Source organism: Salipiger pentaromativorans, assembly GCF_024721115.1.
GTDB classification, from domain to species: Bacteria; Pseudomonadota; Alphaproteobacteria; order Rhodobacterales; family Rhodobacteraceae; genus Salipiger; species Salipiger pentaromativorans.
The window spans coordinates 1-54490 of record NZ_JAMDHK010000023.1 but is presented as its reverse complement, the minus strand read 5'-3'; the positions used below and the strand labels follow the sequence as shown (position 1 = coordinate 54490).

Below are 54490 nucleotides of genomic sequence, written 5' to 3'. Positions count from 1 at the left end.
TGCCGTGCCGCAGGCGCATCGCGACTGGCTGGCAGGACTGCCCCGTTACCTTGCAACCGAAGACCAGATCTTTGTGCATGCGGGCATCCGCCCCGGCATCCCGCTCGACCAGCAGGTCGAGGACGATCTGATCTGGATCCGCCGCGTCTTTCTCGACGATCCCCGCGACCACGGCAGGCTGGTGGTGCATGGGCACACAGCCATCGACCTGCCGCAGCTTTACCCCAACAGGCTCAATATGGATGGCGGAGCGGGCTACGGGCGCCCGCTCTATCCGGCGCTGTTACTGGGCGGCGAGGTCTTTCTGCTCGGTCCCTACGGGCGCGCCCGCCTTTAGCGCGCACCAGGCGTCGTATTGCGACAGGAAGACCTCGCCCGAGAGATCGTGCAGGAAATGCGACCGTTTCAGACGGTCCATCACCGGGCCCTTGATCTCGGTCAGGTGCATCTTGATGTTCTGCTCGGACAGGCGGCGGTTCAGCTCTTCCAGCGTTTCCAGCGCGCTCATGTCCACCTCGTTCACGGCGGGGAACATCAGCACCACATGTTCGAGGTTCTCGCATTCGGCGACGCGTTCCAGCACGTAATCCTCAAGAAAGCGCGCATTGACGAAATAGAGGCTCTCGTCCACCCGCAGCGTCAGCACGCCGGGCAGGGTTTCCACCTCGTGCCGCTTCACATTGCGGAAGTGATGGGTGCCCGGCACCAGCCCGACCTCGGCCACATGCGGTTTCGAGGTCTTGTAAAGATGCAGGAAGATCGACAGCAGCACCCCCGCAGAGACGCCCACCTCGACACCCACCAGCAGGGTCAGCACGATGGTGGCGGTGACGGCGGTGAAGTCCACCTTGGAATAGCGCCAGGTCTTGCCGAGGATCGAGAAGTCCACGAGGCTGAGCACCGCCACGATGATCGTGGCCGCGAGCGTCGCTTTGGGCAGGAAGAACAGCAGCGGCGTGAGGACCAGCGTGGCAAGGCCGATGCCCACGGCGGTATAGGCGCCCGCAGCGGGGGTCTCGGCGCCCGCGTCGAAGTTCACCACCGAGCGCGAGAAGCCGCCGGTGACCGGGAAGCCACCGGTGACCGCCGAGGCGATGTTCGAAGTGCCCAGGCCGATCAGTTCCTGATCCGGGTCGATGCGCTGGCGGCGCTTGGCGGCGAGCGTCTGCGCCACCGAGACCGATTCCACGAAGCCGATGATCGAGATCAGCACGGCGGGCAGGAGCAGGGTCGACCACATCGACATGTCGAAGGACGGTGCCGAGAGCGGCGGCAGGCCCATGGGCACGTCGCCGACGATCTTCACGCCCTTGTCGGCCAGGCCGAAGATCCAGGTGAGCAGCGTGGTCACGACCACGGCCGCCACCGGCCCGGCCTTGGCGAAGATGTCGGCAAGGCGCGGCTTCAGGCCCGCGCCGATGAGCATCGGTTTCAGCCCCTTGCGGACCCAGAACAGGAAGGCGGTGGCGGAAAGGCCGATGGCGAGCGTGATGACATTGGTGTCGCCCTGATGCTCGAAGAGCGAGATCACCAGATCGACCAGCGTGTGGCCCTCGGCGCTGATGCCGAAGATATGCTTGAGCTGCGAGGCGGCGATCAGCACGCCCGAGGCGGTGATGAAGCCCGCGATCACCGGGTGGCTCAGGAAATTCGCCAGAAAGCCCAGTTTCAGCACCCCCAGCAGCGTCAGGAACACGCCCGAGATAAAGGCCAGCGTGATGGCAGCCAGCGCGATCTCGGCGGGCGTCGTGAGCCCGAGCTGCCCGATGGCGGCGGCGGTCATCAGAGAGACCACCGCAACCGGCCCGACCGCCAGCGCGCGGCTGGTGCCAAAGATCGCATAGGCCACCAGCGGCAGGATCGAGGCGTAAAGCCCCATCTCGGCGGGCAGGCCCGCAAGCAGCGCATAGGCCAGCGATTGCGGGATCAGCATGATCGTCACGATCACCGCCGCGACAAGGTCCGAGGTGGCGGTGTCGCGGTCGTAGGTTCGGGCCCAGGTCAGGATCGGCAGGTAGCGGGTCAGCAGATCGCGGGAGGGGCGGGGCACATTCATGAGGGCTGTCCTGCAATTCGGTCAGAAAGGGGCGACAGGGAGAGTCGCCGTTTTGGGCGGTACATACATTCAAAACATAGAATTTGTGAAGGGGGCAAAAAGGGGGATGTTCCGAAATGTCGCGGAAATATGCGCAAAGGCCCCGGCACGGGACCGGGGCGGGCGGGTCTGAAACCCCCGCCCCGGACGCGATCCGGGGCCTCTTGGCCTGGAAACCGGAGGCCGGTCACCTCAGCTTGCCGAGACCTTCTCGGGTTTGGCGAGCCATTCCTTGCCACGCAGCATGGCCTTCCAGTAGACCGGCGGCAGGATCTGCTCTTTCAGCAGCCAGGCGGCGCGGGTCGGCTTGGTGCCGTCGATGACCCATTTCGGGAAGCTGGGCAGCAGCGCGCCGCCATAGCCGAACTCCGCCAGCACGATCTTGCCGCGCTCCACGGTCAGCGGGCAGGAGCCATAGCCGTTGTACATCGCACGCGGGCTGGCGCCCTCGATGTCGGCGGCCACGTTTTCGGCCACGATGGGCGCCTGCATCCGCGCGGCGGCGGCGGTCTTGGCATTCGGCGCGTTCATCACGTCGCCAAGGCTCCAGATATTGTCATAGCTCTTGTGGCGCAGGGTGTTCTGATCGACATCGACCCAGCCTGCGGCATCGGCCAGCGGCGACACGCGGATGAAATCCGGCGCGATCTGCGGCGGGCAGACATGCATCATGTCGAACTCGACCTCGACCGTCGTCGGTTCCGTGTCGGGCTTGTTCACCGCAAAGGTCGCCTTCTTCGCCGCACCGTCCACCGCGATCAGGTTATGGAAGAAGTTCAGCGTCGCGTCGTATTTCTTGACGTATTGTTCCAGCGCCGGGACGTAATCCTTCACCCCGAACAGCACGCCGCCCGCATTCATGAACTGGATGTCGATATTGGGCAGCACGCCCTGGCGGAACCAGTGATCGCCCGAGAGATACATCGCCTTCTGCGGCGCGCCCGCGCATTTGATCGGCATCGGCGGCTGGGTGAAAAGCGCGCGGCCCTTCTTGAGCCCCTTCACCAGCTCCCAGGTATAGGGGGCGAGGTCGTAGCGGTAGTTCGAGGTCACGCCGTTCTTGCCGAGCGTCTCCACCAGCCCATCGACCTTGCCCCAGTCCAGTTTCAGCCCCGGACAGACGATGAGCCGGTCGTATTTCACCACCCGGCAACCATCGAGGATGACGGCGTTGTTGGCGGGCTCAAAGGCCGCGACGGCGGATTTGATCCAGTGCACCCCTTTGGGGATCAGGCTGCCCATGGTCTTGGCGGTGGTTTCCGGCTCGAAAATGCCGCCGCCGACCATGGTCCAGCCGGGCTGGTAGTAATGCACATCCGCCGGGTCCAGCAGCGCGATCTCGAGGCTGGGCTTGCGTGCCTTGAGGCTGGCCGCGACGGCGATCCCCGCCGCGCCGCCGCCCACCACGACCACGTCGAAGCTGGCGTCGCCCGTGTCGGTCGGGGTCTTGCCGCCGTTCACGATACGGCGCACCACGCCCGCCATGTCATAGCCCGCGTTTTTCGCGGCCATCAGGATCTCGGCCGGGGCCATGACCTTGGCCTGCGCCAGCGACCAGAGCGTGGTCGAGCGCGTGCCGGTGCGGCAATAGGCAAAGACCGGGCCGGGCAGCTCGCGCAGGGCGCGGTCGAAATCCTCGGCATCGCTGTCCTGCACCTTGCCCGAGATCACCGGCAGATAGCGGGCTTCAAGGCCCGCCTGACGGGCCGCGGCCTCGATCTCTTCAAAGGTCTGCTGGTCCGAGCCCTCGCCATCGGGACGGTTGCAGATGATCGAGCGGTAGCCGGCGGCGGCGATCTCGGCCATGTCACCGGTGGTGATCTGTGGTGAAACCGTGATGTCGTCGTTGATCTTTCTGAATTCCACGGCGCGTCTCCTCCTGGCGGGAATCGGGGATGGGGTTTTATACATGCGCGATGTCGAATTTGTCACGCGCCAGAGGGTCACAGCTTGAGGAGGGGGTGCGGTTGTTCCTTATCCTTGCGGGTAGGGGCCGCTCCGAGCCCGAAGTTGAGGTTGCCGAGCCAGAATTCGAATGTCTGCTCTATCGTGGCAGCTACTCACCATAACTGTTCATCGGGCGGTTTCCAAAGGTCGATCGGGCGAAGTCGAGAAACGACGCCAGCCTTTGCGGCCTGTATCGGTCGCGATGATAGATGAGCGCCATGGGCTGCTCCGGCAGTTTCCAGTCAGCCAAAACCCGAACAAGCTCACCAGCCGCGACATCCTGGGCGACGAGACATTCAGGGAGCATGGCAATGCCCATGCCCGCTTTGGCCGCGATACGCACGGCCTGGCTGGAGTTCACCGTGATCGTCGCCTTCGGAGTCCAGTTTTGCGTCTCGGCATTCCTGACGAAGCGCCAGGCTCTGCGTCCGGTCCTTGAAAACAGAACAGCCCGAAATCGCTCCAGATCCAATGGCGCCTCGGGCGCACCGTGTTTCTTCAGCAAGTCGGCCGATGCGCAGACCATCATTCTATAGGGGGCGAGCCGGGTTTGCAGGAGCGTGCTGTCTTCCAGTTTCCCGATGCGAAAAGCCGCGTCGAATCCGCCTGCGATCAAATCCTCATTGGTGTCAGAGAGCACCAGGTCAATCTCGACGCCCGGGGTCATATCGGTGAAGCGTTTGAGCGCGGGCATCAGGGCTTCGCTCCCGAAACTGAGCGGCGCAGCGATGCGAAGGCGTCCTTGCGGCTGGGCTTGCTGATCGCTGGCCTTGCCCTCGGACTGTGCAACCAGCTCCAGAATGTCCCGGCATTGTTCGAGATAACTTTCGCCAAAGTCCGTAAGACGATGCCGGCGCGTTGTCCGGTTGAGCAGGCGAACCTGAAGATGGTTCTCCAGCGCCGCGATCCGTTGCCCGACCAAAGCGCTGGTGACGTTGAGCTTCTGTGCCGCGGCATTCATCGACCCCGCCTGAACGACTTCGACGAAGGTGCGCATGGCGATGAAGAGATCCATTGCAAAGGAATCCTTTCGGAAGCGACAAATTATCTCGTGATTATCATAAATTCTTTTCCATCTACATCTTGTTCCATCAATCCATGACGAGGAAGCATGATGGAAAACCGATTTGAAAACCGCGCGGTGCTGGTGACCGGCGCCGGGACCGGGATGGGGCGCGCCGTTGCCCTTCGACTGGCAAGTGAAGGCGCGGCCGTTGTGCTTTGGGGACGGCGGGAAGCGCCGCTTGAGGTCGTGGCGCAAGACATCCGTGCCGCCGGTGGCAGGGCATTTGTTCACACCTGCGACATCTCCGATCCCAACGAGATCGCGGCCGGTATCGAGGTCATCCTGTCGCAATTCGGCAAGCTCGATGCGGTCTTTGCGAATGCCGGGCATCTGGGCGCGTTCAAACCCCTGCGTGATACGCAGACCGCCGATTTCGGCGACCTCCTCCAGACCAACCTCATCGGGACCCAGCAAACGGTCGCGCAATGCCTGCCCCATATGGACCACGGCGCGGTGTTGATAAACGCCTCCTGGACAGCCGGAGCGGTCATGCCGGGAACGGGCGCCTACGCAGCGACGAAAGCCGGATTGCTTGCGATGATGCGGGTCTGGGCCGTGGAAGAGGGGCCGCGCGGCAATCGCGTCAATGCGATCAGCCCCGGAATCATCCTGACCCCGATGGCGGATGAGGTTCTGGACCCGGACATTTCCAGCCGGCTCTCCGGCCATACACCGCTTCGGCGAAACGGCCGCCCAGAGGATGTGGCCGGCACGGCGGCGTGGCTCTTGTCAGACGACGCCGCATTCGTGACGGGACAGGAGGTTGTCGTGGACGGCGGATTCACCTTGGGCGGAGTGCTGCGATGACAGAGGCGAAGGGGGCACGACTGGCCGACAGCCTCAACCCGGGCGTCCGGGACGTTTTGGAGGAGCGATATGGGCATCTCTTGCCGGGCATGGCGGATACGGTCATCGACATGGCCTATGACCGTTTTTACGCCCGTCCCGGACTTGATCTCAAAAGCCGTTATATCGCGACGATTGCAGCCCTGACGGCATTGGGCGGCCAAACCGCGCCGCAGCTTCGGATCAATATCCAGGCGGGGCTAAAGGTCGGGCTGACAGAAACGGAGATCGCCGAGACGATCTGGCAAATGGCGCTTTATGGTGGCCTGCCTGCCGCAATCAATGCGCTCAACACACTCAGGGCGATCTGTGGCGACAAATGACACATGTTCGGACAGTCGCGTGACGAACAGCGAAAGGTCACGCCGTCCGCAAATCCGCCCTTCCCACTCAAACGAAAAACGCCGCCCCTTTGGGGGCGGCGTCGATCTGCGGAACACAGCGTGGGATCAGAAGCCCAGGCCTTCGTATTTCTTCTTGAACTTCGACACGCGGCCGCCGGCGTCCATCAGGCGGGTGCCGCCACCGGTCCAGGCGGGGTGCACGGTCGGGTCGATGTCAAGCTGCATCGAGTCGCCTTCCTTGCCCCAGGTGGTGCGGGTCTGGAAGACGGTGCCGTCGGTCATCTTGACGTCGATGATGTGATAGTCGGGGTGGATGCCCTTTTTCATGACGTCTCTCCTTATGCGTCGGCGCCGGCGAGCGGCTTGTAGTTGGTGACTTCCGCGATCCGGGCCGATTTGCCGCGGCGCGAACGCAGGTAGTAGAGCTTGGCGCGGCGGACACGGCCACGGCGCACCACTTCGATGGACTCGATGTTGGTCGAGTAGAGGGGGAACACACGTTCCACGCCTTCACCGAAGGAAATCTTGCGGACGGTGAACGAACCGGCGATGCCCTTGCCGTTCTTGCGGCTGATGCAGACGCCTTCGTAGTTCTGCACACGGGTCCGCGTGCCTTCGGTCACCTTGTAGCCGACGCGAATGGTGTCGCCGGGCTTGAAGTCGGGGATGGTTTTCCCCAGGGCGGCAATCTGTTCCGCCTCGAGCTGTGCGATCAGATCCATCTGATCTTCTCCTTGGCTGCTCACGGTTGATCCGTGAATGTGTCTCGCGCCCCAGAGCTCCGCGTCTTCGGTCGGGTCCGCGCCGGGTCAGGGACCAGGGCGCCCGCGGGAGGCTATCGACGGCTTTTCCGTATCTTTCGTCCGGCCCGTCTGTGCCCCGTCGAAGATTCGGGTCAGGCAATACCGAACGGGCCCGCGCGACTCATGGAGCCTGCGAACGGGCTGCGTATAGGCGCAGGCGCTCCGCCGATCAAGGGAAATCTGGGTGGTTCGCAGCGCTTACAGCGCCTGCTTGAACCCCACATGGCTGGCTGTGAAGCCCAGCCGTTCGTAGAATCGGTGCGCATCCTTGCGGGTGGCGTCCGAGGTGAGCTGTACCATGATGCAACCGCGCTTGCAGCAGGTCTCGACCGCCCAGTCGATCATCGTGCCGCCCAGCCCGACGCCGCGGGCGGAGGCGCTGACGCGCACCGCCTCGATCTGGCCGCGCAGCGCGCCCTTGTGCGAGAGGCCCGGCACGAAGGTCAGTTGCAGGGTGCCGACCACGACTCCGTCGCGCTCGGCCACCGCCAGAAACTGGTTCGGGTCGGCGTCGATGGCGCGGAAGGCGGCGAAATAGCTCTCGGCGAGCGGCGCGCGTAGATCTTCGCGCTTGGCACCCAGTGGGTCGTCGGCCAGCATGGCAACGATGGCGGCCACGTCGGCCTCTGTGGCGCGGCGCATGGCGATCTCGGTCATGTCTTGATCCCCTTCGCCGCCTCATAGGCCTCCCAGAGATCCGGGCGGCGGGTCCGCGTGATCTCTTCCGCCTGGGCGCGGCGCCATTTGGCGATTTCGCCGTGATGACCGGACATCAGAACGGGCGGGATCTCCAGCCCCTGCCACTCGGCGGGGCGAGTGTATTGCGGATGCTCCAGAAGCCCTTGGGAAAAGCTCTCTTCCTCGATGGATTCGGCATTGCCCAGCACGCCGGGCAGCAGCCGCACGGTGGCATCCAGCATCGCTTGCGCGGCGATCTCGCCGCCGGTCAGCACGAAATCTCCGAGCGAGATCTCGGCGATGCCGTAGTGATCCAGCACCCGCTGGTCGAGCCCCTCGAACCGGCCGCAGATCAGCGTGACGCCGGGCGCACGCGCCAGACTGCGCGCGACGGACTGGTCGAAGCGCCGCCCGCGCGGCGACAGGTAGAGGATCGGCGCCGCGGCAGGGATGCGGCGGCGGGCGGCGTCCAGCGCCCGGCCCACCACGTCGGGGCGCAGCACCATGCCGGCGCCGCCACCGGCGGGGGTGTCATCGACATTGCGGTGCTTGCCCTCGCCGAAATCGCGCAGCGGCACGGTGTCGAGCTGCCAGATCCCCTCCTGCAGCGCCTTGCCGGTAAGCGACAGGCCCAGCACGCCGGGAAAGGCCTCGGGAAAGAGGGTGACGACCTGCGCCGTCCAGGCGCGGGCCAGCTCCGGCTGCTCGGTCATCAGCTCGCGGGGCTTGAGGCTGGGCCGGATGGTCTTGCGGCCATGGGATTTGGGTGCGTCGCTCATGGCCCTCCTCTAGCGGCAAGGGCCGGAGGGCTCAAGCGGCGTGGATGTCGGCGGGTTCGACGTAATCGGCGATCTGCGGCGGCGCCTGCAACCGGCCGGTGGCCAGGCACCAGTGGTCGCGGGGCCGGGCCGCGCGGCCCCGGTACTCGGCGAAGATCCCGCGCGGATCGGCCAGACGCGGCGTGCAGGTGATCTCGGCCAGCCGGTCGAGCGCCGCCGTCAGGGCGGGGGCCGAGGTTGCCACCGCATCGGGCGGCGTCAGCCCCAGCGAGCGGCCGGCATAGCGCCGGGCGTTCCAGCCCTCGATCACATCTTGCAGACCCTGAAGCCAGAGGCAGTCGCCGCGCCGCGCCGCCGCCTCGATGCGCCCGTCGGCGGCGGCATAGGCCAGGAAATGCGCGACGCTGGCGCGTTCGCAGCTGGGCTGGCGCGCGCACCACAGCGCGGCGTCGGCCTGTGCCGGATCGGCGGGATCGTGTTCGACGATCACCTTGTGCCAGAGATCGGGGTCGGGCCGGTCCAGCGCCTGGAGCGCGGTCAGCAACAGCCGGTCGGGCGGGCCGCCGGCGGCATCGCTCCAGGCACGGCGGGTGGCTTCGAAGGCACCGATCTGCGCCTCATAGGCGTGACGATGCTGGCCGATGGCGGCGATGCGGTCGCGGATCTCGAGCACCACATCGGGATTCACAAAGCTCTGCGCCAGCGCGCCGGCGCGGTCTGGCGTGGCGCGGACGAGCTGTTCGAGCATCCACAATTCTTGAAGCTCCTCGCGGGTAAGCTCTGCCAGCTTGCGTTTGCCCCAGGATCCCAGGATCCGCTCCACGGCCCGGCTCAGGGCGTAGTCCAGTGTCTCCGGTTCGGCAGCGCCATAGGGAGAGGTGACCGGCGGCGGGCTTTGCAGAATATGGCGCAGGGATTGCCGGATGTCCTGCGGGTCCGGCATCTCTGCCGGGGGATGGCGCAGGGCCGAGAGGCTCAGAAGCGGCGCCGCCCGTTCGGCCCTCGAGTCGATGGCATGGCGCGAGAAATGCGCGGCTCCGAAGGCCACCACCCAGGCAAGCGCCAGAATCACCGACGGCCCGAATTGCTTCAAGGCCACGTTCACCACTTGATCCGGCAGCAGCAGCAGGGTCAGCGCTGGGCTCAGCGCAAATCCCGACCAGATTACTCTTTGATAAGACGCGAACACAGCTCGCCTCCTTTCCGACACTATGTCGGCCAAAATTCTTCCGAATTGTGGCAATTTCTGGGAGAGCGATGGGCCTTTTAACGAAGGATTTCCCTAGCGGAAACAGTCACTCGTTTCCGATCTGTCTGTTCGCCAGACGGCGCAGATTTTTCTTCGCTTCACGCAAATATTGGTCCTTCAGAGCGCTTCGATTGAGCGCCAGGAAGACGTCGCCGAGCCCGATGTCGGGTTGGACGTTCTCGGGCGGGAGAATCTCGAGTGAGTCGCGGGGCTCCGGCGGCAGGTCGACAAGATCGAGCAGCGGCGCCAGCGGACCTTCGCGGCGCTCGCGGCTGTCTTCCAGCCGTTCAGAGACGACGCGGGCGGGGGCCACAGCTTTGGCCACCGTTGCCACGATCTGCGGCAGATCGGTGGCTTTGCCGATCTTCTCCGCGTAGAGATCGAGGTCTTCGGTCAGACGGGTGCTGCGCAGGTTCTGCCACCAGGTCGAGCGCACCCAGCTATCGCGGTCGCGCGTCGAAAAGAAGAACGTCAGATCCAGCGCCTCGCCGAACCTCTGCCGGGCCGCTTCGGCAAGCACCGCCATATTGCGCGGCGCGGCGTCGTAGCACGTGAGCCCGCGCCGGCCGGGCAGGTGGCCGGACAGACCTTCGGACGAGATCAGCACCGGGCGGGGGTCTGCCGCGTCGATGCGGCGAAAAAGCCGGTCGGCCTGGCGGCGCAGCTCGGTCAGACCGTCTTCTTTGCAGGTGATAGAATAGGCGCGCGCGGCGTGGATCAGCGGCGTGAAATCATCGCGCAGGAACACCCTCAAATGCGGTTCGAGCAGCGCGGTATTGGCGCGCAAGATGGCCTGGACGCTGCTGGTTCCGGTTTTGTGAAAGCCCGCGTGGATGACGACTCGCGTCATTCAAACAGCCCGTCGGGTGGATCGGCGACGATGCGCCCCGCCGCCAGATCGACCGTCGGCACCGCCGCGCGGGTGAAGGGCAGCAGCACGGTTTTCGACTGCCCGGGCAGATGCAGCTCGAGCAGATCCGAGGCGCCGTGGTTCAGCACGGTCTTGACCCGCCCAAGCTCGGCCCCGCCGGTGTCGTAGACCGGCAGGCCGATCAGGTCGGTGTGATAGAATTCGTCGTCGGGCAGCGCGGGCAGGCGGTCTCTCGGAGCATAAAGCCGGACGCCGCGCAGCGCATCCGCATCTTCCTTGCTGCGCACATCGGACAGCCGCGCGGCAAAGCCGCCCTTGACCGCGCGGGTGATCTGGACCTCGAAGCTGCGGCTGCCGTCCTCGGTGGTGAGCGGGGCGTAATCGGCGATGGCCTCGGGATCGGAGGTAAAGCTCTTCAGCCGCACCTCGCCATGCACCCCGAAGGCCCCAGAAATCGCCCCGACGCAGATCGTCTCGCTCACACCGGCCTCGCTTTCGCCCTGTATATCAGAGGACTGGATAGACCAGAGCCCCGGGCCTTGGCAATCGGTGCGGATCAGAAGCGCAGCCGCACCACCCGCGTGACCCCGAAGCGGATCGTCCACTGGTCCTCGCTGCCGCTGTCCACGATGGGGCTGTCGGCGGCATCGTTCTGGTAGGTTTCCCAGGTGAGCGCGCCTTCCAGCCCCCAGTCGTTGTTGATCTGGTAGCGTGCGCCCATCTCGAGACCGGTCGACAGCAGCCCGCCGCCGGCATCGAAGGCGGGACGCGTGGCCGTTGCCTCGGAAGCATCGACCCCGAAATAGGTGTCGGCATAGCCGTCGCTGCCCCAGAAGAGCCGTGGCCCAAGGGTCAGCTTCCAGCGGTCGTTGGGGCGGGCGATCAGATCCAGCCCGGCCTCGCCGACCCAGGACTCATGTCCGCCAAAGCCGCGGCGGAGATCGGTGAAGGCGCTGAAATGTTCGGCGGTGTAGCCAAAGCCCAGGCCCAGCTCGAGCGCGGCGTCCACATCCTCCATGCCCCGAAGGTCGTCATGGTCGGACGCGTCGCGCTCGCCGATATAGCGGAACGAGCCGTGCAGGTCCCAGCCGTATGCATCGGCCCAGGGATCGCCGTCGCCAAGCTGCTTGCCACTGCGCAGGGTCAGCCCGTGGAACTTGAACCCGAGGTCCGGCCCGGCGCTGTAATCGTCGCTGCCGAAATATTCCGGCGTGACGGCAACCCCGCCGCGCAGCGAAAAGACCAGCTCGGGCTGGGACGGCGCGTAGGACGTTTGCGCGGTTTGCGCAATCCCGGCGGCCGGAGCGGCGACGGTCAGCGTCAAAGCCAGTGCGGGGCGGAGAGAGCGCATCGGGGCCTCCTGAAACAACGGTTGATTCGTACCTTAGCAGCTTTGCCACGGTTTCCCACGGAGCCGCCACGAGAAAGGCGCGCAGGGTTTCCCCCGCGCGCCTTTCCGCCAGCCGATTGGGCTGATCTTATTCTGAGGTCTCTTCCTCGGCCGGAGCGGCAGCGGCCTCTGCGGCTTCCGCAGCCTTGGCGGCCTTGGCTTCGGCGCGCTCGGTGGCGGCTTTGCCCGGGACGGCTTTCTTGGGGTTGCTGCGCTCTTTCTTCTCGACGATGCCGGCGGCTTCGAGGAAGCGCGACACGCGGTCGGTGGTCTGCGCGCCTTCACCCAGCCAGTACTGGATGCGCTCGAGGTTCATCACCACGCGGCGTTCGTCGTCTTTCGGCAGCAGCGGGTTGTAGGTGCCCAGCTTCTCGATGAAGCGGCCGTCGCGGGGCATCCGCGAGTCGGCGGCCACGATGGCGTAGTGGGGGCGCTTTTTGGAGCCGCCGCGGGCGAGTCGGATCTTGATGGCCATTGGTTTTCTCCTTTTCGAATGGCTTTGGCGGGTCCCCCCGCCGGATGTTCACGATTGGTGTCGTTCGTGGTGCTTGATGACTTCCTGAATGATGAAATTCAGGAATTTCTTGGCGAATTCCGGATCGAGATCCGCTTTCTCCGCCAGATCCTGGAGCCGCGCGATCTGGTTCTCCTCGCGCGCGGGGTCGGAAGGGGGCAGGTCGTGGGCGGCCTTGAGCACGCCCACCGCCTGGGTGTGCTTGAAGCGTTCGGCCAGCGTGAAGACGAGGATCGCGTCCAGCCGGTCGATGCTTTCGCGGTGTTCCTTGAGCAGCGCCGCAGCGCGCGCTACCGGGTCGTGCGTCTCAGTCAATGGCCCAGCCTTTCGGTTTGAACAGGGGATCCTGGAAGTTGGCGATTTCCATGTCGATGCCATGGGCAAGCTGCGTGCCCTGCAGCTCGGCGGGGGCGGGATGGCGATAGACCGCGTCATTGCCGTCGATCGAGGGCGCGGCGGCATCCTTGCGGGCGCCGAGTCGCTCGGCCAGGCGGATCGAATCGAGATTCTTGGGGTCGATATAGGACACCGCCCCGTCCCAGCCCTGCCGTTCGTAGAAATGGCGCCGCACCCGGTGCGTGGCTTCCAGCGCATAGCCCTTGCCGGCCTTGTCGGGCCAGATGATCCAGGCGATCTCGCGCTCGGGCCATTTCGCGGGAAACCAGCCGCCCGCCATGCCGACGGTTTCGTCGCTGTCGCGCAGATGCACCATCCACATGCCGAAGCCGCGGATCTCCCAATGGCCGATCTCGGCGGCATAGAGCATCCAGGTCTCGTAGGCGTTCAGCGGCCCGCCCATGAAGCGTGAGCGGTAGGAGGCGAAGGTGGCCTTGAAATCGGGGTAATCCTGCGGCTCGGGGCCGCGCAGCACCAGACGCCGGGTTTCGAGGACGGGAATATCGGTCATGACAGACGCGCCTCCCGCCGATGGCGCCAGACCTGGGTACCGTCGCCGAGATCGTCTTCGGCCTGCGTGTCGCGCGCCGCGCCCAGCCGCTCCATCAGGTGGCGGGCGCGGGTATTCTCGGCGTCCACGTAGGAGACGACGCTGTCCCAGTTCAGCGTGTCGAAGGCATAATCCCGCGCCGCCTCACAGGCTTCCTGCGCATAGCCGTGGCCCTCGGCTTCCGCGGTCATGAGAATGCCCAGCTCGGCTTCGGGATCGTCGTATTCGTAGCCGAGAATCACGAAGCCGGCAGAGGGGGTGGTCTGCGCGTCGATGGTCCAGAGCCCGTGGCCGTGCAGCAGCCAGAGCGCGGTATATTGGGTGAAGTCGCTCCAGGCTTCGGTGCGTGAGAGCGGGCCGCCCATATATTCCGCGCGATCCGAGCAGAGGATCGCGGCATAGGCGCCGAAATCGTAGATGCGGGGGCCGCGCAACTGCAGCCGCCGCGTGTCGAGCGCGGGAATCCGGCCACCCAGCCGCGCGGCCTGACGGGCGCCGGGGCCCGGGCGGTGCTGTTCGACGGCGGCGCTCATGCGTCCCCCCGCTGTTCGGGGTGGCGGTAGACATGCACCGTCTGGCCAAGCAGCGTGTCTTCGCGCTCGAAATGCGCGCCGAGCCGCAGGAGCAATGCCCTGGACCGGTCGTTGGCCGGGTCGATCGGGCTGATCAGCCGGGTGAGTCCGAAATGTCCGGCGGCGGCGACGCGCGCCGCCTCGGCGGCCTCATGGGCAAAGCCCTTGCCCTCGAAACCGGCGAAGATGCCATAGCAGAGCTCGGGCTCGGGCCACTCGATATGGTGCAGCACGCCGGTGTGGCCGATCATATCGCCGGTGTCTCGCAGAGTGATGTGCCAGATGCCATAGCCGCGAATCTGCCAGTGTCCCGCCGTGCGCAGAAGCAGGCGCCAGACCTCGCCCCGGTCGAGCGGGCCGCCGATGAAATGCGCGCGCGGATCGGCGTAGAAACCGCAGAGCGCGTCGAGATCCTCGAAGCGCGGGGCGCGCAGGATCAGGCGGTCGGTCTCGACAACGGGGATGGTCACGCTCATGCCGACACCTCGTCGGGGCCGGGGTGGCGATAGAGCAGGTCTTCGCCCATGTGGTAATTGTGATAGCGCCGCTCAAAGGTGGCGCCCAGCCGCTCGGCCAGGGCGATCGACCGGGTGTTGCCCGGCACGATGTTCGAGGTGAGCGTGGGCAGACGCAGGTCCTCGTAGGCATAGCGGCGCACGCGCAGGGCCGCCTCGTGGGCGATGCCCCGGCCCTCGTAGCCGGCAAAGACCACCCAGCCCAGTTCGGGCTCGGGCCAGCCCTCGGGGTTCCAGATACCGCTGATGCCGGCGGGGCGGCCGCTGTCCTTCATCTCGATGGTGAAATAGCCGTAGCCGCGCAGATGCCAGTGACCCACGTTCAGCGCGAACCAGCGCCAGGCGTCGCCGCGATGGTCGTAGCCGCCGAACCCGTCCGAACGGGCGCGGTCGAGCAGGAAGGCGATCATCGGTTCGGCATCCTGCGGTTCGGGGCCGCGCAGGATCAGACGGTCGGTCTCCAGATAGGGGGCCTGGGTCAGCGTCATGCCCGGCCTCCCGCCCGGCGGAGCCGGGGCTGTGCGTATTTGGAGAAAGATGAAAGGCAGAGGCTCATGCATAGGCCTCCGGGCTGCCGTCGCTGTCCGGGCTGTGGCGGTAGACGATGGTTTCTTCCGGTGTTTCATCCGGCGGCAGGGCGGCGGCGGGGTCGCGCACCGCGCCGAGCCGCTCGGCAAGCGCGATGGAGCGGTCGTTGCCGGGGGTGATATAGGAGACCAGCGTCTCGATGCCCTGGTCCCAGGCCCAGAGCAGCACGGCGCGGGCGGCCTCGGTGGCGTAGCCCTTGCCTTCGGCCTCCTCGAGCAGCGTCCAGCCGATCTCGGTTTCGGGATAATGCGGTGGGTGCAGCAGGCCGATCTGGCCAAGGAACCTGCCGTCCTTGTCCTCGATCCCCCAAGAGCCGAGCCCGATGAGATCCCACATGCCCACCTCGGAGGCGAGCCAGCGCCAGGCCTCCTTGCGCGGCAGCGGGCCGCCCATAAAGCGCGCGCGATCGCTCTCGAACAGATCGCAGAGCTGTTCGAAATCGGCCATGACATGGCCGCGAAGCGTCAGGCGCGGGGTATGCAGGACGGGGGCGGGCAAGGGGTTACTTCTTCTTGCCGAACCCGCTGAGACCCGGCGGCAGACCGCCGCCGCCGCCAAGCCCCGGCAGCCCGCCGGGCAGCTTGCCGCCCATCGCCTTGGCCGCGGCCTCGATGGCCTTGGGGTCCATCTGGCTCGGGTCCATGCCCTCGGGCATGCCGCCCTTGCCGAACATGCCCTTCATGGCCTGTTTCAGCATGCCGCCTTTGCCCATCTTGCCCATCTTCTTCATCATGTCGGACATCTGGCGCTGCATCTTGAGCAGCTTGTTGAGATCCGACACCTCCATGCCCGCGCCCGCCGCGATGCGCTTCTTGCGGCTGGCCTGAAGAAGCTGCGGGTTGGCGCGTTCCTTCTTGGTCATGGAGTTGATGAGGGCGATCTGCTGCTTGAGGATCTTGTCGTCGATCCCCGCGCCGTCCATCTGCTTGGCCATCTTGGCGGCGCCGGGCAGCATCGACATCATGCCCTCCATGCCGCCCATCTTGATCATCTGTTCGAGCTGCATCTTGAGGTCGTTCATATTGAACTGCCCCTTGGAGAAGCGCTTCATCATGCGCTCGGCCTGCTCGGCCTCGAGCGTCTGCTGCGCCTTTTCCACCAGCGCGACAATGTCGCCCATGCCGAGGATGCGGCCGGCGACTCGGTCGGGCTCGAAGGTTTCGAGCGCCTCCATCTTTTCGCCCAGACCCACGAACTTGATGGGCTTGCCGGTGACTGCGCGCATCGACAGCGCCGCGCCGCCGCGCCCGTCGCCATCCATCCGGGTCAGCACGACGCCGGTGATGCCGATGCGGCTGTCGAAGTTTTCCGCCGTATGCACCGCGTCCTGACCGGTGAGCCCGTCGACCACCAGCAGCGTCTCGCGCGGATTGGCAACGTCGCGCACCGCCTCGACCTGGGCCATCAGCTCTTCGTCGATGGAGAGGCGCCCTGCCGTGTCGAGCATATAGACATCGTAGCCGCCGAGGCTGGCCTGGGTCTTGGCGCGTTTGGCGATGGCCACCGGATCCTCGCCCTTGACGATGGGCAGGGTGTCGACGCCGATCTGCTTGCCGAGGATTTCGAGCTGTTCCATGGCCGCCGGACGGTTCACGTCGAGCGAGGCCATCAGCACCTTTTTATTGTCGCGCTCCTTGAGGCGCTTGGCAAGTTTGGCGGTGGTGGTGGTCTTGCCGCCGCCCTGAAGGCCGACCATCAGGATCGGCGCGGGCGGGCTGTCGATGCGCAGCGCGCCGGGTTCGCCTTCGCCTGCCAGCACCGCGATCAGCTCGTCATGCACGATCTTGACCACCTGCTGGCCCGGCGTCACCGATTTGGTGACCGCCGCGCCGGTGGCCTTTTTCTCCACCGCCTTGATGAACTGCCGCGCCACCGGCAGCGACACGTCCGCCTCGAGCAGCGCCACGCGCACCTCGCGCAGGGCGGTGCGCACATCGTCCTCGGAGAGCGCGCCCTGTTTCGTCAGCCGGTCGAAAACGCCGCCGAGGCGCTCGGAAAGATTTTCGAACATGGGCCGTCTGGCCTCCTGTCTTTGGTCCTTGTGCCACCCGAGATAGGGGCGGCGGCGTCGTGAAACCATCGGGGCAATGCAGAAAGGCCTCCGTGGGCGCAACGCGCTGACGGAGGGCGATCCCGGGCAGACCCCAAGGGACCGGAAGCTCTGAACGGACTCCCGGAATGGGTTGCGCCATACGGCCCGCGCCCGCGCGAGTCAAGGGGCGCGGCAAGGGCGGCCGCGCCGCGCGCCGTTGTTTTGCTGGCGTTTCCGGCGGTTTCGGGATAGGAACGGCAGCGTCCGGCTCGTCATTCCCGGGACGGTTCAGGCTGCGGTGCCCGCTGAGCGGGCAGGCTTTCGGCGCGATACTGCGCAAAAAAGGCACAGCACGTCAGTTTTCGTGCGAAAAACCGCTGCCTCCGGGATTCGGGCTGGCAGATTCGGCAATCTGCCGTTAAGAAAGCATCTGAAACGCTCATTTTATAGGTGACGCATGAAACTGAAAAATCTTATGACTTCGGCCGCCATCGTCAGCATGCTGGCCACCTCCGCAGCTTACGCTTCCGACCCGAGCGGCGCGACCGATGACGACGATCCCTATGCGCTGGCCGCAGAATCGTCGATGTCCGAAGGCGTGGCCGCCGGCATCGGTGCCGTGGCCCTGCTGGCCATCCTGGCATCCTCGGGCGGTTCGTCGAGCTCCTCCAGCTCGTCGGTCGAGACCCCGATCGTTTCGCTGCCGCACTGATCGCGCGATCCTGCGGGCGCGCACCGGTTTGCCGGTGCCGCAGCTATCGAATTCAGAATGCGTCCGGGTCTTCCGGGCGCATTTCTTTTTGGCAAGAGCGATTTTCCGCTGTGGCACCGGCGACGGGTGCAACGGAACCGTGCCGGCCCCATTGCACTTCTGAACGCGGAGGCGTCATATCGGGGCGGATTGTGATTTTCCGCACAGGTGAGCCTTATGACCAATTGGGACGAGATCCGCACCGCCTTTCAGGTGGCGCGTCTGGGGACGGTGAGCGGCGCGGCCGAGGTGCTGGGTGTGCATCATGCCACGGTGATCCGTCATATTGATGCGCTGGAGGCCCGGCTGGGCGTCAAGCTGTTCCAGCGGCACGCGCGCGGCTACACGCCCACCGAGGCGGGGCAGGATCTGGCGCGGGTCGCGCAGACAACGGACGACCAGTTCCAGCAGCTCGCCGGTCGCATCAAGGGCCGGGGCGAAGGGGTGTCCGGGGAATTGCTGGTCACCTCGCTGATCAACTTCTCGCCGTTGATGGTGGGGGCGCTGGCCTCGTTCCGTGCGACCTATCCCGAGGTGATCGTGCGCTATCTCACCGGGGCGCGGCTGTTCCGTCTGGAATATGGCGAGGCGCATGTGGCGCTGCGCGCCGGGGCGGCGCCGCAGGAGCCCGACAATGTGGTGCAACCCTTCGAGCAGCAGGCCGTCGCGCTTTATGCGGCGAAAAGCTACGTGGCGGTGCACGGCACGCCGGCGGATGAGGGCGCGCTCGCCGGGCATGTCTTTGTCGGTTACGACGATCCGGAATCGCGGGCGCCCTATAATGTCTGGATGAAGCAGCACGTCTCGTTCGACCATGTGGTCTTTCGCGCCGAGGACGGGCGGGTTCAGCAGGAGGCGGTGCGCGCGGGCGTGGGGCTCGGGTTCATCCCGGTGCATGAGGCCGCCGCGGATCCGGGGCTGGTGCAGATCCTGCCGCCGCGCGACGAATGGTCGTCGCCGCTCTGGCTGGTGACCCATGTGGATCTGCACCGCACGCCCAAGGTTCAGGCCTTTCTGCGCCATCTCAAAACCTATGCCGCGGAGCGCGACGCCCGGTGACTCCCGCTGCACAGGGCCATCTGGCCATGCTGAGCTTCTCGGCGCTCGTCGCGGGCTCTTTCGCGTTGGGGTCCATGGCCGCGCCGCATATTGCGCCGACCGCGCTGAACGCGGTGCGTTTCGTACTGGCGGTGGCGCTGCTGGCGGCGGTGGCGCTGGCGCAGCGCAAGGTCACGCGGGTCTCGCTGGCCGCGCCGTGGCGCTATGCGGTGCTGGGCGGCATGATGATCGCCTATTTCGTGCTGATGTTCGAGGGGCTCAAGACCGCCGCGCCGGTGAGCATGTCGGCGGTGTTCACGCTGACGCCGCTGATGGCGGCGGGGTTCGGCTGGCTCCTGGTGCGCCAGCGCATGACGCGGCGCATGGCGCTGGCGCTCACGGTGGGGGCGGTCGGAGCGCTCTGGGTGATCTTTCGCGGCGATCCGCGTGCCTTGCTGGCCTTCGAGATCGGCCGGGGCGAGGCGGTGTATTTCCTGGGCTGCGTGTCGCATGCGATCTATGCGCCCATGGTGCGCAAGCTGAACCGGGGCGAGTCGGCGCTGATCTTCACGCTTTGGACCAACACGGCGGGGATGGTGCTGCTTCTGCTCTGGGGCTGGCGCGATCTGATGGCGGTGGACTGGGCGGCGCTGCCGGGAATCGTCTGGCTGACCATCGTCTATACGGCGGTGGCGGCGACGGCGGCCACGGCGGTGCTGCTGCAATTCGCGGCGCTGCGGCTGCCTTCGGCCAAGGTCATGGCCTATACCTATCTGACCCCTTCCTGGGTGATCCTGTGGCAGATCGCGCTGGGCAAGGGCGTGCCGCCGGCGCTGTTGCTGGTGGGGGTGGCGATGACGGTGCTGGCTCTGGTGCTGCTTTTGAAGGAGGAGTGACGGGCAAATTCCTTCGAAGGAATTTGCAAAAGTCTTGGAAGACTTTTGTCGCTCACCCCTCCGGCGGCAGATCCAGTTCCTGCGTCAGGAAGCGTTCGAACGCATCGAGATTGACCGGCTCGACCAGACCGAAACTTGTCATCCAGACCGATGCGTCGCGCAACGCGTCAGGCTCGAGCTTGCACCATTTCAGCCGGCCGCGCTTTTCCTGGCTGATGAGCCCCGCCGCGGCGAGGATCGCCAGATGTTTCGAGATCGCCGCCAGCGACATCTCGAAGGGTTCCGCCACATCGGTCACTGCCATGTCGTCCTCGAGCAGCATCGCAAGGATGCGGCGGCGCGTCGGGTCGGCCAGCGCGGCGAAGACGGTGGAAAGCGGGTCGGTCATGCCGTCATAAGCCGCGCTGCGGACGGGTGCGTCAAGCGCCCTGCCGGATAAACTCAACCGCCGGGTTGAATATGGGAAAAGCGTGGCGTTGGCGCTAACTGCTGTTGGCAGGGCGCCCGGGCAAATGGGGAAATGTGAGAAATGCATTGATTTCAGTGGGGTAAGGCGCCTGAATATGGTGCTCACCGCTTCTTGACTCAGAGCTCCCCGCCGCATAGCAACATCGCGAAACTCCTGATGGGGCAGAATGGTGGGCGATCCCGATCCAAAGCGGCAACTCGACGCGCTGGAGGCGAAGATCGCGGCGGTGAAAGCCGCTCGGGACAGCGACCGGACGCATCAGGAGGAGCACTATTCCCAGGCGCAGCTCGCCTGGCGCATGGTGACGGAAATGGTGGCCGGTCTCGGGATTGGCTTCGGCATCGGATACGGGCTGGATGTGCTCATTGGCACGACCCCGTTTCTTATGGTGCTGTTCACAGTGCTGGGTCTTGTGGCGGGCGTCCGGGTGATGATGCGGAGCGCTGCCGAGATCCAGAAGGCGCAAACGGCCGACGCGGCCGGAGAAGACGAGAAGAGGGATCGCGATGGCGACTGAAGCGACGCACGGTGCAGAGATGGCGGAACACGGCACGGATGCCGGCGGCCTGGTCTTCCACCCGATGGATCAGTTCATCGTCAAGCCGCTTTTCGGCGACGGCGCGGTGGGCATGTTCACCATCACCAACGTGACGCTGTGGATGCTGATCGCCATTCTGGTCATCACCGGCCTGATGGTGCTGGGCACCTCGCGCCGCGCGGTCATCCCCTCGCGCAGCCAGTCGGTGGCCGAGATGGCCTATGGCTTCATCTACAAGATGGTCGAGGACGTGACCGGCAAGGACGGGCTCGTCTACTTCCCCTACATCATGACGCTGTTCATGTTCATCGTGATCTCCAACTTCCTCGGCCTGATCCCGATGAGCTTCACCACCACCTCGCATTTCGCGGTCACCGTGGTGCTGGCGCTCTGCGTGTTCCTCACCGTGACGATCATCGGCTTCGTCAAGAACGGCGCGTCGTTCCTGAGCCTCTTCTGGGTGTCGAGCGCGCCGCTGGCGCTGCGCCCGGTGCTCGCGATCATCGAGATCATTTCCTACTTCGTGCGCCCGGTCAGCCACTCCATCCGTCTTGCCGGCAACGTCATGGCCGGCCACGCGGTGATCAAGGTCTTCGCGGGTTTCGCCGGCCTCGCTCTCATCTCGCCGCTGTCGATCGTCGCGATCACCGCGATCTACGGGCTTGAGGTGATGGTGGCCTTCGTTCAGGCCTACGTGTTCACGATCCTCACCTGCGTCTATCTGAAAGACGCACTGCATCCGCATCACTGAATGATCGGCGGGCAAGCCGCCCGCCGGACAACCGCACACCCCTATCGACCAACTTCCAGACGTAAGGAGATTTCACCATGGAAGGTCAACTCGCACATATCGGCGCAGGTCTCGCAGGTCTCGGCACGGGTCTCGCCGCTCTCGGTGTGGGCAACGTCGCCGCCAACTTCCTGTCGGGCGCTCTGCGCAACCCGTCGGCTGCTGCGTCGCAAACCGCGACCCTCTTCATCGGCATCGCATTCGCCGAAGCTCTGGGCATCTTCTCCTTCCTCGTTGCTCTGCTGCTGATGTTCGCCGTCTAATCGACGGAACGACTATCCTTACGCCCGGGCGGCGCCGTCTTTGACGGGCCGCCCGATGTAGAGACAACGTTCCGACGGAGGACGACATGGCGACAGAACCTATCGCCGAGGATCTTGCCGGTATCTGCGTCGATTCCCACGGCTCTGCCATCGGGATGCCGCAGCTTTGCGCCGACTGGATCCCGAACCAGGTCTTTTGGCTGGTCATCGCGCTGGTGGTTACTTTCTTCGTGCTGTCGCGCATCGCTCTGCCGCGGATCGCATCGGTCCTGGCCGAGCGCCATGGCACGATCACCAACGACATCGCTGCCGCCGAAGAGCTGAAGCGTCAGGCGGCCGATGCCGAGAAGGCCTATGAAAAAGCGCTGGCCGATGCCCGCGCCGAAGCGCAGGCCATCAGCCAGAAAACCCGCGACGAGATCAAGGCGCAGTTGGACGAGGCGGTCGAGGCCGCCGACGCTCAGATTGCTGCCAAGACCGCGGAATCCGAAAAGGCGATCGCCGACATCCGGGCTTCGGCCCTGGAGAATGTCGAGCTTGTCGCCAAGGACACCGCCGGGGCCATCGTGGCCGCGCTGGGCGGGTCGGCGGATGCCGCGACCATCTCGGCAGCCGTTGGCAACCGGATGAAAGGGTGAGCCCATGCGCAAGCTGATCATCACCAGCACCATCGGCGCCTTCCTGGCCAGCCCCGCGCTGGCCGCATCGGGCCCGTTCTTCTCGCTGCGCAACACCGACTTCGTCGTGCTGCTGGGCTTCCTGCTGTTCCTTGCGGTCCTCATCTACTTCAAGGTGCCGGGACTGCTGGGCAAGCAGCTCGACAAGCGCGCCACGGACATCCGCAACGAGCTGGACGAAGCCCGCGCGCTGCGCGAAGAGGCCCAGACCCTGCTTGCCTCTTACGAGCGCAAGCAGCAGGAAGTATCGGAGCAGGCCGCGCAGATCGTGGCCAATGCCAAGCACGAGGCCGAGAACGCTGCCGCTCAGGCCCGCGAGGATCTGAAAGCGTCGATCGCCCGCCGCCTTGCCACGGCTGAAGACCAGATCGCCGCGGCGCAGGCTTCGGCCGTGAAGGAAGTGCGCGACCAGGCCGCCGTGGTGGCCGTGGCCGCTGCGCGCGACGTGATCGTGCAGCAGACCAGCGCCGCCGACAAGGACCGGCTGATCGACGAGTCGATCGCGGAAGTGGGCGCCAAGCTGCACTGATTTCGGGCCCGGACCCGTTTGCGAAAAGCCCGGCCGCACTGGCCGGGCTTTTTGGTTGCCGCCAAGGGGGGCTGCGGCGCGGGGAACACGTTTTGCCCCGCGTGTCTCTGTGTTGGGGGAGCGAGACTTTTCTTGTCGCCTTCCCCCAGATACGGTAGCCGCAGCGCCACCACAGCGGAACATGTGGACATCAGGACAAGAGGGCAGCGTGGCACATATCATCGTCGTCGGGAACGAGAAGGGCGGGGCGGGAAAATCCACCGTCTCGATGCATGTGGCAACCGCGCTGGCGCGGATGGGACACCGTGTCGGCGCGCTGGATCTCGACCTGCGGCAGCGCACCATGGGGCGCTATTGCGACAACCGCCGCCGCTATCTGGAGAGCGAGGGCGTCAGCCTGCCCGGCCCCAGCTATATGGAGCTGCCGGAGATCGAGCAGGGTGCGCTGGCGCCGGGCGAGAACGCCTATGATCACCGGCTGAGCAAGGCGGTTTCGGCGCTTGAGGCCGAGTCGGATTTCATCCTGATCGACTGCCCCGGCTCGCACACGCGGCTGAGCCAGGTCGCGCATTCGCTTGCGGATACGCTGATCACCCCGCTCAACGACAGCTTCGTGGATTTCGATTTGCTGGCGCGGATCGACAACGATGGTGAAAAGATCCTTGGGCCGTCGGTCTATTCCGAGATGGTCTGGAACGCGCGGCAGTTGCGCGCGCAGGCGGGGCTGAAACCCATCGACTGGATCGTTCTGCGCAACCGTCTGGGCGCGCAGCAGATGATCAACAAGATGAAGATGGAAAAGGCGCTCGAACGGCTGTCCAAGCGGATCGGGTTCCGTATCGCGCCGGGCTTTTCCGAGCGGGTGATCTTCCGCGAACTCTTTCCGCGCGGGCTGACGCTGCTCGATCTCAAGGATGTCGGGGTCAAGCAGCTCAATATCTCGAACGTGGCGGCGCGGCAGGAACTGCGCGATCTGATGAGCGCACTGCACCTGCCGGAGGTCGATGTGCGGTTCTGAGGCGTCTTCCGGGCCGGCTCAGCGCATCCGCAGGGCAAGGGCGGCAACGCCCACGCCCGAGCTGAGCAGGTCTACCCCAAGGAAGAGGCCCAGCAGCCCGCCGGCGGCTTCGGGCATGGCCAGGACGATCAGAAGCCCCAGCGCCACCGAGACTGCGCCCGCGGCCACCAGCCAGCCCCAGCCGGCATGGGCGCGCAGGTAGAACCCGAGCCAGATGCGCAGCGCCCCGAGCGCCAGAAAGAACCCCGCGATCATCAGCGTGAGCGACAGGATCCCCGCCATCGGGTTCGCGAGAAGCGCCACGCCGAACACCAGCACGATCAGCCCCAGAAGACCGGCGAGCATGCGCCCGGCACCGCCGCCACGGTCCTGAAAGGCGATCCAGAGCTGTAGCACCCCGCCCAGGACGAATACGCTGCCAGCCAGCGCCACGACTGTGAGCGAGGCCGCGAAGGGGTTCAGGAAGGCAAGAACGCCGCCGACGATCAGCAAAGCGCCCAAGACCAGCAGCCAGCGCCAGTCAGGACCCGAGAGCCTGCGTTGAGAGGGGTGGCGGGAGTGAGAGCTGTGGTCGGTCATCGAAGCATCTCCTATCTGTGCAAGAGCAACGATGAAGCGTGGCACCGGGTTCCATCACAAGAGGGCGATGCCGCTTTGCGCGGGGGACATGGCAGGGAAAACGGGGCCGGATCCTGCGATCCGGCCCCGGTCTCGGGTCCGCCGAAAGGGAGGGAGGTTATTCGGCGGGCACGGCAAGCGCCTGCGGGCGCCCGAAATGCTGGCGGTTGAGCCGCAGGATCAGCCAGATGGCCACTGCCTGGGCCGCTAGCGCGACGCCGGTCAGCAGCCAGAAGCCCAGCCCGAACTTGTCCACCAGCCCCGAGGCGACAAGCCCCTTGTTGATGAAGAACTGCATCATCACCGACAACGCCACCGCCGGACAGACCAGCGCATAGGATCCGGCGGAGGTCTTGGGCCCCAGCACGAAATCGTGGAAGTAGTTCTGCGCGCGCAGCACGGTCAGGCCCAGCAGCAGGAACACCACCTGCACCGACAGCATCCGGGCGAGGAAGATCATCGTCTCGCCGGCGCTGGTCTGCACGTCGAAGGTGACATGCATTCCATGTTCCTGGCGCAGAAACATGATCCCCAGCACGGTCATGATCGGCACGATGATCAGCAGGGTCGGCCCTGCCTCGCGCGCGGTGCCGTAGTGCAGCATGGAATTCAGCGCGGTCGCGGCGGCCATGACGGTGTAGAGGATCGCGGTGATGCCGAGGAAGGTCGACAGCACCAGCGCGGTGCCCACGGTCGCGGGGTTCGTGCTCATCGCGGCGGGCGCCGCAAAGCCCACGGCGATCATCGAGATGGCGAAGGCCGGGAGAAGCTGCGCAAAGGAGTTATGCGCGGTCACGTCGAAGATCCCGCCCTTCGACAGCACCCGGCCCAGGAAGGCGCCAAGTTGCCGGAAGGCCAGAATGCCGATCAGGGCAAAGGCCACCATTGCGGCGGGAAAGAGATACTCCACCACGCGCCAGAGCCCGGGCACGAACACCAGTCCCAGCACAAAGCCCACATTCACCGACATGGCCAGCGCCAGCGGCATGGCAAGCGCCGAGCTTTCGGTATTGGCGTTTTTCATCTCTTCCCAGGCCGGCGTCTTCTTGAAGGCGGCGAAGGCCTGGAGGTTCCAGATCAGCGACTTGATGTTCAGGATCGCAAAGAGGGCAATCCCCAGCATCGCCACGACGATGCCGATCTGTTGCGGCAGCACGCCTTTGGCCCAGGCCGCCGCGATGTCTTCGAAGACGGGAACGGGCTGGCCGGGATGGGGCACCCAGAAGAAGAGATACATGAAGAAGGACACCGCCGTGCCGCCCGCGCCGAGCGAGGCGAGGAAATAGGTCGGCGTATAGGTATCCGCAGGTCGTGCGAGCGTCTTGGTCATGACGGCCTCCGTTGTATTCTGAATATGGAATACATCATACATTCCGAATTTAGCATGTAAAGCCCCTGCGACAGCCTGTCCCCCCGGCGCTCTTAACCCGTGATTAACCTTGATCGGCGTTAGTGGAGCCATGAGACATGTAACCTTCCTGGCGCTTCTTCTGGCGGTGGCCTGCGACATGGCCGGCCCCGGGTTTCGCGGCGTGCCGCCCGTCAAACGCGAGATCGAGGGATCGCGCTTTACGATTCGGGTTCGCGACCGGATGGCCGAGGTGATCCGGACCAGCCCGGAATTTCCTGCCCGGTTCGATCCGATCGCGGCGCGGGCGAAACGCGCGGTATTCCTGGAAACGGGCTGCGAACCGATGTGGGTGACGGGCGATCCCGCAATGATGGTGATGGGGCTTTCCTGCAAAGGCGAGCCGGCGCCGAAACAGCCGCGCCGCCGGATGGTCTCTTGCGAGATCTTCGGGGCCTATTATTCCGACCGGCTGGGCGGAAGCGCGTCGATGGACTGTACCGAGTATTGAGACCGGGTATCGAGCACGGTCGCGGCCGATCCGTCGCCCGGTTGCGGGCGCGATCCGGCCCCGTGTCAGGCGCTGACCGGCTTCTCGTAGAACAGGCTCGAGGTGTTGGCCTCATAGGCGCCGAAGGGCGGGCGCCGGGTATAGCCCTGGCGTTCGTAAAGCGCGACCGCGGCGGCCAGCCGGTCGCCCGTCTCAAGCCGCAGGATCGGCAGCCCCTCGGTTTGCGCCGCGCGTTCCAGATGCGCCAGCAGCCGGCGGGCGACCCCGATCCCCCGCGCCTCGGGTGCCACGAACATGGATTTCACCTCGCCATACCCGTCGCGCCGGGCCAGTGCCGCGCAGCCCAGAAGCTCACCGCTTTCCTCGGCGCCGAATAGCGTGATGCCCTCGTCGCATAGCGCGTCGATGTCGAGATAATGGTTCTCTTCCGCCGGGAAGAGCGCGTTCATCAGCGCATGGCTCTCGGACAGCAGGGCCATGGCGCGCGGATCGCGGGGCGAAACGGGATGAATGGCAAGCGGCATCGGCGGCTCCTGGCTGGTCGAAAGATGAAACGCGCTAACATGCGCTCCGTCAAGCCTCGGTTTCCTGCGAATTATCGCAATATGTTGTGGATAATGGCGCGTGAGTGTCCATATCCAGCGCAAAGCATTTGACTCGTGCCCGGCGCAGACCTCACACTTCAGGACAAACCGGAATCAGGGCCGCCGAATTTGCGTTTTTCACGTCTCAGACTGACGGGGTTCAAGAGCTTCGTCGATCCCACCGACCTCGTCATCGCCGAGGGGCTGACGGGGGTCGTGGGGCCGAACGGTTGCGGCAAGTCGAACCTGCTGGAAGCGCTGCGCTGGGTGATGGGCGAGACCCGGGCCAAGGCGATGCGCGGCGCGGGGATGGAAGATGTGATCTTTGCCGGCGCGTCCACGCGCCCGGCGCGCAACTTTGCCGAGGTCTCGCTGACCATCGACAATTCCGACAGGCTCGCGCCGGCGGGGTTCAACGACAGCGACCAGCTCGACGTCGTGCGGCGGATCACCCGTGACGTGGGCTCGGCTTACAAGGCCAATGGCAAGGATGTGCGGGCGCGGGACGTGCAGATGCTCTTTGCCGATGCCTCGACCGGCGCGCATTCTCCGGCGCTGGTGCGGCAGGGCCAGATTTCTGAGCTGATCAACGCCAAGCCGAAGAACCGCCGCCGCATTCTGGAAGAGGCCGCCGGCATCTCGGGGCTCTATCAGCGTCGCCACGAGGCCGAGCTGAAGCTGAACAACACCGAGGCGAACCTGCTGCGGGTCGATGATGTGATCGAGCAGCTCGCGACGCAGCTTGCGCAGCTCGAACGGCAGGCAAAGCAGGCCGCGCGGTATCGGGCCATCGGAGAGGAGCTGCGTCGCGCCGAGGGGATGCTGCTCTATCGCCGCTGGCGCGAGGCCGATGAGGCGCGGTTGCAGGCCGAGGCCGGGTATCGCGAAAAGGTCACGGCGGCGGCACAGGCGGAAGGCGGTGCGCGGGCCGCGGTCAAGCTGCGGGCCGACAAGGAAGAGGCGCTGCCCCCCTTGCGCGAGGAAGAGGCCATCGCGGCGGCGATCCTCCAGCGCCTGTCGGTGCAGCGCGACACGCTGGCCGATCAGGAAAAGCGCGCGGCGGAAACCATCGCCGGGCTCACCCGCCGGATCGAGCAGATGGGCAAGGACATGGAGCGCGAGGCGGGGCTCAACCGCGACGCGGGCGAGACCATCGAGAGGCTCGACTGGGAGGCACGCGAGCTTGCCAAGGCGGGCGAGGGCCATGACGACCGGCTGACCGAGGCCGCCGAGGTGGCGCGCGAGGCGGCATCGCTGTTGCAGGCGCGCGAGGCGGATCTCGCACAGCGCACCGAGGATGTGGCACGGCTGGCGGCGCGGCATCAGTCGGCGCACCGTTTCCTGGCGGATTCGCGCAAGACGCTGGAGCGTCATGAGGGCGAGGCGGCGCGTGCGCGCGAGGCGGTGGCCGCGGCGAAGCAGACGCTTGCGGGCGCCGCCGAGGCGATGACTGCGGCCGAGGCCCGCACCGATGCGGCGCAGGCTACGGCCGAGCGCGCCGAGAAGCTGCTGACCGATGCCGATGCGGCGCGCGCCGACGCGCAGGCGCGCGAGGCCGAGGCAAGGGCAGAGCGCTCGGAGGCCGAGGGCGAGTTCAACGCGCTGCGCGCCGAGGTGACCGCTCTGGCCCGGCTGCTCGATCGCGACACGGCGGAAGGCGGGCAGATCCTCGACCGGCTTCAGGTGGAACAGGGGTTCGAAAAGGCGCTGGGGGCGGCGTTGGCCGACGATCTGCGCGCGCCCGAGGTCGATTTCGACGGGCCCACGGGCTGGACCGTGCTGCCGCCCTACACGGCGGATCAGCCGCTGCCCGAGGGGGTCACGGCGCTGACGCTGCATGTCTCGGTGCCCGATGTGCTGACGCGGCGCATGGGGCAGATCGGGTTGGTCGAGGCCGATGACGGCCCGCGGCTGCAACCGCTTCTGAAACCGGGGCAGCGTCTGGTCAGCCTCGAGGGCGATCTCTGGCGCTGGGACGGCTACCGCGCCTGGGCCGAGGATGCGCCCTCGGCGGCGGCGCTGCGGCTTGAACAGCTGAACCGTCTTGAGGCGCTCAAGCAGGAGATGGCGCGGGCGACGGCGCGGGTCGATGGGATGCGCTCGGCGCATGAGGCGCTGGTGGCGCGCCTGGCCGAGCTGACCCTGGCGGACAAGGCGGCGCGCGAGGCGCGGCGCGAGGCCGATCAGCGGCTGAACGAGGCCACCCGCGCGATGAACCGCGCCGAGGCCGACCGCAACATGGCCGAGGGCAAGCTGGAAAGCCTGTCCATGACGGTGACGCGCCACGAGGACGAGGCGACGGGCGCCCGCAAGCAGGTGATCGAGGCGGAGCGCGCGGTGGCGGAACTGGGCGATCTCGACAGCGCCCGTGCCGAGGTCGAGGACATCAAGCTGACCGTCGAGGCATCGCGCATGACCATGATGGCCAAGCGCTCGGCTCATGACGAGCTGCGCCGCGAGGGCGATGCCCGCAAGGCACGGTCGCAGCAGGTGACCAAAGAGCTGTCGGGCTGGCGCCACCGGCTGGAGACCGCCGAGAAACGCAGCGCCGAACTCGCCGAGCGCAAGACGAGTGCCGAGGTCGAGCTGAAAGAGGCCTCCTCGGCGCCCGCGGAGCTGGCCGCCAAGCGTGACGAGCTGAGCCAGGCGATTGCCACGGCCGAGGCCCGCAAGGCCGCCGCCGCCGACAAGCTTTCGGGGGCGGAAAGCGCGCTGCGCGAGGCCATCGGGGCGGAACGGGACGCGGAACGCGCGGCCTCGGAGGCGCGCGAGGCGCGGGCACGGGCGGAAGCGCGGGTCGAGGCGGCGCGCGAGACGGTGGACTATGCCGCCGAGCGGATTCAGGACGAGCAGGAAACCACGCCTGCCAAGCTGCTGGAACGGCTGGGCGCCGCGCCCGACGAGATGCCGGGCTCCGAGCAGATCGAGGCCGAGGTGAACCGGCTCAAGCGCCAGCGCGACGCGCTGGGGGCGGTGAACCTGCGCGCCGAGGAGGACGCCAAGGAGGTGCAGGAAGAGCACGACACGCTGGTGTCGGAAAAGCAGGATCTGGAAGAGGCGATCAAGACGCTCCGCTCGGGCATCGCGAGCCTGAACCGCGAGGGGCGCGAGCGGCTGCTGACCGCCTTCGAGCAGGTGAACAGCAATTTCTCGATGCTCTTCACCCATCTGTTCAACGGCGGCGAGGCCAATCTGGTGATGGTCGAAAGCGACGACCCGCTGGAGGCTGGTCTGGAGATCATGTGCCAGCCGCCGGGCAAGAAGCTCTCGACCCTGTCGCTGCTCTCGGGCGGAGAACAGACGCTGACCGCGCTGGCGCTGATTTTTGCGGTGTTCCTGGCGAACCCGGCGCCGATCTGCGTGCTGGACGAGGTGGACGCGCCGCTCGACGATGCCAATGTGACGCGGTTCTGCGATCTGCTCGACGAGATGTGCCGCCGCACCGAGACGCGGTTCCTGATCATCACCCACCACGCGGTGACCATGGCGCGGATGGATCGGCTGTTTGGCGTGACCATGCAGGAGCAGGGGGTGTCCCAGCTCGTTTCCGTCGATCTCAAGAAGGCCGAGAAGATGGTGGCCTGAGGCGGGGCCCTCGCCGGTATCCGGGGACCGGGCGAAGGTGGGGTGGCCGTGTCGTCTGAGCCGGCTGTCCCGCCTGTTGCGATCGGCCAGAAGCGAGTATTTGGAGAAAGATGAAAGGCAAAGGGGCCGCGCCATGGCGGCCTCTTGCCCGTCACTGGGGCGGCGGCGGTTTAGCCTTCGGCGATCTTGTGGCGCCGCCGCACGCTGTCCGGGCGTCCGGGCAATGTCAGCCGCGCATCGTTCCGCGCCTGCTGCGACACGACCTGCCCCTTGGAGATCACGCAAAGCCGGTCGGGCCGCAGCCGCAGCGCCTCGATGGCCGAGCCCGCATCCAGCACCACCAGCGAAGCCTGCTTGCCCGGTGCCAGACCGTAGTCGTCAAGGTGCATGATCTTCGCGTTCTCCTCGGTCACCATCTGGAAGCAGCGCTGCATCTCCTCGGGCGCGGTCATCTGCGCCACATGCAGACCCATGAAGGCCACATCCAGCATGTCCGCCGTGCCCAGCGAATACCACGGATCGCGCACGCAATCCTGTCCCCAGCCGACCGAAATGCCGTAGCTCTGCATCTCCTTCACCCGCGTCAGCCCGCGCCGCTTGGGATAGGTGTCGTGGCGCCCCTGAAGCGTGATGTTGATCAGCGGATTGGGGATCGCCGCCACCTGCGCCTCGGCCATCAGCGGCAGCAGCTTGGAGACGTAGTAATTGTCCATCGAATGCATCGAGGTCAGATGCGAGCCCGCCACCCGGCCCTGAAGCCCCAGCCGCTGCGTCTCGTAGGCCAGCGTCTCGATATGGCGCGACAGCGGGTCGTCGGTCTCGTCGCAATGCAGATCGACCAGCAATCCCCGCTCGGCGGCGATCTCGCAAAGTTCGCGGACCGAGGCGGCGCCGTCGCTCATGGTGCGCTCGAAATGCGGGATGCCGCCCACCACATCGACGCCCATATCCAGCGCCCGCAGCGTGTTCGCCCTGGCCGTCGGGTCGCGGTAGAACCCGTCCTGCGGGAAAGCCACAAGTTGCAGGTCGAGATAGGGTTTCACCACCTCGCGCACATGCAGCAGCGCCTCGACACCCTTCAGGTCGTCGTCGCAGGTGTCGACATGCGAGCGCACCGCCAAGAGCCCCATGCTCACCGCCCAGTCGCAATAGGCGAGCGCGCGCTCCACCATCTCCTCGACCGTGGCGATCTGCTTCAGCTCGCCCCAGAGTGCGATGCCTTCCAGCAGCGTGCCGGAGGCATTGATGCGCGGTGTGCCGTAGCTCAGCGTCGCGTCCATGTGGAAATGCGGATCGACGAAGGGCGGCGAGACCAGATCGCCCGTGGCGTCGATCACCGTGCCCGCCTCGGCGCCGGTCAGATCGCCCATGGCGGCGATCCTGTCGCCCGCGATACCGATGTCCTTGACGGTGCCGTCGGGCTGGGTACCGCCCGTGACGAGGATGTCGAAGCTGGCCATCAGCGCTCTCCGCGGTTGAAGGGGGTCATGAGCGCGGCGGGCACCTGGGCCCGGCGCGACATCAGGATAAGCGCCAGGATGGAGAGAAGATAGGGGATCATCAGAAAGACCTGATAGGGCACGATCTGCCCCAGCCCGGTCTGTTGCAGCCGCACCTGAAGCGCATCGAACCCGGCGAAGAGCAGCGCGCCCAGCAGCGCCTTGCCCGGCTTCCAGGCGCCGAAGACCACCAGCGCAATGCAGATCCAGCCGCGCCCGTTCACCATCTCGAAGAAGAAGCTCGAAAAGGCCGACATGGTGAGGAATGCCCCGCCCACCGCCATCAGCCCCGAGCCCACGATCACCGCCCCCATGCGCAGCGCCGCGACCGAGAGCCCCTGCGCCTCGACCGCCTGCGGGTTCTCTCCGGCGGCGCGCAAGGCGAGGCCCAGCGGCGTGCGGTAAAGCACCAGCGCGGTGAGCGCGACGCAGGCAAAGCCCGCCCAGCTCAGCGCGGTCTGGGAAAACAGCGCCTCGCCCAGCCAGGGCAGGTCGGAAAGGCCGGGGATGTGCAGCGGCTGAAAGGGCTCGATCCGCGGCGGGTTGGTGACCTCGGGCAGCGCCAGACGATAGGCGTAATAGGCCGAGGCGGTGGCAAGCATGGTGATCCCCAGCCCCACCACATGCTGCGAGAGGCCGAAGGGCACGGTCAGCAGCGCATGCACCGCGCCGAAGCCCATGCCCGCCAGCATTGCCACGGCGACCCCGGCCCAGAGCCCGCCCCCTGCATAGACCGTGACCCAGCCCGCGAAGGCGCCAAAGACCATGATCCCCTCGATCCCGAGGTTCAGCACGCCCGCACGCTCGCAGATCAGCTCGCCCATGGTGGCGAAGATCAGCGGCGCGGCGATGCGCAGCACGGCGGCCCAGAAACTGGCCGAGATCAGAATATCGACCAGCTCGCTCATCCCCGCACCACTCGGAACCGCGTGAGCAGGATCGCCAGCACCATGAAGAGCAGGGCTGCGGCAAGCAGGATGTCGGCGATATAGGTCGGCACCTCGGCGGCGCGCGACATGCTGTCGGCGCCGACAAAGATCCCCGCCACGAAGAGCGCCGAGACCACCACGCCCAGCGGATGCAGCAGCGCCAGCATGGCAACGATGATGCCCGTGTAGCCGAAGCCGGGCGACAGATCGGAGGTCAGGTTGCCCTTGAGCCCCGCCACTTCCGAGAACCCCGCCAGTGCCGCCAGCCCGCCCGAAATGAGCGCGGTCTTCACCAGAACCCGTCCCACGGGGATGCCTGCGAAACGCGCCGCCTGCGGATTTTGCCCCACGGCGCGGATCTCGTAGCCGAGCGTGGTGCGGGTCTGGATCAGCCAGACGCCTGCCGCGCAGATCAGCGCCAGGGCAAAGCCCCAATGCAGCCGCAGCCCCTCGACAATGCGCGGCAGCCGCGCGTCGCGGGGCAGGGCGGGGGATTTCGGCCAACCCATGCCCATCGGGTCTTTCAGCGGGCCTTCGAGCAGGTAGGAGATGAACAGCGCCATGATGAAATTCAGCAGCAAGGTGGTCACCACCTCGTCCACCCCCAGCCGCGTCTTGAGCAGCACCGGGCCAAGGAGCGTCAACGCCCCCGCGAGCACCGCCGCCAGCGCCATGATCGGGAGCGCCAGGGGCCCCGGCAGACCCATCTGCGTGCCGATCAGCACGGTGACCAGCGCACCCGCATAAAGCTGCGCCTCGGCGCCGATGTTCCAGAGCTTGGCGCGGAAGGCGACCGCGACGGCGAGCCCGGTGAAGATCAGTGGCGTGGCGCGGTTCAGCGTTTCCAGCGTGGCGAATTTCGAGCCCACAGCACCTTTGACGATGAGGCCGAAGGTCTGCAGCGGATTGGCTCCGGCCAGTGCCGCGAGCAGGGCCGCGACCAGAACCGTCGCGGCGATGGCGAGCGCCGGCAGGCCCAGCGTGCGCGCATGGGAGGGGGCGGCGATCGGTTCAAGCCGCATGGCCGGGGGCCCGTATCGATGTCGCCTCTGCCCGACCGTCGCAAGCGGACGCAGAGGGCAGCGGTGCGTATTTGGAAAGAGAAGAAGACAGGGCGTCAGGCGGCATGGTCGAACCCCTGTCCGGCCATCCACTGGCCCAGCTCGGCGGCGGTTTTTTCGCCGCGCGCGAATTCCGGCGACAGCCGCCCGTCCGAGATGACGCGGATCACATCCGAGAGCGTCAGGATCTCGTCGAGATCCTCGGAGATCAGCAGCACCGCCGCGCCCGCGTTGCGCGCGGCGATCAATTGTTCCTGCACATAGGTGACCGCGCCGATGTCGAGCCCCCGCACCGGCTGGTTGGCGAGAATGATCCGTGGCGCGGCCTCGAGCACACGGCCGAGGATCAGCTTTTGCATATTGCCGCCCGACAGCAGCCGGATGCGGGTTTCCGGCCCCGGGCAGCGCACGTCGTATTTCGCGATGATCTCCTGCGCCGCCTCGCGTGCCGCGCGCCAGTTCATCCAGCCGTGATTTGCGGTTGGGGGCCGGGCGTAGCTCTCCAGCACCGCGTTTTCGGTCAGGGTGAAATCGGCGATGGTGCCGGTCTTGTGCCGGTCCTCCGGGATGCGGCCCACTCCTGCGGCCAGCGCCGCGCGCGGGCTCCAGCGGGTGACCTCTGCCTCGCCCACCCGCAGCCGTCCGGCAATCGGGCCCTCAAGCCCCGAGATCAGATCGGCCAGCGCGCCCTGCCCATTGCCCGACACGCCGGCCAGCCCCAGGATCTGCCCTGCTCTCAGCGCCAGATCGACGCCTCTCAGCCCGGGCCGGTTGCCCCGGGGCGGCGTCTCGACCCGGTCGAGCGTCATCAGCACTGCGCCGGGCCGCGCCTGGGTCGGCTCTGGCGCGGCGATCTCGGCGCCCACCATCAGCGTTGCAAGCGCGTGCCGGTCGGTGTCGCGCGTCGCCACCTCGCCCACCAGCCGCCCGTGCCGCAGAACCAGCACGCGCGACGAGATCGCCATGACCTCATGCAGCTTGTGCGAGATGAAGATCACCGACAGCCCCTGCGCCACCATCTTCCGCAGCGTCTCGAAAAGCGCCTCCGCCTCCTGCGGGGTCAGCACCGCCGTCGGCTCGTCGAGAATGAGAATCCGCGCCTCGCGATAGAGCGCCTTGAGGATCTCCACCCGCTGCCGCTCGCCCACCGAAAGCGTGCCGACCCGCGCGTCCGGGTCGACCGCAAGCCCGAAATCCTGCGCCAGCCGCGCCACCCGCCGCCGCGCCGCGCTCCGGCCCAGGCCGAGCCTCCAGAGCGGCTCGGTGCCGAGCTGGATGTTTTCCAGCACGGTCATGTTGTCGGCCAGGGTGAAATGCTGATGCACCATGCCCACGCCCGCCGCCAGCGCCGCGCCGGGCTGGCCCGGCGGCAGCGGCGCGCCGAACACCTCCACCGTGCCTTCATCGGCGGTGTAATGGCCGAAGAGGATGTTCATCAGCGTGGTCTTCCCGGCGCCGTTCTCGCCCAAAAGCGCCACGACCTCGCCCTTCGCCAGCGCAAAGCTGATCTCATCATTGGCGACAAGCGCGCCGAAGCGCTTGGTGATGCCGGAAAGGCGCAGGACGGTCTCGTCCCGCGCCGGGTCTTTCGGGCCCATCAGGAGGAGCTGGGCTCGCCGTCGTCGATCTCGACGGTGAAGGCGCCGGATTTGATCGCGGCCTCCTTCTCGGCCACCAGATCCAGCGCCGATTGCGGCACCTTGCCCTCGAAGGTGCCGAGCGGCGCCAGCGAACAGCCGCCTTCCTTCATGAAGCTGTAGAGCCCGTAATTCTCGGCGGCAAAGCTGCCCGCCGCGATCTTGGCCAGCGCCGCCTGCAATGTCGGCTCGAAATGCCAGAGCGCCGAGGCGACCACGGTCTCGGGGTAATCTCCTTGCGTGTCGATCACGTTGCCGATGGCGAGGATGCCCTTCTCCATCGCCGCGTCCGAGACCCCGAAGCGTTCCGCATAAAGCAGATCGGCGCCGTTCTCGATCATCGCAAAGGCGGTTTCCTTGGCCTTGGGCGGATCGAACCACGAGCCGATAAAGCTCACCTGGAACTCCGCGTCGGGCTTCACCTCTTTCACACCGGCCATGAAGGCATGCATCAGCCGGTTCACCTCGGGGATCGGGAAGCCGCCCACCATGCCGATATTGCCGGTCTCGGTCATTGCGCCGGCGATGATGCCCGAGAGGTACGAGGCGTCCTGGATGTAATTGTCGAAGACCGCGAGGTTGGGATAGGCCGGGTCCGGCATGAAGGAGGAGCCCAGCAGGAAGGCGGTGTCGGGATAATCCAGCACGACCTCGCGCGCCTCCTGCTCGACGCCGAAGATCTCGCCGACGATCAGCTTCACGCCGCTCTCGGCATATTCCCGCATCACGCGGGGATAGTCGGTGTTCGACGTGTTCTCGCTGAACGTATAGGTGATCTGCCCCGCCGCCTTGGCGGCTTCGGCGGCGATATGGATCCGGCTCACCCATTGCTGCTCGACGGGCACGGTGTAGATCCCCGCGACCGAGATGGGCTCCTGCGCGAAGAGGCGTCCGGGAAGGAAGCCGGTGCCGGCAGCGGCGGCGAAACCGGCGGAGCTCATGAGCATTCTCCGGCGGGTCAGGTGGGCAAGAAGCGATCGTCTGTCGGTCATGTGAACGGGATCCCCTGTCGGTGGTTGGTCAATTTTTGACCAAACGGTAAGGGATCTGGCGCAGGGGCGCAAAGAAAGAAACCGCCTCCACCGCGCTTTCCGCCCGGCGCACGGGCAGTGCATGGTTCTGCGCCCAAAAACCGGGCGCCGGCCCTTTCATCTTTCTCCAAATACTCGAAAAATCCCGGCCTCAGCCAAGCGCGTGCCGCCAGGAGGCCGAGTAGGCCCCGGTCACATGATGTTCGAGCTGCCGCTCGATGTCGCCGAGCAGACTGGAGGCGCCGAAGCGGAAGAGGTCGGGGCGCAGCCAGCGGTCGCCCAGCTCTTCCTTGACCAGCGCGAGATAGGTCAGCGCGTCCTTGGCCTTCGAGATGCCGCCCGCCGGCTTGTAGCCGACGCGGTATCCCGTCGCCTCGAAATAATCCCGGATTGCCCGCATCATCACCAGCGACACCGGCAGCGTGGCGTTGACGCTTTCCTTGCCGGTCGAGGTCTTGATGAAATCGGCGCCCGCCATCATGCAGACCAGCGAGGCGCGGGCGACGTTCTGAAGCGTGCCGAGCTCGCCGGTGGCCAGGATCGCCTTCACATGGGCCTCGCCGCAGGCAGCGCGAAACTGGCGCATCTCGTCGTAAAGCCCCTGCCAGTCGCCGGTCAGCACCCGCCGCCGCGAGATCACGATGTCGATCTCGCCCGCGCCCGCCGCCACGCTTTCGCCGATCTCGGCCACGCGCAGGGCAAAGGGCGACAGCCCGGCCGGAAAGCCGGTCGAGACGGCGGCCACCGGAATCCCCGAACCGTGCAGGGCGGCGACGGCGGGCGCGATCATGTCGTGATAGACGCAGACGGCGCCCACCGTCAGCCCTTGCAGCCCCAGCGCGTCCAGAAGATCGGCGCGCACCGGCTGTTTTGCCTTGGCGCAAAGCCGCGCCACGCGGCCGGCGGTGTCGTCGCCCGAGAGCGTCGTCAGGTCGATGCAGGAGATCGCGCGCGCCAGCCAGGCAGCCTGGAAATCCTTCTTCACGCTGCGCCGTCCCGGCAGCGTCGCGGCGCGGCGCTCGATCGCCGAGCGGTTGGCACGGGCGCGCAGCACCCAATCCATGTCGAGCGCCATGCCGGGATTGCGCGGCTCCAGCGCCTGCGGCAGATGCGTCACGGCGGTGTGCGCCTGGGATGTCTCGGCCATGTCAGATCCTCCGGGGCAGACGGTGGCACGGCGCCCGCCCGCAGGCAAGAGAGGCCGTGGCGGCATCAGCGGATGCGGTTCGAGATCCAGCGCAGGATCGGGTTCTTCTGCGGGCGCAGCAGTTCCAGATGCAGGATGCGGGCGCGCGGCGCGTCCGACCAGATCAGCTCGGAGGCCTCGAAGACGCGCTTGTTGAACTGCGGCGGCAGCACGTAGAATTTTACATCCGACTGCCACAGCGTCTCGCGAAAGGCGGGCTGGTCGATCTTCATGCCCGAGGCCAGATAGCTGCGCACCCATTCGTCGAAGAAGGTCAGCACCGCCGGGGTCTTGCGATAGAGCAGCACGCCGCAGTTGATCTCGGGAAAGCTCTCGGGCAGGTCGAGCGCGATGGGTTTCTGATGGCGCTTGCGATGCCAGAGAATGACCTGCGCACCGCAGAGCTCGTATTTCCGCAGCAGATCGAACATCGGCCTGAGATCGGCGCGGATCATCGTGTCATTGTCGAGATAGAGCGTCTCGTCAAAGGGGCTGGCGCCCAGCAGCTCGATCTTGGGGCGTTTGATACCCTCCGGGATATGGAAGGCCTGATCGAAGCCCGAGGTGTCGTCGCCGGCCTTGCACCAGATCGCGGTCCCCATCTCGGGGTTCCATTTCTTGACGCTCGCCGCGGAGCGCCGCGCCACCTCCACGTGGTCGCGTCCCCAGGCCGTGTAGATCACGCCGCGCGATGTCTCCGCCATCTCGTCACCCTCCGTTGCGGCCCCCGGCATACGCGCGGCCCCACCGCCTGTAAATCGCTACAGGGCTTCTTCTCTTCGCAAATACGCAGATTCCGCCCCGGGTGCCGGGCCGGACCTCTGTCGGCTTGGAATGCCGCCTGCCACGGGGCAACATCGCCCCGCAAGGAAAGAGTCTCGCCCATGATCGCCATCATCTTCGAAGTCATCCCCGCCGAGGGACGCCGCGAGGCTTATCTCGACATCGCCGCCGCGATGCGTCCGATGGTCGAGGAGGTCGAGGGGTTTCTCTCGGTCGAACGGTTCGAAAGCCTGACCACGCCGGGCAAGCTACTCTCGATCAGTTTCTTCGAGGACGAAGCGGCGGTGGCGCGCTGGCGCCGGCTTGCCGCCCATCGCGGGGCGCAAAAGGCCGGGCGGGAGGGGATCTTTGCCGATTACCGGCTCAAGGTCTGCCACGTGCTGCGCGATTACGGCATGTCCGATCGCGACGAGGTGCCGGGGGATAGCCTTGCGGAACATGGCTGAGGCCGGGCCGTCGCTGCGCGACGGGAAGAGCGTATTTGGAAAGAGAAGAAGACAGGGGCGCATCGCCGGTATCCGCGCGTTGGGATACCGGCGACGGGGATCAGATCCCCGATTTCACGATCGCGTCGGCGAGGATCGGGACAGAGGTCTTGTTGAGCCCGGCGATGTTGAGCCGCGAATCGCCGACCATGTAGATGCCGAAATCGCGGCGCAGCGTCTCGACCTGCTCGGGCGAGGCGCCCAGCCGCGAGAACATGCCGCGGTGCTGCGCGATGAAGCCGAAGCGGTCCGAGCCCGAGAGCCGTTGCAGCTCGGAGGCGAGCTGTTCGCGCAGGCCCAGCATCGAGTTGCGCACCTCTTCCAGCTCCGCCGCCCAGTCGGCGCGCAGCGCCGGGTCGGTCAGCACCATGGTCACCAGCCGCGCGCCGTGATCGGGCGGGAAGGAATAGTTCTGCCGGTTGAGATAGTTCAGCGTGCCCTGGTTGAGCTTTTGCGCGCCCGCGTCGTTGCTGACCGCCATCAAGAGGCCGGTGCGTTCGCGGTAGATGCCGAAATTCTTCGAGCAACTGGCCGCGATCAGGCATTCCGGCACCGAAGCGGCCACGAGACGGACGCCGGCGGCATCCTCTTCCAGCCCGTCGCCAAAGCCCTGATAGGCGATGTCGATCATCGGCGTGGCGCCGGTTTTCAGCAGCAGATCGACCACCGCCTGCCATTGCGTCAAATTCAGGTTGGCGCCTGTCGGGTTGTGGCAGCAGCCATGCAGCAGCACCACGTCGCCTTTGCCGACCTGCGCCAGATCGGCCATCATCCCGTCGAAATCCACCGCCCGCGTCTCGCTGTCGAAATAGCGGTAGGGAACGGTCTGCATCTCCATATGCTTGAGGATCGACAGGTGGTTGGGCCAGGTCGGATCCGAGACATAGACCTTGCCCGAGGGGCTTGCCATGCGGATCAGGTCGAAGGCCTGGCGCACCGCGCCGGTGCCGCCCGGGGTTGCGGCGGCGGCCACGTTGCCGCGCGGCACGGCCGTGCCCAGCACCAGCGCGACCATCGCGTCGGCAAAGCCGGGATCGCCCGCCAGCCCGGTATAGGATTTGGTGGTCTCGGCCTCCCAGAGCTGCTTTTCCGCAGCCTTCACCGCGCGCATGATCGGGGTGTTGCCGCTGGCGTCCTTGTAGACGCCGACGCCCAGGTCGATCTTCTGCGCGCGGGGATCCTCGCGGTAAAGCTGCATCAGGGCCAGGATCTTGTCGGCGGGTTGCTCTTTGAGATTCTCGAACATCAGTCCTCTCCGGTGGCGACGGGCAGGGTGGGGAACTGACCCCACTCGCTCCACGACCCGTCATACAGGGAATGGTCATGCTTGCCCATGCGGGTCAGCGCCAGATTCAGCACGGCCGCCGTGACCCCCGACCCGCAGGAGGTGATCGCGGGCTTCTTCAGATCCACGCCTGCCGCCTCGAAGACGGCGCGCAGCGCGTCGGGCGCCTTCATGGTGCCGTCGGCGTTCAGCAGGGTGGTGAAGGGCACGTTTTTCGCGCCGGGAATATGGCCCGACCGCAACCCGGGGCGCGGCTCGGCCACCTCGCCGCGAAAGCGCTGGGCGGCGCGGGCGTCGATGATCACGGTGTCGCGCAGCTTGGCGGCGGCGGAGACCTGGGTCACGTCCTTCACCATCTGGTTCTGGCGGCGCACGGTCATGTGGCGGTCGCGGATCAGCGGCGGCAGGTCCTCGGTCTCGCGGCCCTCGGCCTGCCATTTCGGGAAGCCGCCATCGAGCACGGCGATGTCGCTTTGCCCCATCAGGTTGAACAGCCACCAGACGCGCGCGGCGGAATAGATGCCCTGGCTGTCATAGACCACGACCTGATGGCCGTCGCCGACGCCAAGCGCCCGCATCCGCGACATGAACTTTTCCACCGGCGGCACCATATGCGGCAGATCGGAGCGGTGGTCGCTGACATCGTCGATGTCGAAGAACCGCGCGCCGGGAATATGTGCCGCCTCGTATTCCGCCTTTGCGTTGCGGTCGGAGCCGGGCAGGAACAGGCTGGCGTCGAGAATCCGCAGATCGGGATCCTTGAGATGCTTTGCCAGCCATTCGGTCGAGACCAGCGTCTTGGGATCGTCGTGGGACATGAGGCATTTCCCGGGCAGTCAGTGTCCGCCCGTCTCTAGTCGTCATGGCCTTGCGTGACAAGGGCGTGTGGCGCCGCGCCGCGCGTCAGCTGCGTTCCTTCAGAAGCCGCTGCTTCTGGCGGTTCCAGTCGCGCTTCGCCTCGGTTTCGCGCTTGTCGACGGTCTTCTTGCCCTTGGCGATGCCGACCTTGAGCTTCGCGACGCCCTTGTGATTGAAGTAGAGCACCAGCGGCACGATGGTCATGCCCTTGCGCTGGGTGTCGTTCCAGAGCCGGGCCAGCTCCTTGCGCGAGACCAGCAGCTTGCGGCGGCGGCGCTCCTCATGGCCGAACATGGCGCGCTCGTAGGGGGCGATATAGCTGTTGACCAGCCAGAGCTCGCCGTTCTCCACCGTCGCATAACATTCGGCGATATTGGCGGAGGTCTCGCGCAGCGATTTCACCTCGGACCCGGTCAGCACGATTCCGCATTCGAGATCGTCCTCGATCGCGTAATCGAAGCGCGCGCGCCGGTTCTCGGCGATCACCTTGTAATTCGGATCTGTCTTCGGTTTGGCCATTGCGTGCATGTAGTGGCTGTGGCGCCGCCTGTCCATATGGCGCATGGGGGGCGCTGCCCCCTCGCGCGCCGGGGCGCGCTTTCCCCCGGAGTATTTCGCGGAAAGATGAAAGACAGCCCCCGCCCTTTCATCTTTCCGGACAATACTCCCGCCGGAGGCATCCTGCCTTTGCCACAAATCCGGCGCCGGGCTGGCGCGGATCAGCTACCGCGATAGGTGGCGTAGCTGTAGGGCGAGAGCAGCAGCGGCACGTGGTAATGCGCATCCGGGTCGGACATGCCGAAGCGCAGCGGGATCTGGTCGAGAAACAGCGGCTCCGCGCCGCTTTGGCCGGTGGCGCGCAGGTAATCGCCGGCGAAGAACACCAGCTCGTAGGTGCCGGGTTCGAATTTGTCGGCGGGCAGGATCGGGTTGTCGGTGCGGCCGTCGTCGTTGGTCACCGTCTCGGCGATCTTGCGGTGCGAATTGCCCGACACCTTGTAGAGCGCGATTTTCACGCCCTCGGCGGGCAGGCCCCGCGCGGTGTCGAGCACATGGGTGGTCAGATACCCGTCGGCCATTTCCCTTGCTCCTTTTTTCGGCAATGCTCATACAAGAGGCATATCCGCGCCCCGGACAGGCCCCTTTGCGGTTCCGTCCCGACTAGAGCGCGATTATCCGAAGATGACAACGACCCAAGGCAGGAGCGGCCCCATGCAGCGTTATCCCCGCAACATGATCGGATACGGGGCGGACCGCCCGGATGCGCAATGGCCCGGCGGCGCCAGGATCGCGGTGCAGTTCGTGCTGAACTACGAAGAGGGCGGCGAGAACAACATTCTGCATGGCGATGCCGCCTCCGAGGCGTTCCTGTCGGATATTCCCGGCGCCGCGCAATGGCCCGGCCAGCGGCACTGGAACATGGAATCGATTTATGAATACGGCGCCCGCGCCGGGTTCTGGCGGCTGCACCGGCTCTTCACCGGGCGCGATGTGCCGCTGACGATCTACGGCGTCGCCACCGCGCTCGCGCGCAATCCCGAGCAGGTCGAGGCGATGAAGGACGCGGGCTGGGAGATCGCCAGCCACGGGCTCAAATGGGTCGAGCACAAGGACATGCCCGAGGCGGAGGAGCGCGCCGCCATCGCCGAGGCGATCCGCCTGCACACGGAAGTGGTGGGCGAGACGCCGCGTGGCTGGTACACCGGGCGCTGCTCGGACAACACCGTGCGGCTGGCCGCCGAGACCGGGCAATTCGCCTATGTCTCCGACACCTATGACGACGATCTGCCCTATTGGCTGGAGCTGGACGGGCACCAGCAGCTCATCATCCCCTATACGCTGGAGGCCAACGACATGCGCTTCTCGGTCAGCCCCGGCTGGATCGAGGGCGAGCAGTTCTTCACCTATCTGAAGGACAGTTTCGATACGCTCTATGCCGAAGGGGCAGAGGGCAAGGCGGCGATGATGTCCGTGGGGCTGCACAACCGGCTGATCGGGCGGCCCGGCAAGATCGCCGGGCTGAAGCGCTTTCTCGACTATATCGCCGGGTTCGAGGGGGTCTGGACGCCGCGCCGGATCGAGATCGCAGACCATTGGGCGGCCGTGCATCCCGCCCCGGCCGCCGCGCCGGGGCCTCGCCCCTCGCAGATGGACCGGGAAAGCTTTGTCGCGGCCTTCGGCGAGATCGTCGAGCATTCGCCCTGGGTGGCCGACCGGGCCTGGGGTCTGGAACTCGGTCCCGCGCATGACCGCCCGGCGGGGCTTGCCAATGCGCTGGCGCGGGTGCTGCGCAGCGCCTCGCATGACGAACGCATGGGCGTGCTCAAAGCCCACCCGGATCTCGCGGGCAAGCTCGCGGCGGCGAAGCAGCTGACCGAGGACAGCACGTCTGAACAGGCCAGCGCCGGGCTCGACGCGCTGACCGATGCCGAACGCAGCCGCTTTACGGAGCTCAACAACGCGTATATGGACAAGCACGGATTTCCCTTCATCATTGCCGTGCGCGATCACGACAAGCCTGGCATCCTCGCGGCCTTCGAACGCCGCCTCGGGAACGATTCCGAAACCGAGTTCAGAGAAGCCTGCCGGCAGGTCGAACGGATCGCGCGATTGCGGCTGGAGAGCTTGCTTTGAAACACGATCCCATCGCGACCTATGCCTTTCCGCCCGGCGGGCTGCCGGGGCAGGAGTGCGACCCGGAAGGCACCGCGATCTTCACCGAGGCCTATGCCGTCATTCCGGCGAATGTCATGCGCGACATCGTCACCAGCTTCCTGCCCGGCTGGACCGGGCACCGGGTCTGGATTCTCGCCCGCCCGATGACCGGCTTCGCCGAGACGTTCGCGCAATATGCCGTCGAGCTTTCGTCCGGCGGCGGCACCAATGAGCCCGAGCCCGATCACGACGCGCAAGGCGTAATCTTTGTCACCCACGGCGAGATGCGCCTGACGCTCGGGCGCGACTGGTACGATCTGCGGGCGGGCAGCTACGCCTATATCCCGCCCTCGGCGGTCTGGTCGATCTGGAACACCGGCGACGTGCCCTCGGGGTTCCACTGGATCCGCAAGCGCTGGACGCCGGTACCGGGCATGCTGCCGCCCGAGGCATTCGTGAAACACGAATCCGAGGTGAACCGCACCCCGATGCCCGATTGCGACGGCGTCTGGTCGACGCAGCGCTTCACCGATCCGTTCGACCTGCGCCACGACATGCATGTGAACATCGTCAGCATCGAAAGCGCGGGCCGCATTCCCTTTGCGGAAACCCATGTGATGGAACACGGGCTTTACGTGCTGTCGGGCACCGCACGCTACCTGCTGAACAAGGACTGGGTCGAGGTCGGCCCCGGCGATTTCATGTGGCTGCGCGCCTTCTGCCCGCAGGCCTGCGTCGCGACCGGCGACGAGACGTTCCGCTATCTGCTCTATAAGGATGTGAACCGGCATCCGAAGCTGGCGCTGTGATGAGGCAAATCGCGGCGGTCCCGCTGACAGCGGAGCGTTTTGCCCCCTTCGGCGAGGTGCTGGAGATCGCAGGCAGCCCGGACAAGATCATCAATCAGGGGCTTTGCGGCCGGTATCACGACCGCGCCCGGCTCGATTTCGGGCCGGGCGGGCGCGCCGGGATCAGCCTCTTCAATGCCGAGCCCCGGACGCTGCCTTATCGGCTCGAGATGGTCGAACGGCACCCCGAAGGCAGCCAGGCCTTCGTTCCCATGCATCAAAATGCATGGTTGGTAATCACTGCCGAACCCGGAGAGGCCCTTGATGCCCCTCCCGGAGCGCTTCACGCTTTCGTGGCAGCACCGGGGCAGGCTATCAATTTCCACAGGGGAACGTGGCACGGGGTTCTGACGCCGCTTCATGCTCCCGGACTTTTCGCCGTGGTCGACCGGATCGGCGGCACGGCGAATCTCGAAGAGCACTGGCTGGAGGAGCCCTTGCTCATAACCGGCCCGGAATAGGGTCACCCCCTCCCGCAAAGGCCCGGCAAGAGGCGGCGGAACACTCCATGGACAGGGAGACACAACCATGACCGACAAAGCCGCGCTTGGCACGCCCGAGCAACTGGCCGACCCCAATTACACGCCGCCCATCGCCAAGGCGATTCCGCTGGGCATCCAGCACGTTCTGGCGATGTTCGTCTCGAACGTGACGCCCGCGATCATCGTGGCGGGCGCGGCGGGTTTCGGCTTTGGCTCGAACAGCCCGGATTTCCCCGAGCTGCTCTATCTCATTCAGATGTCGATGCTGTTCGCGGGCCTTGCCACGCTGATCCAGACCATCGGCTTGGGTCCGGTGGGCGCGCGGCTGCCCATCGTGCAGGGCACCTCCTTTGCCTTCCTGCCGATCATGATCCCGCTGGTGGCGGGCAAGGGTGTCGATGCGCTGGCGGCGCTCTTCACCGGCGTGCTGATCGGCGGCATCTTCCACGCCTCGCTGGGCACCATCATCGGCAAGATCCGCTTTGCGCTGCCGCCGCTGGTGACCGGCCTCGTGGTGACGATGATCGGTCTGGCGCTGGTCAAGGTGGGCATCGAATACGCCGCCGGCGGCGTGCCCGCCAAGGCAAGCGGCAACCCGTCCTACGGCGGCTGGGCGAGCTGGTCGACCGCGCTGGTGGTGGTCTTCGTCACGCTGGGCATCAAGTTCTTCACCCGCGGGCTGCTGTCGATCTCGGCGGTGCTGGTGGGCATCATAGTGGGCTATATCTATTCGCTGGCCATCGGCCTGCTGTCGGTCGATGCCATCGTGGGGAGCTGGCAGCGCTCTGCCGCCTTCGCCCTGCCGGTGCCTTTCAAATACGGGTTCGAGGTGTCCATCGCGGCGGTCGTCGGCTTCTGCCTGATGGCCTTCGTCTCGGCGGTGGAAACCGTGGGCGACGTGTCGGGCATCACCAAGGGCGGCGCGGGTCGCGAGGCGACCGACAAGGAAATCGCCGGCGCGACCTATGCGGACGGGATCGGCTCTGCCGTGGCGGGCCTTTTCGGCGCCTTCCCCAACACCTCGTTCAGCCAGAATGTCGGCCTCATTGCCATGACCGGCGTCATGAGCCGCCATGTGGTGACCATCGGCGCGATCTTCCTGATCGTCTGCGGGCTGGTGCCCAAGGTCGGCGGCGTGATCCGCACCGTGCCCATCGAGGTGCTGGGCGGTGGCGTGATCGTGATGTTCGGCATGGTCGTGGCCTCGGGCATGTCGATGCTGTCGGACGTGAAATGGGACAAGCGCAACATGGTGATCTTTGCCGTGGCTCTGTCGGTGGGCCTTGGCCTCCAGCTCGAGGTGCTGAACGTGGCGCCGGGTGCGCCCAACGCGCTCCAGCATCTGCCGGACACGCTGCGTATCCTCGGCGCCTCGGGCATCCTGCCCGCCGCGCTGATCGCCATCATCCTGAACCTGGTGCTGCCGGTGCCGCTGTCGGACGATTCGACCGAGGAAATCTCGGGCGGGCTCTCGGGGCAGGGCACACCGGGCGAATAAGCCAGACCCAGACAGAAATGCGAAAGAGCGGGCCCTTGGGCCCGCTCTTTCCTGTTTCGGGGAGAGCGCGGCGCTGGCTGCCGCTCGGGGGGGCGGGGAAAACTGGCGCGCACGGGGTCTGCCTCGGGGTCCCGCGCGCGCCGCGAAAGGGGGCGGACGGGACAGACCGCCACCCTTTCGGCCTGTGGAGTGTCAGTAGCGGGGCGTGCGGCTGCTCCAGCCGCCACGGTCGTCGCGCTGCTGAAAGCGGCTGCCGGTGCCATCGAGCCGGAACCCCGACTCGCGCAGGCAGCCTGCGGTATAGGCGGTCTGGGTCTTGCCGTGGTTGCGGACTTCGATCCGGCAGCGGCGCGGAAGCGAATCGGTTCCCCAGCCGTTCTGTTTCAGACAGCTCTTGCCCATGACATAGCGCGCCCCGCCGCCCTTCACTTCGAGCAGGCAGCTTCGCGGCAGGACCGGCTGATGCCGGACCCGGGCCTTGGGCGGCTGGTGGACGCGCCCGATGACCCGCGGCAGATCCTGGCGCTGATCGTAGCGCTTGTTGTTGCGCGGGTCGTGCACCTGCACGCGCAGGCGGTTGTCGTCGGTCTGCGCGTTGGCGATGGCGCTGCCGATGATGAACAGCGTGGCGGCGGTGCCGATCACCCGCGCGACATCCTGATTGTCGGCGCGCGCCGGAGCGGCGGCAAAGGTCGTGACGGTGAACGAGGCGGCCAGAACGGCGGCGATGAACTTGCGTGACATGAGCGGTCCTTTCTTGTCTCTGTCTGGAGTGCCGGCGCCGCCGTTCTGGCCGGCGCCCTGATCCGACCCTCGCCCCGGCCCCTGAAATCGGGCAATATCGCCCGCCTGTTATCGGATAACCGCCCGGCTTTCGGGGCTCTGCTATTGAATTGCCGCCCCGCACCGCGCAGGTTTGCGGCCATGAAACGCATCCTCGCCCCGCTCTTGATCGCCCTCGCCCTGCCCGCCGCGGCGCAGGCCGAATGCTATGTGGAATACAAGGCCAAGCAGGACAGTCCGCTGCGCCTTCACTACGGCATCGCCCTGCTGTCGGCGGGGGGCTGCCCGTCGAAGGGGGACGCCGCCGATGCGCTGCGCGGACGGCTTGCCAGCGGTGGCTGGACCCTGCTCAATGTGGTGGGGCTGTCCGAGAAAGCGCCCGGAGACAAGAAGAAGGCGAATGCAGGTGAGTATTACCTCCGCTACTGACGCCCGTCGCGCCGGCACACGGCTGGTGGCGGTCGGCATCGGTGCCATCGTTGCGCTGCTGGTGGCGGCGGGCGCCGTGCTCATGCTGGCGCTGCCCGACGGAAACGCCTTCAACGCGCGGGTGGAGCGGCTGTTCATCGAGAACGACGACCTGACCGGTCAGGCCGAGGTCAAGCTGCTGGAGATCCTCGCGCAGTCGGGCACCGCCTTTTCCGACACGCTGGCGAGCTATCGGATGGTGATCTTCGTGCTGCTGGTCTTTGCCACGGCGCTGCTGGTTGCGGCGCTGGTGTTTCTGGTGATGCTGGTGGTGATGAACCGCCGCATGGCGCAGATCGAGCGGTCGGGCATTCAGGTGAGTTCGCTGATCATCTCGCGCGAGGAGAACACGGTTTACCTCAATACCATGGGGTTCAAGCTCACCGAGGCGATGATCGAGACGCTGGCGGTGCTGGCCGAGGCGCGCATGGACGACGAGATGCTTTCGGGCGCCGAGATCGAGGCGGTGATCTCGGGGCGCGACGCCTCGGATTGCGAGGAGGCGGCGGGCGCCACCCGGATCAAGCGGCTGCGCGACGGGCTCGGCAACCAGATGGTGAGCGAGCTTCTGGTCAAGAATATCGCCCGGCGCGGCTATATGCTGGCCATCGACAAGGATGTGATCGAGGTGCTTTAGACGCCCCGCATATCGGCGATGTGCTGCGCGCCGGGCCAAGCGCAGTTGAATCCGGTACCGATTGGATGCAAAGAGTCTCTCGGATTTCTCTCTGTTTCCGGATAGCATTACCGTCATGGCCAAGCTCTATCACGTGCCGCTCTCGCCCTTTTGCCGCAAGGTGCGGCTCAGCCTCGCCGAGAAGAAGATCGAGTGCGAGCTGGCCGAGGAGCGCTACTGGGAGAAGGATGCAGATTTCCTGCGCCGCAACCCGGCGGCCAAGGTGCCGGTGCTGAAGATCGACGGCAAGACCATGGCCGAAAGCAGCGCGATCTGTGAATGGATCGAGGAGAAATACCCCGAGCCGCCGCTGATGCCGCGCTCGGCCGATGCGCGCTATGAGGTGCGGCGGCTGGTGAGCTGGTTCGACGACAAGTTCCACCACGAGGTCACTTCGAAGCTGCTTTACGAGCGGGTGAACAAGAAGATCATGAAGATGGGCTTTCCGGACAGCGGCAATGTGAAGGCCGGGGCCAAGGCGATCAAATATCACCTCGATTACATGGCCTGGCTGCTGGACCACCGCCGCTGGCTCGCGGGCGACGTGATGACGCTGGCGGATTTCGCCGCCGCGGCGCATCTCTCGGCGCTCGATTATATCTCGGATGTGGACTGGAACCGTTCGGATGTGGTCAAGGACTGGTATGCGAAGATCAAGTCGCGTCCGGCCTTCCGCAGCATCCTGGCCGATCAGGTGCCGGGCTTTCCGCCGCCGCCGCATTATGCCGATCTGGATTTCTGAAGCGGCGGACCGAGGCGCGGGCCCCGAGGGCGGGATTTTGCGTATTTTGCAAAGAGAAGAAGGGGCAGGGGCGTGTCCTTGAAGACCCGGCTGGCGGCACAGGCGGCGGAGGTCGGGTTTGCGGCCTGCCGGGTCTGCCGTCCGGGCGACGTGCCGCATGCGGCAGAACGGCTCGCGGCGTTCCTGGAGGCGGGCCATCACGGGCAGATGAGCTGGATGGCCGAGCGGACCGGCTGGCGCGGCGATCCGGCGGCGCTCTGGCCCGAAGCGCGGTCGGTGATCATGCTGGCGGAAAATTACGGGCCGGCGCATGATCCGATGGCGGTGCTCGAGCAGCGCGACCGGGCGGCGATTTCGGTCTATGCGCAGAACCGCGACTACCACGATGTGGTGAAGAAAAAGCTCAAGCGGCTGGGGCGCTGGCTGCTGGCGGAGGCGGAGCGGGGTGCGGGGAAGGGCCTCGACCGGGGGCCGCTCTCGATGGCGGAGCCGCCGGAAATCAAGGTTTTCGTCGACACGGGCCCGGTGATGGAAAAACCGTTGGGGCAGGCGGCGGGGCTGGGCTGGCAGGGCAAGCATACCAATCTGGTGAGCCGCGAACTGGGCTCGTGGTTCTTTCTGGGGGCGATCTTTACCACGCTGGAGCTGGCGCCCGACGGGGCGGAGCGGGACCATTGCGGTTCGTGCCGGGCCTGTCTCGACGCCTGTCCGACCGATGCCTTTCCCGCGCCTTACCGGCTCGATGCGCGGCGCTGCATTTCCTATCTGACCATCGAGCATAAGGGGCCGGTGGACGAGGCCTTGCGGCCGCTGCTGGGCAACCGGATCTACGGGTGCGACGATTGTCTGGCGGCCTGTCCGTGGAACAAGTTCGCGCAGGCGGCGCGGGAGGTGAAGTACCATGCCCGCCCCGAGCTTCTGGCGCCGTCTCTGGCGTCGCTTGCTGCGCTCGACGATGCGGCGTTCCGGGCGCTGTTCTCGGGCTCGCCCATCAAGCGGATCGGTCGCGACCGGTTTGTCCGGAACGTTTGTTATGCGATCGGCAATTCCGGGGATCCGGCGCTGCGGCCGGCGGTGCAGGCGCTTTGCGACGATCCCGACAGCGCGGTGCGCGATGCGGCGCGCTGGGCGGTCGCGCGGCTGCCCTGAGGGTGCGGAGGATTTGCGCCTGGGAGGAACGGGGCGCCCGCCGGAGGTGGCGGAGCGCCCCACGAGGGTCTTGGTCGTGCCATCGAAGAGGGACCTCTTCTGCCCAAGAGGTGGGGGTGGACCAAGAGCGCCGCAAGAGCGCACAAGCGCTTGTGAGGCGCATGTCAGAGGGCTTTGCTTTTTTGCGCCGGGCCCCATCTAATGAGCAGGACGCGACAGGAGAGAGACATGGCGAGATATGAACGCAACCCGGACGTGATCGCGGCGCTCGATCCCGAGCAGTATCGTGTCACGCAGGAAAACGGCACCGAGCGCCCCGGCTCGGGCGCCTATCTGGGCAACAAGGAGCCGGGGATCTATGTGGATGTGGTCTCGGGCGAGCCGCTTTTCGCCTCTTCGGACAAATACGAGAGCGGCTGCGGCTGGCCGAGCTTTGTGAAGCCGCTGGAGCCCGCCCATATCCAGGAGCTGCGCGACACCACCTATGGCATGGTCCGCACCGAGGTGCGCTCGACCCATGGCGATTCGCATCTGGGGCATGTGTTCCCGGACGGGCCGATGGACCGGGGCGGTCTGCGTTATTGCATCAACTCGGCGTCGCTGCGTTTCGTCCATCGCGACGATATGGAGGCGGAGGGCTACGGCGCCTATCTGGATCAAGTGGAGGATGTGGCATGAGCGAACGCGCTGTCCTGGCCGGAGGCTGTTTCTGGGGCATGCAGGATCTGATCCGCAAGCTGCCGGGGGTGGAGGCGACGCGGGTGGGGTACACCGGTGGCGATGTGGCGCATGCGACCTATCGCAATCACGGCACCCACGCGGAGGGGATCGAGATCGTCTTCGATCCCGCAAAGATCAGCTACCGGCAACTGCTGGAGTTCTTCTTCCAGATCCACGACCCGACCACGCCCAACCGGCAGGGCAACGATCTGGGGATGAGCTATCGCTCGGCTATCTACTATGTGGGCGAGGCGCAGAAACAGGTCGCGCTGGACACCATTGCCGATGTGGATGCCAGCGGGCTCTGGCCCGGCAAGGTGGTGACCGAGGTCGACCCGGTGGGCGATTTCTGGGAGGCCGAACCCGAACATCAGGATTACCTCGAGCGGCATCCCAACGGCTATACCTGCCATTTCCCGCGCCCGGGCTGGGTGCTGCCGCGGCGCGACGCCGCGGAATAGCGGCTCAGTCGCGCAGCGCGGCTTTGCCTTCCACCTTGGCGCGGTCGAGGATCACGATCCGGCCGCGCCTGAGGTCGATCATCCCGTCGTCTCGCAGCACCTTGAGCATGCGGTTCACCTTCTGCCGCGAGCAGCCCATGAGCGTGGCGAGATGGGCCTGGCTGAACCGGATCTCGGGATCGTCCGGTGTGCTGAACTGGCACAGATAGGAGAACAGCCGCTTGTCCACGGTGTGGAACTGCTCGACCGCGCGCCGGTGATTGTCGCGCATCAGCCGGTCGTGCAGGATGGCCGCGAAATTGCGGATGACCGCCGGGTTCTTGGCGTAATCGAGCAGCACGGCGGCAGGGCAGTAGAGCACGGTCGTGTCGGGGAGAGAGAAGCAGCTCGCGGCGCAGGGCGTTTCCGAGATCGCCTCCACCTCGCCGATGACTTCGCCGGTGCCGGCCACATGCAGGATGCTGACATTGCCGTCTTCATCGAGATAGCTGATTTCAACCCGGCCGCGGGCGATCAGGTAGCAGCCTTGGGTCGGTTCGCTTTGCGTTAGAAGCGTGATGCGCTCGTTGCAGTATTTTTGGATGCAGGAATCCAGAAACGCCCTCTTCTGCTCGTCCGGCAGGCCGTGCAGCAAGCCGGCCTGCATCAGATGCGGATAGGCGGCGCTGTTTTTCATGCCGGGCCTCGCGGGACCGGCACGGGACGGAAGGGAAGGGGATAGCTGGCGCAGATCGTCTGTCGGCTGGTCACGCGCTGGGGCGCAGCCTCAAGGATAAATAATCCTGACATTTCACCATCCTCACGGGCTCGGGCGCTCCCGACGGGCAGCGAAAACCGCTGCCCGTCGTGCGCACCATACTACCCATACAGAAGGGGTGAAATGCCCCGAACACAACAAAAACCCGCGCACGCGCATACGCACACGAGTGCCCGTTGACCAAGACATGGTCAAAGCCCCGGGCAATCCACCAGATAAACAACTACGCGTTGCGCAAGTCCCGTTCCGGAAAGCGAGTACGTGCCCTTGGGAGGCAGCCCCGGTTCGGTGACCTGAAGGCAACCTACCGACCCGGCCTGTAAAAAGTGTCACCTTGGCGACTCTTCTAGCGGAAAGTTGCCGATCGAAGGACGGCTCTCGGATGGGTTGTGTCGAGCGGGTCACAGTTTTTGCGCGCTGACTGCGGCGGTCTGACGCAGCGTTGCGGATGACAGCGGGCCGGGCGGATGAAACGGTGCCGATTCAGGGGGACCCTCATGTCACATTATCCGAATCTTCTGCGCCCGCTCGATCTGGGATTCGTCACGCTGCGGAACCGTGTCCTGATGGGCTCGATGCACACCAATCTGGAAGAGCGTGGCGATTGGAACCGGGTGGCAGCCTTTTACGAGGCGCGTGCACGGGGCGGCGCGGGGCTGATCGTCACGGGCGGGATGGCGCCCAACCCCGAAGGCGGAGTGTTTCCCGAGGCGTCGGGGCTCTTCACCCCCGAAGACATCGTGCATCATCGGATCGTCACCGACCGGGTTCACGACGCGGGCGGCAGGATCGCGATGCAGATCCTGCATGCCGGGCGCTATGCCTATGGGGCCGATTGCGTCGCGCCCTCGGCGATCAAATCGCCGATTTCGCCGTTCCGCCCCATCGCGCTCGATGAGACGGGGATCGAGAAACAGATCTCCGACATCGCGACGGCGGCGGCCCGCGCCCGCGAGGCGGGCTATGACGGGGTCGAGGTGATGGGCTCCGAGGGGTATTTCCTGAACCAGTTCCTCGTCACCCACACCAACCGGCGCGAGGATCGCTGGGGCGGCAGTTATGAGAACCGGATGCGCCTGCCTGTCGAGGTGATGAAGCGCGTGCGCGCCGCGGTCGGTGACGATTTTATCGTGATTTTCCGCCTGTCGCTGATCGACCTCGTGCCAGACGGTTCCAGCTTCGACGAGGTGTTGCAGCTGGCGCGGGCAATCGAGGCGGCGGGGGCCACGCTGTTCAACACCGGCATCGGCTGGCACGAGGCCCGGGTGCCGACCATCGCCACCTCGGTGCCGCGCGCGGCCTTTGCCTGGGTGACGCGCAAACTGATGGGCAAGGTGGGCATCCCGCTGATCACCTCGAACCGGATCAACACGCCCGCGCTGGCCGAACAGGTGCTGGCCGACGGCTGCGCCGATATGGTGAGCCTCGCGCGGCCCTTCCTGGCGGATCCGGAATTCGTGGCCAAGGCCGCGCGCGGCCGGCCCGATCTGATCGCGCCCTGCATCGCCTGCAACCAGGCCTGCCTCGACCACACGTTCAGCGGCCGGATCTCGAGCTGTTCTCTGATTGCGGCCTCGTCAAGCGTGGGGTTGTGTCCGTCCGGGGGCATGGTTCTCTCCGAGGTCGCATTGAGCGCCTCATGATGGT

61 protein-coding genes and 1 pseudogene (1 of these 62 cut by a window edge) are annotated in these 54490 nt (G+C 66.1%); 26 read left to right on the top strand and 36 right to left on the bottom strand.

The genetic code is table 11. The annotated features are described in order from the left end of the window. Positions 1-337 carry the 3' end of a metallophosphoesterase family protein gene (locus tag M4578_RS23790; protein ID WP_258095635.1) on the top strand. The gene continues 383 nt to the left of window position 1, outside the view, so 337 of the gene's 720 nt are visible here — the last part of the coding sequence; its start codon lies off the left edge, out of view; it ends in the stop codon at positions 335-337. On the opposite strand, the gene M4578_RS23785 is transcribed toward M4578_RS23790, so the two are convergent. The 3 genes from M4578_RS23785 to M4578_RS23775 all read right to left on the bottom strand — a co-directional run bounded on the left by M4578_RS23785 (position 284) and on the right by M4578_RS23775 (position 5057). Next, on the bottom strand, positions 284-2056 hold the full coding sequence (locus tag M4578_RS23785; protein ID WP_258095634.1) for a SulP family inorganic anion transporter: 1773 nt from the start codon (positions 2054-2056) through the stop codon (positions 284-286). The two genes, M4578_RS23790 and M4578_RS23785, sit on opposite strands and share 54 nt — an antisense overlap. Positions 2057-2287: 231 nt before the next feature. Beyond that, positions 2288-3961: a bifunctional protein tyrosine phosphatase family protein/NAD(P)/FAD-dependent oxidoreductase gene (locus tag M4578_RS23780; RefSeq protein WP_258095633.1), complete on the bottom strand. Its 1674-nt coding sequence runs from the start codon at positions 3959-3961 to the stop codon at positions 2288-2290. A 190-nt stretch (positions 3962-4151) separates the two neighbouring features. Continuing rightward, positions 4152-5057, bottom strand: coding sequence for a LysR family transcriptional regulator (locus tag M4578_RS23775; RefSeq protein WP_258095632.1), 906 nt, complete (start codon positions 5055-5057; stop codon positions 4152-4154). A 96-nt stretch (positions 5058-5153) separates the two neighbouring features. Between M4578_RS23775 and M4578_RS23770 the strand changes: the two genes are divergently transcribed. Continuing rightward, a complete protein-coding gene (locus M4578_RS23770; RefSeq protein ID WP_258095631.1) occupies positions 5154-5915 on the top strand; it encodes an SDR family NAD(P)-dependent oxidoreductase in 762 nt (253 codons plus the stop codon). Continuing rightward, the gene (locus tag M4578_RS23765) at positions 5912-6277 is read left to right on the top strand and encodes a carboxymuconolactone decarboxylase family protein (RefSeq protein ID WP_258095630.1); all 366 of its coding nucleotides are present in this window, start codon (positions 5912-5914) and stop codon (positions 6275-6277) included. The genes M4578_RS23770 and M4578_RS23765 overlap by 4 nt, the downstream gene beginning before the upstream one ends. Before the next feature lie 126 nt (positions 6278-6403). On the opposite strand, the gene rpmE is transcribed toward M4578_RS23765, so the two are convergent. The 16 genes from rpmE to ffh form a co-directional block, all read right to left on the bottom strand. Then, positions 6404-6625 (bottom strand): 50S ribosomal protein L31, encoded by a 222-nt coding sequence (gene rpmE, locus M4578_RS23760; RefSeq protein WP_258095629.1) that lies wholly within the window; start codon positions 6623-6625, stop codon positions 6404-6406. 11 nt (positions 6626-6636) lie between these two features. Next, a complete protein-coding gene (rplS, locus tag M4578_RS23755; protein WP_258095628.1) occupies positions 6637-7020 on the bottom strand; it encodes a 50S ribosomal protein L19 in 384 nt (127 codons plus the stop codon). A gap of 279 nt (positions 7021-7299) precedes the next feature. Next, positions 7300-7758, bottom strand: coding sequence for a GNAT family N-acetyltransferase (locus M4578_RS23750; RefSeq protein ID WP_258095627.1), 459 nt, complete (start codon positions 7756-7758; stop codon positions 7300-7302). Then, complete coding sequence (gene trmD, locus M4578_RS23745; protein ID WP_258095626.1) at positions 7755-8558, bottom strand: tRNA (guanosine(37)-N1)-methyltransferase TrmD; 804 nt, start codon at positions 8556-8558, stop codon at positions 7755-7757. Before trmD ends, M4578_RS23750 begins: the two co-directional genes overlap by 4 nt. Positions 8559-8589: 31 nt before the next feature. Next, complete coding sequence (locus M4578_RS23740) at positions 8590-9747, bottom strand: hypothetical protein (protein WP_258095625.1); 1158 nt, start codon at positions 9745-9747, stop codon at positions 8590-8592. A 106-nt stretch (positions 9748-9853) separates the two neighbouring features. Beyond that, on the bottom strand, positions 9854-10555 hold the full coding sequence (locus M4578_RS23735; RefSeq protein ID WP_258095624.1) for a hypothetical protein: 702 nt from the start codon (positions 10553-10555) through the stop codon (positions 9854-9856). Positions 10556-10653: 98 nt separating this feature from the next. Then, positions 10654-11160: a ribosome maturation factor RimM gene (rimM, locus tag M4578_RS23730; RefSeq protein WP_258095623.1), complete on the bottom strand. Its 507-nt coding sequence runs from the start codon at positions 11158-11160 to the stop codon at positions 10654-10656. 74 nt (positions 11161-11234) lie between these two features. Beyond that, positions 11235-12029: a MipA/OmpV family protein gene (locus M4578_RS23725; protein ID WP_258095622.1), complete on the bottom strand. Its 795-nt coding sequence runs from the start codon at positions 12027-12029 to the stop codon at positions 11235-11237. 127 nt (positions 12030-12156) lie between these two features. Continuing rightward, on the bottom strand, positions 12157-12543 hold the full coding sequence (rpsP, locus tag M4578_RS23720) for a 30S ribosomal protein S16 (protein WP_258095621.1): 387 nt from the start codon (positions 12541-12543) through the stop codon (positions 12157-12159). 48 nt (positions 12544-12591) lie between these two features. Further along, positions 12592-12897: a chorismate mutase gene (locus M4578_RS23715; RefSeq protein ID WP_258095620.1), complete on the bottom strand. Its 306-nt coding sequence runs from the start codon at positions 12895-12897 to the stop codon at positions 12592-12594. Then, positions 12890-13489: a GNAT family N-acetyltransferase gene (locus M4578_RS23710; protein WP_258095619.1), complete on the bottom strand. Its 600-nt coding sequence runs from the start codon at positions 13487-13489 to the stop codon at positions 12890-12892. Before M4578_RS23710 ends, M4578_RS23715 begins: the two co-directional genes overlap by 8 nt. Further along, positions 13486-14061 (bottom strand): GNAT family N-acetyltransferase, encoded by a 576-nt coding sequence (locus tag M4578_RS23705; RefSeq protein WP_258095618.1) that lies wholly within the window; start codon positions 14059-14061, stop codon positions 13486-13488. The genes M4578_RS23710 and M4578_RS23705 overlap by 4 nt, the downstream gene beginning before the upstream one ends. Beyond that, on the bottom strand, positions 14058-14576 hold the full coding sequence (locus tag M4578_RS23700; RefSeq protein WP_258095617.1) for a GNAT family N-acetyltransferase: 519 nt from the start codon (positions 14574-14576) through the stop codon (positions 14058-14060). Before M4578_RS23700 ends, M4578_RS23705 begins: the two co-directional genes overlap by 4 nt. Further along, positions 14573-15103: a GNAT family N-acetyltransferase gene (locus M4578_RS23695; RefSeq protein ID WP_258095616.1), complete on the bottom strand. Its 531-nt coding sequence runs from the start codon at positions 15101-15103 to the stop codon at positions 14573-14575. The genes M4578_RS23700 and M4578_RS23695 overlap by 4 nt, the downstream gene beginning before the upstream one ends. A 64-nt stretch (positions 15104-15167) precedes the next feature. Beyond that, complete coding sequence (locus M4578_RS23690; protein WP_258095615.1) at positions 15168-15701, bottom strand: GNAT family N-acetyltransferase; 534 nt, start codon at positions 15699-15701, stop codon at positions 15168-15170. A gap of 4 nt (positions 15702-15705) precedes the next feature. Beyond that, positions 15706-17214, bottom strand: coding sequence for a signal recognition particle protein (gene ffh, locus M4578_RS23685; RefSeq protein WP_258095614.1), 1509 nt, complete (start codon positions 17212-17214; stop codon positions 15706-15708). A gap of 478 nt (positions 17215-17692) precedes the next feature. Here ffh and M4578_RS23680 point away from each other — a divergent pair, with 478 nt between their 5' ends. The 3 genes from M4578_RS23680 to M4578_RS23670 all read left to right on the top strand — a co-directional run bounded on the left by M4578_RS23680 (position 17693) and on the right by M4578_RS23670 (position 19920). Beyond that, a complete protein-coding gene (locus tag M4578_RS23680) occupies positions 17693-17947 on the top strand; it encodes a hypothetical protein (RefSeq protein WP_258095613.1) in 255 nt (84 codons plus the stop codon). 216 nt (positions 17948-18163) lie between these two features. Further along, complete coding sequence (locus M4578_RS23675) at positions 18164-19045, top strand: LysR family transcriptional regulator (RefSeq protein ID WP_258095612.1); 882 nt, start codon at positions 18164-18166, stop codon at positions 19043-19045. Between the two features lie 26 nt (positions 19046-19071). Further along, a complete protein-coding gene (locus M4578_RS23670; RefSeq protein ID WP_258095650.1) occupies positions 19072-19920 on the top strand; it encodes a DMT family transporter in 849 nt (282 codons plus the stop codon). A 52-nt stretch (positions 19921-19972) separates the two neighbouring features. Here M4578_RS23670 and M4578_RS23665 read toward each other — a convergent pair whose 3' ends face one another. Next, positions 19973-20308 carry an ArsR/SmtB family transcription factor gene (locus M4578_RS23665; protein WP_258095611.1) on the bottom strand — a complete coding sequence of 112 codons (336 nt, stop codon included), beginning with the start codon at positions 20306-20308 and terminating at the stop codon, positions 19973-19975. A gap of 250 nt (positions 20309-20558) precedes the next feature. Between M4578_RS23665 and M4578_RS23660 the strand changes: the two genes are divergently transcribed. The 6 genes from M4578_RS23660 to M4578_RS23635 all read left to right on the top strand — a co-directional run bounded on the left by M4578_RS23660 (position 20559) and on the right by M4578_RS23635 (position 24204). Beyond that, on the top strand, positions 20559-20906 hold the full coding sequence (locus M4578_RS23660) for an AtpZ/AtpI family protein (RefSeq protein WP_258095649.1): 348 nt from the start codon (positions 20559-20561) through the stop codon (positions 20904-20906). Beyond that, positions 20896-21678 carry a F0F1 ATP synthase subunit A gene (locus tag M4578_RS23655; RefSeq protein WP_258095610.1) on the top strand — a complete coding sequence of 261 codons (783 nt, stop codon included), beginning with the start codon at positions 20896-20898 and terminating at the stop codon, positions 21676-21678. The genes M4578_RS23660 and M4578_RS23655 overlap by 11 nt, the downstream gene beginning before the upstream one ends. A 77-nt stretch (positions 21679-21755) precedes the next feature. Next, positions 21756-21980, top strand: a complete 225-nt coding sequence (locus tag M4578_RS23650; RefSeq protein WP_009505655.1) for a F0F1 ATP synthase subunit C — start codon at positions 21756-21758, stop codon at positions 21978-21980. A gap of 86 nt (positions 21981-22066) precedes the next feature. Continuing rightward, entirely contained in the window at positions 22067-22618 is a 552-nt protein-coding gene (locus tag M4578_RS23645; RefSeq protein WP_258095609.1) for a F0F1 ATP synthase subunit B', read from the top strand. A 4-nt stretch (positions 22619-22622) separates the two neighbouring features. Further along, entirely contained in the window at positions 22623-23186 is a 564-nt protein-coding gene (locus tag M4578_RS23640) for a F0F1 ATP synthase subunit B (protein WP_258095608.1), read from the top strand. A gap of 208 nt (positions 23187-23394) precedes the next feature. Further along, on the top strand, positions 23395-24204 hold the full coding sequence (locus M4578_RS23635) for a division plane positioning ATPase MipZ (protein ID WP_258095607.1): 810 nt from the start codon (positions 23395-23397) through the stop codon (positions 24202-24204). 18 nt (positions 24205-24222) lie between these two features. On the opposite strand, the gene M4578_RS23630 is transcribed toward M4578_RS23635, so the two are convergent. Then, positions 24223-24783, bottom strand: coding sequence for an HdeD family acid-resistance protein (locus M4578_RS23630; RefSeq protein ID WP_258095606.1), 561 nt, complete (start codon positions 24781-24783; stop codon positions 24223-24225). A gap of 157 nt (positions 24784-24940) precedes the next feature. Beyond that, complete coding sequence (locus M4578_RS23625; protein WP_258095605.1) at positions 24941-26152, bottom strand: TsoY family (seleno)protein; 1212 nt, start codon at positions 26150-26152, stop codon at positions 24941-24943. Between the two features lie 130 nt (positions 26153-26282). On the opposite strand from M4578_RS23625, the gene M4578_RS23620 reads away from it, so the two are divergent. Further along, positions 26283-26681 (top strand): hypothetical protein, encoded by a 399-nt coding sequence (locus M4578_RS23620; protein WP_258095604.1) that lies wholly within the window; start codon positions 26283-26285, stop codon positions 26679-26681. A 65-nt stretch (positions 26682-26746) separates the two neighbouring features. On the opposite strand, the gene M4578_RS23615 is transcribed toward M4578_RS23620, so the two are convergent. Continuing rightward, positions 26747-27205: a GNAT family N-acetyltransferase gene (locus M4578_RS23615; RefSeq protein ID WP_258095603.1), complete on the bottom strand. Its 459-nt coding sequence runs from the start codon at positions 27203-27205 to the stop codon at positions 26747-26749. A 189-nt stretch (positions 27206-27394) separates the two neighbouring features. Here M4578_RS23615 and smc point away from each other — a divergent pair, with 189 nt between their 5' ends. Further along, entirely contained in the window at positions 27395-30850 is a 3456-nt protein-coding gene (gene smc, locus M4578_RS23610) for a chromosome segregation protein SMC (protein ID WP_258095602.1), read from the top strand. Positions 30851-31020: 170 nt separating this feature from the next. On the opposite strand, the gene M4578_RS23605 is transcribed toward smc, so the two are convergent. The 7 genes from M4578_RS23605 to M4578_RS23575 all read right to left on the bottom strand — a co-directional run bounded on the left by M4578_RS23605 (position 31021) and on the right by M4578_RS23575 (position 38897). Beyond that, on the bottom strand, positions 31021-32310 hold the full coding sequence (locus M4578_RS23605; protein ID WP_258095601.1) for an amidohydrolase family protein: 1290 nt from the start codon (positions 32308-32310) through the stop codon (positions 31021-31023). Further along, positions 32310-33257: an ABC transporter permease gene (locus M4578_RS23600; RefSeq protein ID WP_258095600.1), complete on the bottom strand. Its 948-nt coding sequence runs from the start codon at positions 33255-33257 to the stop codon at positions 32310-32312. The genes M4578_RS23605 and M4578_RS23600 overlap by 1 nt, the downstream gene beginning before the upstream one ends. Continuing rightward, a complete protein-coding gene (locus M4578_RS23595; RefSeq protein WP_258095599.1) occupies positions 33254-34300 on the bottom strand; it encodes an ABC transporter permease in 1047 nt (348 codons plus the stop codon). The genes M4578_RS23600 and M4578_RS23595 overlap by 4 nt, the downstream gene beginning before the upstream one ends. Before the next feature lie 95 nt (positions 34301-34395). After that, the gene (locus M4578_RS23590; protein ID WP_258095598.1) at positions 34396-35937 is read right to left on the bottom strand and encodes an ABC transporter ATP-binding protein; all 1542 of its coding nucleotides are present in this window, start codon (positions 35935-35937) and stop codon (positions 34396-34398) included. After that, positions 35937-36968 (bottom strand): BMP family protein, encoded by a 1032-nt coding sequence (locus M4578_RS23585; protein ID WP_258095597.1) that lies wholly within the window; start codon positions 36966-36968, stop codon positions 35937-35939. Before M4578_RS23585 ends, M4578_RS23590 begins: the two co-directional genes overlap by 1 nt. Before the next feature lie 190 nt (positions 36969-37158). After that, a complete protein-coding gene (gene deoC / locus M4578_RS23580; protein ID WP_258095596.1) occupies positions 37159-38154 on the bottom strand; it encodes a deoxyribose-phosphate aldolase in 996 nt (331 codons plus the stop codon). 65 nt (positions 38155-38219) lie between these two features. Further along, positions 38220-38897 (bottom strand): glycosyltransferase family protein, encoded by a 678-nt coding sequence (locus tag M4578_RS23575; protein ID WP_258095595.1) that lies wholly within the window; start codon positions 38895-38897, stop codon positions 38220-38222. Between the two features lie 180 nt (positions 38898-39077). Between M4578_RS23575 and M4578_RS23570 the strand changes: the two genes are divergently transcribed. Beyond that, positions 39078-39422: an antibiotic biosynthesis monooxygenase family protein gene (locus M4578_RS23570; RefSeq protein ID WP_258095594.1), complete on the top strand. Its 345-nt coding sequence runs from the start codon at positions 39078-39080 to the stop codon at positions 39420-39422. A 100-nt stretch (positions 39423-39522) separates the two neighbouring features. On the opposite strand, the gene M4578_RS23565 is transcribed toward M4578_RS23570, so the two are convergent. The 4 genes from M4578_RS23565 to uraH all read right to left on the bottom strand — a co-directional run bounded on the left by M4578_RS23565 (position 39523) and on the right by uraH (position 42683). Further along, positions 39523-40707 (bottom strand): amino acid aminotransferase, encoded by a 1185-nt coding sequence (locus tag M4578_RS23565; protein ID WP_258095593.1) that lies wholly within the window; start codon positions 40705-40707, stop codon positions 39523-39525. After that, positions 40707-41564, bottom strand: coding sequence for a 3-mercaptopyruvate sulfurtransferase (sseA, locus tag M4578_RS23560; RefSeq protein WP_258095592.1), 858 nt, complete (start codon positions 41562-41564; stop codon positions 40707-40709). The genes M4578_RS23565 and sseA overlap by 1 nt, the downstream gene beginning before the upstream one ends. 85 nt (positions 41565-41649) lie before the next feature. Further along, positions 41650-42123 (bottom strand): SsrA-binding protein SmpB, encoded by a 474-nt coding sequence (smpB, locus tag M4578_RS23555; protein WP_258095648.1) that lies wholly within the window; start codon positions 42121-42123, stop codon positions 41650-41652. A 200-nt stretch (positions 42124-42323) separates the two neighbouring features. After that, the gene (gene uraH / locus M4578_RS23550) at positions 42324-42683 is read right to left on the bottom strand and encodes a hydroxyisourate hydrolase (protein WP_258095591.1); all 360 of its coding nucleotides are present in this window, start codon (positions 42681-42683) and stop codon (positions 42324-42326) included. 133 nt (positions 42684-42816) lie between these two features. Here uraH and puuE point away from each other — a divergent pair, with 133 nt between their 5' ends. From puuE to M4578_RS23530, 4 genes are all read left to right on the top strand, one after another. Beyond that, complete coding sequence (gene puuE / locus M4578_RS23545) at positions 42817-44238, top strand: allantoinase PuuE (RefSeq protein ID WP_258095590.1); 1422 nt, start codon at positions 42817-42819, stop codon at positions 44236-44238. Next, positions 44235-45068: a bifunctional allantoicase/(S)-ureidoglycine aminohydrolase gene (locus M4578_RS23540; RefSeq protein WP_258095589.1), complete on the top strand. Its 834-nt coding sequence runs from the start codon at positions 44235-44237 to the stop codon at positions 45066-45068. Before puuE ends, M4578_RS23540 begins: the two co-directional genes overlap by 4 nt. Then, the gene (locus M4578_RS23535) at positions 45068-45568 is read left to right on the top strand and encodes an ureidoglycolate lyase (RefSeq protein ID WP_258095588.1); all 501 of its coding nucleotides are present in this window, start codon (positions 45068-45070) and stop codon (positions 45566-45568) included. Before M4578_RS23540 ends, M4578_RS23535 begins: the two co-directional genes overlap by 1 nt. Positions 45569-45635: 67 nt before the next feature. Continuing rightward, positions 45636-47087 (top strand): uracil-xanthine permease family protein, encoded by a 1452-nt coding sequence (locus M4578_RS23530; protein WP_258095587.1) that lies wholly within the window; start codon positions 45636-45638, stop codon positions 47085-47087. Positions 47088-47279: 192 nt separating this feature from the next. Here M4578_RS23530 and M4578_RS23525 read toward each other — a convergent pair whose 3' ends face one another. Further along, positions 47280-47831, bottom strand: a complete 552-nt coding sequence (locus M4578_RS23525; protein WP_258095586.1) for a hypothetical protein — start codon at positions 47829-47831, stop codon at positions 47280-47282. A 180-nt stretch (positions 47832-48011) separates the two neighbouring features. Here M4578_RS23525 and M4578_RS23520 point away from each other — a divergent pair, with 180 nt between their 5' ends. The 6 genes from M4578_RS23520 to msrA all read left to right on the top strand — a co-directional run bounded on the left by M4578_RS23520 (position 48012) and on the right by msrA (position 52086). Then, on the top strand, positions 48012-48299 hold the full coding sequence (locus tag M4578_RS23520; RefSeq protein WP_258095585.1) for a hypothetical protein: 288 nt from the start codon (positions 48012-48014) through the stop codon (positions 48297-48299). Further along, the gene (locus M4578_RS23515) at positions 48271-48975 is read left to right on the top strand and encodes a winged helix-turn-helix domain-containing protein (protein WP_258095584.1); all 705 of its coding nucleotides are present in this window, start codon (positions 48271-48273) and stop codon (positions 48973-48975) included. Before M4578_RS23520 ends, M4578_RS23515 begins: the two co-directional genes overlap by 29 nt. A 115-nt stretch (positions 48976-49090) precedes the next feature. Then, entirely contained in the window at positions 49091-49756 is a 666-nt protein-coding gene (gene fzlA / locus M4578_RS23510; protein WP_258095583.1) for an FtsZ-binding protein FzlA, read from the top strand. 72 nt (positions 49757-49828) lie between these two features. Continuing rightward, a complete protein-coding gene (gene queG, locus M4578_RS23505; protein ID WP_258095582.1) occupies positions 49829-50905 on the top strand; it encodes a tRNA epoxyqueuosine(34) reductase QueG in 1077 nt (358 codons plus the stop codon). 228 nt (positions 50906-51133) lie between these two features. Further along, positions 51134-51583, top strand: coding sequence for a peptide-methionine (R)-S-oxide reductase MsrB (msrB, locus tag M4578_RS23500; RefSeq protein WP_258095581.1), 450 nt, complete (start codon positions 51134-51136; stop codon positions 51581-51583). Next, a complete protein-coding gene (gene msrA, locus M4578_RS23495; RefSeq protein ID WP_258095580.1) occupies positions 51580-52086 on the top strand; it encodes a peptide-methionine (S)-S-oxide reductase MsrA in 507 nt (168 codons plus the stop codon). Before msrB ends, msrA begins: the two co-directional genes overlap by 4 nt. Positions 52087-52090: 4 nt before the next feature. On the opposite strand, the gene M4578_RS23490 is transcribed toward msrA, so the two are convergent. After that, positions 52091-52762 (bottom strand): Crp/Fnr family transcriptional regulator, encoded by a 672-nt coding sequence (locus M4578_RS23490; RefSeq protein ID WP_258095579.1) that lies wholly within the window; start codon positions 52760-52762, stop codon positions 52091-52093. A 578-nt stretch (positions 52763-53340) separates the two neighbouring features. Here M4578_RS23490 and M4578_RS23485 point away from each other — a divergent pair. Beyond that, positions 53341-54402 (top strand): annotated as a pseudogene (locus M4578_RS23485) (2,4-dienoyl-CoA reductase FMN-binding domain-containing protein); the annotation flags it as partial. Positions 54403-54490: the final 88 nt, after the last annotated feature.

Coding starts and splice junctions, on each gene's coding strand:
- M4578_RS23785 (WP_258095634.1), bottom strand. CDS start 2,056: ATGAATGTGCCCCGCCCCTCCCGCGATCTGCTGACCCGCTACCTGCCG.
- M4578_RS23775 (WP_258095632.1), bottom strand. CDS start 5,057: ATGGATCTCTTCATCGCCATGCGCACCTTCGTCGAAGTCGTTCAGGCG.
- M4578_RS23770 (WP_258095631.1), top strand. CDS start 5,154: ATGATGGAAAACCGATTTGAAAACCGCGCGGTGCTGGTGACCGGCGCC.
- M4578_RS23765 (WP_258095630.1), top strand. CDS start 5,912: ATGACAGAGGCGAAGGGGGCACGACTGGCCGACAGCCTCAACCCGGGC.
- rpmE (WP_258095629.1), bottom strand. CDS start 6,625: ATGAAAAAGGGCATCCACCCCGACTATCACATCATCGACGTCAAGATG.
- rplS (WP_258095628.1), bottom strand. CDS start 7,020: ATGGATCTGATCGCACAGCTCGAGGCGGAACAGATTGCCGCCCTGGGG.
- M4578_RS23750 (WP_258095627.1), bottom strand. CDS start 7,758: ATGACCGAGATCGCCATGCGCCGCGCCACAGAGGCCGACGTGGCCGCC.
- trmD (WP_258095626.1), bottom strand. CDS start 8,558: ATGAGCGACGCACCCAAATCCCATGGCCGCAAGACCATCCGGCCCAGC.
- M4578_RS23725 (WP_258095622.1), bottom strand. CDS start 12,029: ATGCGCTCTCTCCGCCCCGCACTGGCTTTGACGCTGACCGTCGCCGCT.
- rpsP (WP_258095621.1), bottom strand. CDS start 12,543: ATGGCCATCAAGATCCGACTCGCCCGCGGCGGCTCCAAAAAGCGCCCC.
- M4578_RS23710 (WP_258095619.1), bottom strand. CDS start 13,489: ATGACCGATATTCCCGTCCTCGAAACCCGGCGTCTGGTGCTGCGCGGC.
- M4578_RS23705 (WP_258095618.1), bottom strand. CDS start 14,061: ATGAGCGCCGCCGTCGAACAGCACCGCCCGGGCCCCGGCGCCCGTCAG.
- M4578_RS23700 (WP_258095617.1), bottom strand. CDS start 14,576: ATGAGCGTGACCATCCCCGTTGTCGAGACCGACCGCCTGATCCTGCGC.
- M4578_RS23695 (WP_258095616.1), bottom strand. CDS start 15,103: ATGACGCTGACCCAGGCCCCCTATCTGGAGACCGACCGTCTGATCCTG.
- ffh (WP_258095614.1), bottom strand. CDS start 17,214: ATGTTCGAAAATCTTTCCGAGCGCCTCGGCGGCGTTTTCGACCGGCTG.
- M4578_RS23680 (WP_258095613.1), top strand. CDS start 17,693: ATGAAACTGAAAAATCTTATGACTTCGGCCGCCATCGTCAGCATGCTG.
- M4578_RS23675 (WP_258095612.1), top strand. CDS start 18,164: ATGACCAATTGGGACGAGATCCGCACCGCCTTTCAGGTGGCGCGTCTG.
- M4578_RS23670 (WP_258095650.1), top strand. CDS start 19,072: ATGCTGAGCTTCTCGGCGCTCGTCGCGGGCTCTTTCGCGTTGGGGTCC.
- M4578_RS23665 (WP_258095611.1), bottom strand. CDS start 20,308: ATGACCGACCCGCTTTCCACCGTCTTCGCCGCGCTGGCCGACCCGACG.
- M4578_RS23655 (WP_258095610.1), top strand. CDS start 20,896: ATGGCGACTGAAGCGACGCACGGTGCAGAGATGGCGGAACACGGCACG.
- M4578_RS23650 (WP_009505655.1), top strand. CDS start 21,756: ATGGAAGGTCAACTCGCACATATCGGCGCAGGTCTCGCAGGTCTCGGC.
- M4578_RS23645 (WP_258095609.1), top strand. CDS start 22,067: ATGGCGACAGAACCTATCGCCGAGGATCTTGCCGGTATCTGCGTCGAT.
- M4578_RS23640 (WP_258095608.1), top strand. CDS start 22,623: ATGCGCAAGCTGATCATCACCAGCACCATCGGCGCCTTCCTGGCCAGC.
- M4578_RS23630 (WP_258095606.1), bottom strand. CDS start 24,783: ATGACCGACCACAGCTCTCACTCCCGCCACCCCTCTCAACGCAGGCTC.
- M4578_RS23625 (WP_258095605.1), bottom strand. CDS start 26,152: ATGACCAAGACGCTCGCACGACCTGCGGATACCTATACGCCGACCTAT.
- M4578_RS23620 (WP_258095604.1), top strand. CDS start 26,283: ATGAGACATGTAACCTTCCTGGCGCTTCTTCTGGCGGTGGCCTGCGAC.
- M4578_RS23615 (WP_258095603.1), bottom strand. CDS start 27,205: ATGCCGCTTGCCATTCATCCCGTTTCGCCCCGCGATCCGCGCGCCATG.
- M4578_RS23605 (WP_258095601.1), bottom strand. CDS start 32,310: ATGGCCAGCTTCGACATCCTCGTCACGGGCGGTACCCAGCCCGACGGC.
- M4578_RS23600 (WP_258095600.1), bottom strand. CDS start 33,257: ATGAGCGAGCTGGTCGATATTCTGATCTCGGCCAGTTTCTGGGCCGCC.
- M4578_RS23595 (WP_258095599.1), bottom strand. CDS start 34,300: ATGCGGCTTGAACCGATCGCCGCCCCCTCCCATGCGCGCACGCTGGGC.
- M4578_RS23590 (WP_258095598.1), bottom strand. CDS start 35,937: ATGGGCCCGAAAGACCCGGCGCGGGACGAGACCGTCCTGCGCCTTTCC.
- M4578_RS23585 (WP_258095597.1), bottom strand. CDS start 36,968: ATGACCGACAGACGATCGCTTCTTGCCCACCTGACCCGCCGGAGAATG.
- deoC (WP_258095596.1), bottom strand. CDS start 38,154: ATGGCCGAGACATCCCAGGCGCACACCGCCGTGACGCATCTGCCGCAG.
- M4578_RS23575 (WP_258095595.1), bottom strand. CDS start 38,897: ATGGCGGAGACATCGCGCGGCGTGATCTACACGGCCTGGGGACGCGAC.
- M4578_RS23570 (WP_258095594.1), top strand. CDS start 39,078: ATGATCGCCATCATCTTCGAAGTCATCCCCGCCGAGGGACGCCGCGAG.
- M4578_RS23565 (WP_258095593.1), bottom strand. CDS start 40,707: ATGTTCGAGAATCTCAAAGAGCAACCCGCCGACAAGATCCTGGCCCTG.
- sseA (WP_258095592.1), bottom strand. CDS start 41,564: ATGTCCCACGACGATCCCAAGACGCTGGTCTCGACCGAATGGCTGGCA.
- smpB (WP_258095648.1), bottom strand. CDS start 42,123: ATGGCCAAACCGAAGACAGATCCGAATTACAAGGTGATCGCCGAGAAC.
- uraH (WP_258095591.1), bottom strand. CDS start 42,683: ATGGCCGACGGGTATCTGACCACCCATGTGCTCGACACCGCGCGGGGC.
- puuE (WP_258095590.1), top strand. CDS start 42,817: ATGCAGCGTTATCCCCGCAACATGATCGGATACGGGGCGGACCGCCCG.
- M4578_RS23535 (WP_258095588.1), top strand. CDS start 45,068: ATGAGGCAAATCGCGGCGGTCCCGCTGACAGCGGAGCGTTTTGCCCCC.
- M4578_RS23530 (WP_258095587.1), top strand. CDS start 45,636: ATGACCGACAAAGCCGCGCTTGGCACGCCCGAGCAACTGGCCGACCCC.
- M4578_RS23525 (WP_258095586.1), bottom strand. CDS start 47,831: ATGTCACGCAAGTTCATCGCCGCCGTTCTGGCCGCCTCGTTCACCGTC.
- M4578_RS23520 (WP_258095585.1), top strand. CDS start 48,012: ATGAAACGCATCCTCGCCCCGCTCTTGATCGCCCTCGCCCTGCCCGCC.
- M4578_RS23515 (WP_258095584.1), top strand. CDS start 48,271: ATGCAGGTGAGTATTACCTCCGCTACTGACGCCCGTCGCGCCGGCACA.
- fzlA (WP_258095583.1), top strand. CDS start 49,091: ATGGCCAAGCTCTATCACGTGCCGCTCTCGCCCTTTTGCCGCAAGGTG.
- msrB (WP_258095581.1), top strand. CDS start 51,134: ATGGCGAGATATGAACGCAACCCGGACGTGATCGCGGCGCTCGATCCC.
- msrA (WP_258095580.1), top strand. CDS start 51,580: ATGAGCGAACGCGCTGTCCTGGCCGGAGGCTGTTTCTGGGGCATGCAG.
- M4578_RS23490 (WP_258095579.1), bottom strand. CDS start 52,762: ATGAAAAACAGCGCCGCCTATCCGCATCTGATGCAGGCCGGCTTGCTG.